Origin of the sequence: Streptococcus sp. FDAARGOS_522 (assembly GCF_003812445.1) — a bacterium.
Taxonomy (GTDB): domain Bacteria; phylum Bacillota; class Bacilli; order Lactobacillales; family Streptococcaceae; genus Streptococcus; species Streptococcus agalactiae.
On record NZ_CP033808.1, the window covers coordinates 115,343 to 173,013 of the forward strand.

A 57,671-nucleotide genomic window follows, 5' to 3' on the forward strand; every position below is an offset into this window, starting at 1 on the left:
TTGCTGAGCGCGGAGTGACAGAGGACTTAATTAAACATTTTCAAATAGGATTATCGCCGGGAGGGCAGGATTTTCTATATCGTCGTCTGGCAAAAGAGTTTGATGAAAAAACTTTGATGTCTTCTGGTTTGTTCAATTATTCAGAAAATAGCAATCAGTTTTACGATTCATTTAATAATAGAATCATGTTTCCGTTGACTAATGATATCGGTGAAGTCATTGCGTTTTCAGGACGAGTTTGGACCCAAGAGGACATTGATAGAAAACAAGCTAAATATAAAAATTCTCGTGCTACCCCTATTTTTAATAAGTCTTACGAGCTTTACCATTTAGATAAAGCGCGTGCTGTAATTAATAAAGCACATGAAGTTTACCTAATGGAAGGCTTTATGGATGTTATTGCAGCTTATCGTGCAGGAATTGAGAATGTTGTTGCTTCTATGGGGACCGCTTTAACCAATGAACACGTTAGACACCTTAAAAGATTTACTAAGAAAGTTGTTCTGACTTATGATGGTGATAGAGCTGGTCAAAACGCAATTGACAAGTCTTTAGAACTGCTATCAGATATGACTGTTGATATCGTTAGGATACCTAATAAAATGGACCCTGATGAATTTCTACAAGCAAATTCAGCAGAAGATTTTAAACAACTCTTAGAAAAAGGGCGCATCAGTAATACAGAGTTTTATATCCACTACTTAAAGCCTGAAAACACCGATAATTTACAATCTGAAATTGCTTATGTTGAAAAAATAGCGAAATTAATTGCTAAATCTCCATCAATAACAGCACAAAATTCATATATTACAAAAGTGGCTGAACTCTTGCCAGATTTTGATTATTTTCAAGTAGAACAATCGGTTAATAATGAACGATTGCATCATAGAAGTCAACAGCAAGCTTCACCTTCAGTACAAACAAGTGCTACAGTGCAATTACCACAGACAGGTAAGTTATCAGCTATCACTAAAACAGAAATGCAATTGTTTCATAGATTATTGAATCATCCCTACCTGTTAAATGAATTCCGTAATAGGGATAATTTTTATTTTGATACAACAGAAATACAAGTTTTATATGAGTTGCTAAAAGAAAGTGGTGAGATCACGTCTTATGATTTATCACAAGAAAGTGACAAAGTTAATCGTACTTATTATATGATTTTAGAGGAACAATTACCTGTAGAAGTATCTATTGGAGAGATTGAAGCCGTCGAAAAGGCACGTGACCGTTTATTGAAAGAACGTGATTTAAGAAAACAAAGCCAGTTAATTAGACAATCTAGTAATCAAGGTGATCAAGAAGGAGCCTTGGCTGCATTAGAAAATTTAATTGCTCAAAAAAGAAATATGGAATGAGGAACCTATGGCAGAGAAAAAAGGAAATACAACTTTTAATGTTCAAGTTGCGGATTTTATTCGTAATCATAAAAAACAAGGTACTGCAATTGATGATGAGGTAACAGAAAAACTTGTTATTCCTTTTGTTTTAGATGCAGATCAAATTGATGATTTGTTAGAACGATTGACAGACGGTGGAATTTCAATTACAGACAAAGAAGGCAATCCTTCAACAAAGTATGTGGTAGAAGGGCCAAAACCTGAAGAATTGACTGATGAAGAGCTCATAGGAAGTAATTCTGCTAAAGTTAATGACCCAGTACGTATGTACTTAAAGGAAATTGGTGTTGTTCCTCTTTTAACGAATGAAGAAGAAAAAGAATTGGCTGTTGCGGTTGCCGAGGGAGATTTAATGGCTAAACAACGTTTAGCTGAAGCAAACCTTCGTCTTGTTGTCTCAATTGCAAAACGTTATGTTGGACGTGGAATGCAATTTCTTGATTTAATTCAAGAGGGTAACATGGGGCTCATGAAAGCTGTTGATAAATTTGATTATTCAAAGGGATTCAAATTTTCAACTTATGCAACATGGTGGATTCGTCAAGCTATAACACGTGCAATTGCAGATCAAGCGCGTACGATTCGTATTCCTGTTCATATGGTTGAAACGATTAATAAATTGGTCCGTGAACAACGTAATCTTCTTCAAGAACTTGGTCAAGATCCAACTCCTGAGCAAATCGCAGAACGCATGGATATGACACCAGATAAAGTACGTGAAATCCTAAAAATTGCTCAAGAGCCGGTATCGCTAGAAACGCCAATAGGTGAGGAAGATGATAGCCATTTGGGTGATTTCATTGAAGACGAAGTTATTGAAAATCCAGTAGATTATACTACACGTGTTGTTCTTCGTGAGCAATTAGATGAGGTTTTAGATACTCTTACTGACCGTGAAGAGAATGTTCTTCGTTTACGCTTTGGTCTTGACGATGGTAAAATGCGTACGTTAGAGGACGTAGGTAAAGTATTTAATGTTACCCGTGAGCGCATTCGTCAGATTGAAGCTAAAGCCCTTAGAAAACTTCGCCATCCTAGTCGTAGCAAGCAACTTAAAGATTTCATGGAAGATTGATTGCTTCTCGATAATCGTTTTTAGAATAGGAAGTTTAGTTTCTAATAAAAATGATTTGCAAAGGAGTTATCTTAAAGACGGTATTAATATTTTCAGAGAGGTATTATAATGTCAGAAGTAAAACGATATAGCGAAGAAGAAGTTGGAAAAATAAAAGATCGTATCCTAGAAGCTTTGGAGATGGTTATCGATCCTGAATTGGGAATAGATATTGTTAACCTTGGGTTAATTTATGAGATTCGCTTTGAAGATAACGGTCGAACTGAAATTGATATGACTTTAACGACCATGGGATGCCCGTTAGCAGATTTATTGACAGATCAAATCCATGATGTTATGAAAACAGTCCCAGAGGTAACTGAAACTGAGGTGAAATTGGTATGGTACCCAGCCTGGTCTGTTGATAAGATGAGTCGTTATGCTCGTATCGCTTTGGGAATTCGTTCATAAGATAAAGAGTAAAGGGGTGAAATATTCCCTTTTTTAGTGTACAATAAACGAAGAATTAAAAGTTAAACTTATTTTTAAAGGAGCAAGGAATGATTTTAATTACAGGGGCAAACGGGCAATTAGGTAGTGAATTACGTCACCTTTTAGACGAACGAACTCAAGAGTATGTTGCTGTTGATGTAGCTGAAATGGATATTACAAATGCCGAGATGGTGGACAAAGTCTTTGAAGAGGTGAAGCCATCTTTAGTTTACCATTGTGCAGCTTACACAGCTGTTGATGCGGCAGAAGATGAAGGAAAAGAGCTAGACTTTGCAATCAATGTCACTGGTACAGAGAATGTCGCTAAGGCTGCTGCTAAACATGATGCAACACTTGTTTACATTTCGACGGACTATGTGTTTGATGGTGAAAAACCAGTGGGGCAAGAATGGGAAGTAGATGATCTACCTGATCCCAAAACAGAGTACGGTCGTACAAAACGTATGGGTGAAGAGTTAGTTGAAAAATATGCTTCAAAATTCTATACCATTCGCACAGCGTGGGTATTTGGTAACTATGGTAAAAACTTTGTCTTTACGATGCAAAACCTTGCAAAAACACACAAAACTCTAACTGTTGTTAACGACCAACATGGACGACCAACATGGACACGTACTTTGGCTGAGTTTATGACTTATTTAGCTGAAAATCAAAAAGATTTTGGTTACTATCATTTATCAAATGATGCTAAAGAAGATACAACATGGTATGATTTTGCGGTTGAAATCTTAAAAGACACAGATGTGGAGGTAAAGCCTGTTGATTCTAGTCAATTCCCAGCAAAAGCAAAACGTCCTTTAAATTCAACTATGAGTTTGGAAAAAGCGAAAGCAACAGGATTTGTGATTCCTACTTGGCAAGATGCTTTAAAAGAGTTCTACAAGCAGGAAGTTAAAAAATAAGATCAAAACAAAGAGTAGTAAGGCTAGAGAATCCTTTTAGCTTACTGCTCTTTTTAGCTAACTTTTCTAATTTATGGTATAATTGTATGGATTGTTTAGCTAGAATGGAGAAGATGATGCAAGATGTTTTCATTATAGGAAGTAGAGGGTTGCCAGCTCGTTACGGTGGTTTTGAAACTTTCGTTTCAGAATTGATTAATCATCAAAAAAGTTCCGACATAAAATACCATGTTGCATGCCTTAGTGATAAAGAACATCATACTCATTTTAACTTTGCTGACGCTGATTGTTTTACTATAAATCCTCCCCAATTAGGGCCAGCACGCGTGATTGCTTATGATATTATGGCCATTAATTATGCCCTTGACTTGGTTAAGACACATGATTTAAAAGAGCCTATTTTTTATATTTTAGGAAATACAATTGGTGCATTTATTTGGCATTTTGCCAATAAAATACATAAAGTCGGTGGCTTATTGTATGTTAATCCGGATGGTTTAGAGTGGAAGCGATCAAAGTGGTCTCGTCCCATACAGCGTTATTTAAAATACGCCGAAAAATGTATGACTAAAAATGCAGACCTAATTATTTCTGATAATATTGGTATTGAAAATTACATTCAAACTACCTACTCTAATGTGAAGACAAGGTTCATTGCTTACGGTACAGAGATTAATTCTAGGAAATTATCGTCAGATGATCCACGTGTCAAACAGTTGTTTAAAAAATGGAATATTAAGTCTAAGGGTTACTATCTAATCGTTGGTCGATTTGTCCCTGAAAACAATTATGAAACGGCTATTAGGGAGTTCATGGCTTCAGATACTAAGCGTGATTTAGTTATTATCTGTAACCATCAAAATAACCCCTACTTTGAAAAGTTGTCCTTAAAGACAAACCTTCAACAAGATAAAAGGGTTAAGTTTGTAGGTACGCTCTATGAAAAAGATTTGCTGGATTATGTTCGTCAAAAAGCCTTTGCTTATATTCATGGGCATGAAGTTGGGGGTACTAATCCAGGACTGCTTGAGGCTTTAGCTAATACTGATTTGAATCTTGTTCTAGATGTTGATTTCAACAAATCAGTAGCAGGTCTTTCAAGTTTTTACTGGACTAAAAAAGAGGGGAATTTAGCTAAGCTTATTAACGATAGTGATCAACAACAGGATTTATCTACTTACGGTGATCGAGCAAAAGCCATTATTCAAGAAAACTACACTTGGAAAAAAATTGTTGAAGAATATGAGGATTTGTTTTTAAATGAAAGTTAATATTTTAATGGCCACCTACAATGGAGAGAAGTTTCTGGCGCAGCAAATCGAAAGTATCCAAAAGCAAACCTTTAAAGAGTGGAACCTCCTAATCAGAGATGATGGTTCAAGTGACAAGACATGTGATATTATTAGAAACTTTACTGCTAAAGATTCTCGAATTCGTTTCATTAATGAAAATGAGCACCATAATTTAGGAGTTATTAAATCATTTTTTACGCTAGTTAATTACGAAGTTGCAGATTTCTATTTTTTTAGTGATCAAGATGATGTATGGTTGCCAGAAAAGTTATCTGTAAGTTTAGAGGCAGCAAAGCATAAAGCATCTGATGTACCATTACTTGTTTATACTGATTTGAAAGTTGTTAATCAAGAATTAAATATTTTACAAGACAGCATGATTCGGGCTCAATCGCACCATGCCAATACGACATTATTACCAGAACTAACTGAGAATACTGTTACTGGTGGGACTATGATGATAAATCATGCATTAGCTGAGAAGTGGTTTACTCCTAATGATATCTTAATGCATGATTGGTTTTTAGCACTCTTAGCAGCAAGTTTAGGAGAAATCATTTATTTGGATTTACCAACTCAACTATACCGTCAACATGACAATAATGTTTTGGGAGCGAGGACAATGGATAAGAGGTTTAAGATACTTCGTGAAGGTCCTAAATCTATATTTACAAGGTATTGGAAACTTATCCATGACTCACAAAAGCAAGCTTCCTTAATTGTTGATAAGTATGGTGATATTATGACAGTTACTGATCTTGAGCTCATTAAATGTTTTATAAAAATTGACAAACAGCCTTTTATGACAAGATTAAGGTGGTTATGGAAATATGGTTATAGCAAAAATCAATTTAAGCATCAAGTTGTGTTTAAATGGTTGATTGCAACAAATTATTACAATAAGAGATAAGATGATGAAAAAAATTTTACTAGTGATACCTGCTTATAATGAAGAAGGTAGTATTGCAAAGACAGTCCAGACGATTGTAGATTTTAAGGCGTCTCGCTCGCTACCTTTTGAGCTGGATTATATTGTTATTAACGATGGGTCAACCGATGGTACTCCAGAGTTATTAGATAGATTGGGTTTAAATCATATTGATCTTGTTCAAAATCTAGGTATTGGTGGCTGTGTGCAGACAGGATACTTATACGCTAATCGTAATCATTACGATGTTGCCGTTCAATTTGATGGTGATGGTCAACATGATATTAGAAGCATTGAAGATGTTGTTATGCCAATCTTAAATGACGAGGCAGATTTTGTTATTGGTTCTCGCTTTGTTGATAAAAAACATCAAAATTTTCAATCGACAGCAATGAGGCGTCTTGGCATAAATTTAATATCTGCTGCTATAAAATTAACGACGGGACACAAAGTCTATGATACAACAAGTGGTTATAGGGCAGCTAACGCGGCGCTAATAGCTTATTTATCGTGTCATTATCCAGTACAATACCCAGAGCCTGAATCAACTGCTCGGATTTTGGAAAAAGGCTATCGTTTGAAGGAAGTCACAGCTAATATGTTTGAACGTGAGGCAGGTACTTCAAGTATAAGTTCCCTAAAATCGATTTTTTATATGACGGATGTTTTAACGTCAATTATTATTGCAGGGTTTATTAAGGAGGATGATAAATGAGTTTAGCATTACAAATCGAAATGTTTATTTTAGCCATTGTCCTACTTTATATGATTATAAGAATGGTTAATAAAAACACATTTTCTGTTAAACGTTCTTTACCTTGGCTATTAGTTGGTTTAATTCTAGTCTTTATTAGTGTATTTCCTGGGGTGGTCTCATTTATCGCTCATCACCTTGGATTCGCTTTAACGATGAATTTCTTGTTATTTGGCGCTATTTTATTTCTGTTTTGTTTAGAATTATTTGATACTAGCAGCAATACCAAAAGAGATGAGCAAATTAAACGCCTGATTCAAGAGGTTTCTTTGTTGAAAAAAGAGATAGAGGATAGCACTTTAGATGAGTAAAAAACATATTTTTATTTGTCTGTTTTTCATGCTTTTTTTAGTAGGTTGCCAAAATAATAAAAAAGTAAAAACAGATAAAAAAGTAGATATTACAGCTTATTATTATCATAATAATACCCCGCAATACAGTGTTCAGATTAATGCTATTCATTTACAAACAGCATTGGATAAAGTGAGGACAGGGGAGTTTGAGAGCAAAGACTTTACACACTATACTTTTGATAGTATCAAGCGGAAGTACCAAGTTAGTGGTAAAAAAGTCCTTATGGATAATAACTATAGATTTGGTTCTGGTATAAAAAATACTAGACAGGATGCTATTGCTATTGTAAGGTTACTGCTTGAAAAGAATAAAGATTATTTAATTTACATGAATGGCTTAGAAGAGCCAAGTGTTTTATATAATCCAGAAAATAAACGTTATAAGTTCACAAATAACAAAGGAAAAGCAATTGGTAATATTCCAGTTGGTTTAACTGCTTTTGAAAACAGTGCAGAAACTCAAGAATATGTGTTGAAAAATATTCAGAAAAACGAAACGATTTATCTTGGTAATACCAGAGTAGATAATCCTCGAGTAACTGTTAATAACAAAAAAAGAGATACTATAGGAGTTGAATACGGTAAACGTGTTACTTATAGGATTCCAATTTATTCAAAGCAGCTGACTGTCAGAGTTAGCCCTAATTTTGTAGTAGATAGTACTAATTACAATTACCGACTTTCTCAAGCGCCTATTATTGCGGAAGAAGGTAAAGAGGGACGTTTGTATCCAATAGATAGCAGTATTAGTGTCGATGGTGATAAAATTGTTTTAAATAGTAGTGGTGATGAAACAGAGCAAAAAGAATTATTACAAAATAGCCTGTATAAGCTTCACTCTATTGATAAGTTAGATTTTGATTTGACAAATGCTAATATTAAAGAGTTAGAGATTACAGGACATGTTGCTTCAAAAAGAGATTATAATTTGTCTGTTGCTCAGGAAAAGAAAGGCGTCATAGAGACTAAACGGAGTCTAATTTCTGTTGATAATCAAAAGCAAGATCAAGGGATTTTTGTCGAGGATTCTAAAGGCTATATAAAGACACCTAGTTTGAGCAGTTATGGTATAAATTTTGCCATGTATGACGACAATCAAAATAGATTATTGCAAGGTTCAGAGTATATTTTAGGAAGATTGAGTGCAGATAAAAAAGTATTTCTATACCAACCTAATGGCTCTTGGATAAATACTCAAAAAACGATTAAGAGTTTAAATAAAGAATATCTTAACCAAAATGCTTACCATATTAGAGGAAATAACATTATAGGTATTGATGGTTATTCAAATGACATAGACTTGAATCCTAGGTTATGGGCTTATAACTATAAAAAACAAGTGAAAAGTAACCAATCATTATTTAAATTACGAGGTTTGTCTAATAAGTATAAGTATTTCTTAATACAGACAAAATCTCCAAAAGGCTACTTACAAAGCAATAAACCATTTTATTTTACAGTAAATAAAGATAGTGTTTCTAAAGCACAGTTTGGTAACTATAATATAAATGGTTATATAATGGACATGCAGTACAACAAACAAGAATACAATGCACTTGCAAACACTCCAAAAGGTCAAAAAACAAAGAAAACTTTTAAACCCATGACCCTAGTGATTCTTTTTGCGGTAGCTTTATTTATTTTCTATATTACAGCTATAAGATTTGTATTTAAAAGAATGTGAGTTAACTGTTAGACAGAGGTAATTATGAAAGAAATGACGGTCTCAGAAATAAGAGAAGTTCAACTTGAAATGTTAGCTTATATTGATAAAGTTGCGCGTGATAATAAAATTGAATATTCTTTAGGCGGAGGCAGCCTACTGGGAGCAATGAGACATAAAGGATTCATTCCATGGGATGACGATATCGATTTGATGCTAGAAAGAAGCCAGTATGAGCGTTTGATGAAAGCATTAGCTGATGCTAATAATAGCGATTTTAAATTGCTACATCATTCTGTTGAAAAAAATCTATGGCCATTTGCCAAGCTGTATCACACAAAGTCAATGTACTTAAGTAAAACAGATAGAATTCATCCTTGGACAGGGATTTTTATTGATATCTTCCCACTTGACCGATTACCAGAGAGTGCAGAAGAACGTCAAAGATTCTTTAAAAAAGTTCACTCTGCTGCTGCAAATTTGATGTGTACGACTTACCCCAATTTTGCTAGCGGTTCCCGAAAGCTTTATGCAAATGCAAGGCTAATTTTGGGGCTACCCCGATTCATCGCTTATCACGGCCAAGCTAAAAAACGTGCTGAAATTGTTGATCAAGTGATGGAAACATATAATAATCAAGAGGTTCCTTACATGGGTTATACCGATTCAAGATATCGCTTGAAAGAATATTTTCCAAGAGAAATTTTTTCTGAGTATGAAGATGTTATGTTTGAAAACATTAAAACTCGAAAAATTAAAAATGAGCATGCTTATCTGAATCAATTATATGGGGGTAGTTATATGGAATTACCTCCAGAAAGTAAGAGAGAAAGTCATAGTTATTACACTTGGTACTGGAAAGAAGGTTAATGATGAATATTGGAGTTATTTTTGCAGGTGGTGTTGGTCGTCGCATGAATACCAAAGGTAAACCAAAGCAATTCCTAGAAGTGCATGGTAAACCCATTATTGTGCATACAATTGATATTTTCCAAAATACAGAAGCTATTGATGCTGTAGTAGTTGTCTGTGTATCAGACTGGCTAGATTATATGAATAATCTGGTAGAGCGTTTCAACCTTACGAAAGTAAAAGCAGTTGTTGCAGGTGGAGAAACTGGCCAAATGTCAATTTTTAAGGGGCTTGAAGCCGCTGAACAGCTGGCTACAGATGATGCCGTTGTTTTAATTCATGACGGAGTACGTCCATTGATTAATGAAGAAGTCATTAATGCTAATATACAGTCAGTAAAAGAAACAGGAAGTGCGGTAACTTCAGTTCGTGCTAAAGAGACAGTTGTTCTAGTCAATGATTCTTCTAAAATATCTGAAGTTGTTGATCGTACTCGTTCCTTCATTGCTAAAGCGCCACAAAGTTTTTATCTATCAGATATCCTTTCTATTGAACGTGATGCCATTAGCAAAGGGATTACTGATGCAATTGATTCTAGTACTTTGATGGGTATGTACAATCGTGAACTCACTATTGTTGAGGGACCATATGAAAATATCAAGATAACAACACCAGATGATTTTTATATGTTTAAAGCTTTGTATGATGCTAGAGAAAATGAACAAATTTATGGGATGTAATGATGATTAAATTTAGTAATAAAATTGTACAAGAAGATTTAGCACTTATTAGTGACCAAAATTATATTAATTGGGAAAGACTTGCTAATAAAGCCGTTTTAATAAGTGGTTCTAATAGTATGTTAGCGAGTTATATGGTATTTTTACTAGCCTATCTCAATGAGACAAGAAATTACCAAACGCAAATTATTGCGACAGCTAGAAACATTGAAAAAGCCCGTGATAAATTTTCAGATTTAGTTGGGAAAGATTATTTCACCTTAATTCCTTATGATGTAGAAGAACGCCTAGAGTATGATGGAAAAGTGGATTACATTATCCATGCAGCAAGCAATGCTAGTCCAACTGCTATTTTGAGTAATCCTGTTAGCATCATAAAAGCTAATACAATTGGTACATTGAATTTATTAGACTTTGCAAAGGAAAAAACAATTGAAAACTTCTTGTTCTTATCAACGCGTGAAGTATATGGAACATCTATTAAAGAAGTGATTGATGAAGAAGCTTATGGTGGATTTGATATTTTAGCTACTAGAGCTTGTTACCCAGAAAGCAAACGCATGGCTGAAACTCTACTGCAAAGTTACTATGATCAATATAAGGTACCCTTTACTATTGCTCGTATTGCACATTCATTTGGTCCTGGTATGGAGCTCGGTAACGATGGTCGTATTATGAATGATCTTTTATCGAATGTCATTGATGGCAAAGATATCGTTTTAAAAAGTAGTGGTACAGCAGAGCGTGCTTTCTGTTATTTAGCAGATGCTGTATCAGGGTTATTTACTATTTTATTAAATGGTGAAGTTGGTCAAGCTTACAATGTAGCAAATGAAGATCAACCCATTATGATTAAGGATTTGGCACAAAAGTTAGTTGATCTCTTTTCTGATAAAAATATTTCAGTAGTATTTGATATTCCTAAAACTATGAGTGCAGGTTATAGCAAAATGGGGAGAACACGTCTCACTATGGCCAAATTAGAAGCGTTGGGATGGAAGCGAGAAGTTTCTCTTGAATCTGGAATATTAAAAACAGTACAAGCATTTGAGGAGTAATATGGTAAAGACAGCAGTTTTAATGGCGACATACAATGGCGAAAAATTTATATCTGAACAACTTGATTCAATTCGCCAACAGACATTAAAACCAGATTATGTATTATTGAGGGATGATTGTTCAACGGATGAAACAGTCAATGTCGTCAATAACTATATCGCAAAATATGGGTTAGAAGGCTGGAAAATTGTTAAAAACGACAAAAACTTAGGCTGGCGTTTAAATTTTCGTCAATTACTTATTGATGTGTTAGCCTATGAGGTTGACTATGTCTTTTTTAGTGATCAAGATGATATTTGGTATCTTGATAAAAACGAACGACAGTTTGCCATTATGTCAGATAATCCTCAAATTGAGGTTTTGAGTGCAGACGTCGATATCAAAACGATGTCTACAGAAGCCAGTGTTCCACATTTTCTAACTTTTTCTTCTAGTGATAGAATCAGTCAGTATCCTAAAGTATATGATTATCAAACTTTCCGTCCTGGATGGACCATTGCTATGAAGAGAGATTTTGCGCAAGCTATCGCTGATAATTGGACTTTTGGAGCTAATATTTCGCACGATAACCTTATCGAGACAACTGCCAGTATTATTGGAAATGGTTATAACCTTAACGAAAGCGTAGGAGTTCATATTCGATATGGAGGAAACGCAAGTGGTAATAGCAAATTTGTTTTGAATTGGAAGTCGCCTAAAACACAACATATCACAGGATTAAAAACATTTGTTGATTTTTACGAAACCATGCAGAAGGTTGTCAACAAATATCAAAATGATGTCGCTTTAAATCAACGCTTAGCCTTTGAAAAAGAAAGATTGGAAGCTTCTAAATTGTCATTAATTCATAATAGTGCTTTTGTGATTAAAAATTGGCGACTCTATAACTCTAATAGTGGACGCATGAGAGATTTATTATTTGCGTTTAAAAAGTAAGGAATAATATGGTAAAAACAGCAGTTTTGATGGCAACATATAATGGTCAAGGTTTCATCCATGATCAGCTAGATTCAATTAGAAATCAAACGTTGAGACCAGACTATGTCTTAATGAGGGACGATGGCTCTACTGATGATACTGTAAAGGTGGTTGAAGACTATATAAAAGAGCACCGTTTAGATGGTTGGTCAATAACTAGTAATGATAAAAATTTAGGTTGGCGTTTGAATTTTCGTCAGTTGCTTTTAGACGCTAAGCGTCTTTCTGTAGATTATTTATTTTTTAGTGATCAAGATGACACATGGTATCATCATAAAAATAAGATGCAAGTTGATATTATGGAAGAACGCCAAGATATAAACCTTCTTAGTGCCGATATTGATATCAAAAAGTTATCAGAAGAGGCTACTATTCCCAATAATTTTAAGTTCAATGGTGAGGAAACAATTTCTAAGTATCCATTAGACTTTTCATATCATAACTATCGTCAAGGTTGGACTTTTTGTTTACGCAAGTCGTTTGTTGATCAAGTAATGACTTTTTACAGTGATAATTTAATTTTGTCACATGATAATCTTTTTGCAGGGATATCTGGTGTCATTGGTTCAGGTTACAATTTAAACAGAAGTGTTGGTGAACATAAGCGACATGCTGAGAATGCAAGTGGGAATATCTTGAATATGAGCTCAAGTTACGAAAGGCATTTACAAGAACTGTATTTTGTTTTGAGTTACTATATCATCCTTGTACCATTTTTAGAAAAAAGTAGCTCTAGTCAATTAAGGGAAGCTAAAGCTTATCTGGATTTTAATCAGCAACGTTATAAAAATGCTCAAAATAAAGATTTTGTAGCAATACTTAAACAAATGATGACTAAAAAACGGTTCTATGATAGCTTTTCAAATCGCATTCGTGACTTGGTGTTTTTATTAAAAGATATAAAAAGGAGTTAATATGAACCTCAAAAAAGTTCGTCTATTTGAAAAGGTTTTTCTAGACAAGAACTTGCATAAAACATATTTTATATTAGGCTTAACGATTACTATTGTATTGAGCCTATTAATGCCATTTTTCAATGAACCTGATGGACAATACCATTTAGCTGTGTCTGGTCGTATTTCAAATAACATTATTGATACTTCTTACTATGGAGAATATAATATTGATTCAGGTATGAGACGACAATCGACCTCCTATAGAGATGGTACTAGATTTGAAAAATACTATTTAAATAAAGCCAATTTTGTTGATGGTAATCATTTGCCTCGTGAGATAAACTATTCTAAACATAACTTTGTTTTTTGGGGTCATCTTGTGCCAGCAGTTGGCTTATTTTTAGGCAAATTTGTGTATCCTTCTATGGGGGTAATGATTACAGTAGCAAGGTTATTTAGTTCCTTTGTCTCAATCACCTTGGTTGCCCTCATTATCCGGTATGTGAAAAAAGGAAAGTTAATCTACTTTGCTATTTTCCTCAGTCCCGTAGTTCTAAATTCATTTGCTAGTCTATCTTATGACTCGACTGGATATATTGTATTTGGAGCATTTTTATCGCTTTTGATAAATCTTTTAGTTGATAAATCGTTGACTAAAAATCTTAGTATTGCTCTTATAGGATTGATTCTTTTAGTCATTGTTGCATGTAAGCAGAATTACTGGCTGTTTTTATTGCTAGTAATACCGGTATTATTGCAGGTTAACAATCCTAAATTAATGGGCTATAATCAGAAGCTATCACATTTATTTCAAGGTCTTAAATCTAAAAAGCTATTTTGGCTATGTCTAACCTTTTTGTCACTTGCTATAGTTTATGTTCTGACCGCAAGACATGGTGGTGTCCTTGCTGTTTTAAGACGTTATGTAATGACATTTGGCTATAATTATGCTGGTATCAATATTTTAAGTAATGACATTACTTCCTGGCTTGCCTCTCCATATCCAAGTCAGAATTTTATTCCCACTTGGGTATCATCAGTATGGTATCTCATGGTCTTTCTAGTATGGTTTTCTGAAGAAAAATTTGTTAAGTCAAAAAATATGGGATTTCTTTTCTTAGCTAGTTTCTTTGTGGGAATTCTTGGTGTCTTTTTTATCATGTTAGAATATCGTGGAGCGCCAACAAGCTACATTGAAGGAGTTCAAGGACGTTACTTTACTGTTACATTGCTTTTGGTACAAGTTTTTGCATCAAGTATTCCAGCGCGTCTAAATGAGGCAGGAAGGAAAGTGGTGCCGTATGCGTTAACTGGCTTGGTAATTGTATCAAATGCCTTATTGTTATTTGATACTGTTATTAGTTTAATTATGAGGAGAAACTAATGAAACTTTTGAAAAATATGTTTTATAATACCTCATACCAGTTATTGACTTTGTTGTTACCTTTAGTAACAGTTCCTTATGTTTCCCGTGTACTATCTCCTCAAGGCATCGGTATTAATGCCTATACGAGCTCCATTGTCATGTACTTTACTTTATTTGGTGCTTTAGGGATATCTTTGTACGGTAATCGTGAGATAGCTTTTGTGCAGTCAAATAAGTATAAGAGAAGTAAGATATTTTGGGAATTAGTTGTATTAAAACTTGCCTCTGTATCTATAGCAACGTTATTATTCTTTGGATTTGTCTTACTGACAAACGAATGGCAATTATTCTATTTAATTCAAGGTATTAATTTATTAGCGACTGCAACTGATATTTCGTGGTATTTTATTGGAGTTGAAGACTTTAAGATAATTGTCATTCGTAATACCATTGTTAAGCTTATTACAGTTGTTTTGACCTTCTTAGTTGTGAAGACGCCAGATGACCTAGCACTTTATATGTTTTTAATTGCATTTGCATCATTACTCGGAAATTTAACAGTCTGGCATCATTTAAAGCATGAAATCATCAAGATACCATTTAGTAGATTAGATGTCTTAGTACATCTAAGACCAACTTTAATGTTATTTTTACCCCAAATCACCATGCAGATTTATCTCTCTCTTAACAAGAGTATGCTGGGAGCAATGGATAGTGTGGTCAGTGCTGGATATTTTGATCAATCTGATAAAATTATTCGTATTTTATTTACCATTGTTTCAGCAATCGGAGGAGTTTTCTTGCCAAGGCTCTCCAGTCTATTTTCTTCAGGAAAAGAAAAGCAAGCCAAGGCTTTACTTTTGAAACTTGTTGATTTAAGCAATGCTATCTCAATGTTAATGATTGCGGGAGTGGTAGGAGTTTCGTCGACATTTGCTGTCTTCTTTTTTGGGAAAGGGTATGAAGTTGTCGGTCCGCTAATGGCTGTTGAGTCTTTGATGATCATTTGCATTTCTTATGGTAACGCTTTAGGGACACAGTATCTACTGGCTTCAAGACGTACAAAAGCTTACACAATGTCTGCAGTTATTGGACTTGTGGCAAATGTTGTGCTTAATATACTTTTAATACCAATTTTAGGTGCTATGGGAGCTATTATCTCTACAGTTATTACTGAATTTATTGTCTCTCTATATCAAGCTATCTCTTTAAGAGATGTATTTACTTTTAAAGAATTAACAAGAGGAATGCTGCGCTATTTAATTGCTGCTACTCTTAGTGGAGCTGTACTCTATTATATCAATACTCAAATGTCAGTATCATTGGTAAATTATGTCATTCAAAGTTTAGTAGCAGTAACTATCTATGTCGGTATCGTTTTTATAACCAAAGCACCAGTCATTCAGTTATTTAGAGATTTTAGAAAAGAGCATAGAACATGAAATATTTAGCGGGTATTGTCACCTTTAACCCCAATATTGAACGCTTAGATCAGAACATTCGAGCAATTTATCCTCAAGTAAGCCATATCTACATCGTAGATAATGGCTCGAAAAATAAGGAGGAAATTTCTCAATTAGTGGCCGATTATAATGAAGAGGGGCACCTAACTGTTGATTATTTAACAGAAAATAAAGGAATTGCATATGCTTTGAACTGTATTGGTCAATTTGCAGTAGCACAAGAATTTGATTGGTTCTTGACTTTAGATCAAGATTCGGTTGTCCTAGGTGATTTGATAGATAATTATGAAAATTACCTTCATTTACCTAAGGTCGGTATGTTATCTTGTTTGTATCAAGATATGAACCGTGAAAATTTAGTGATGCAAGAATTTGACTATAAAGAAATTGAAGAGTGTATTACTTCGGCTGCTTTAATGAAAACGAGCGTTTTCGAAGAAACATCTGGCTTTGCAGAAGAGATGTTTATTGATTTTGTTGACTCTGAAATGAATTATCGTCTGTCAGAGATGGGATATAAGACTTATCAGGTTAATTTTATTGGTCTGTTACACGAAATTGGACACTCTTCACGAGTTAAAAAATTTGGCCATGTTTTTCATGTATTGAATCATTCACCATTTCGAAAATATTACATGATACGCAATGCGATCTATATTATAAAAAAATATGGTAAGAAGAAGCGATACAAATATTTAGTATTTATGCGAAATGAATTTGTTCGAGTGTTGGTAGCAGAAGAGCAAAAGAGCAAAAAAATAGTTGCTATGATTAAAGGCTTAAAAGATGGCTTATTGATGAAAGTGGATAAATATGGAAAATAAGGTAAAAACAGTTGCTGTTTTCTCAGGATATTATCTACCCTTCCTCGGAGGTATTGAACGTTATACAGATAAAATGACAGCAGATTTGGTTAAGCGTGGCTACCGTGTTGTTATTGTAACAACTAATCATGGTGATTTACCGATTATAGATGAAGACAAGGGTAGAAAAATTTACCGTTTACCGACCAAAAATATTGTCAAGCAGCGCTATCCTATTATTAACAAAAATCGAGAATACAACACGCTGATGAAATATGTTTCAGATGAAAATATTGATTTTGTGATTTGTAATACACGTTTTCAGTTAACAACGCTAGAAGGGCTATCTTTTGCAAAGAATCACCATTTACCTAGTATTGTTTTAGACCATGGGTCAAGTCATTTTTCTGTCAATAATCGTTTTTTAGATTTCTTTGGAGCTATCTATGAACATCTTCTCACAGCGCGTGTTAAGCATTATCGTCCAGATTTTTATGCGGTATCCAAGAGAAGCGTTGAATGGTTAAAACATTTTAATATAGAAGCTAAAGGAGTTATTTATAATTCGGTATCTGAAAGTCTAGGCTCTGATTTTGCTGGTACGGCTTACCTTGAAAAATCTGCTGATGATATTTTCATCACTTATGCTGGTAGAATTATTAAAGAAAAAGGCATTGAATTGCTCTTAGAAGCATTTTCGATGTCACAGTACTCTGAAAATGTTTATTTACAGATTGCAGGAGACGGACCTGAATTAGCACATTTGAAAGAGAAATATCAGTCCAAACAGATTAACTTTTTGGGGAAATTAAACTTTGAACAGACTATGTCTTTAATGGCACAGACTGATATCTTTGTTTACCCTTCAATGTATCCAGAGGGATTACCAACCTCTATTTTAGAAGCTGGTCTACTTTCAAGTGCTATTATTGCAACAGATCGCGGTGGAACAGTTGAAGTTATTGATAGCCCTGAGTTAGGAATCATCATGGAAGAAAATACTCAGTCACTCCATGAATCTCTTGATTTATTAGTAAAAGATAAGGCATTAAGAGAGAAACTACAACAGAATATTGCTAAAAGAATTAAAGAACATTTCACATGGGAAAAAACAGTTGAAAAGTTGGATTATATTATTCAAAAAAATTAACATTAAAAAGCTAGAGCATTACACAATGCTCTAGCTTTTTAATGTTAATTTTTAAGAGTTATAGGAGCTACGATTAGTTATTTCATTAGTTTTTGCAAAAAGTTTGCAATATTTTTCTTCCTGTATTGATGAAATAATTTTTTGGATTTGATTGATTTGGTCTGAAGTATTAATCAGATCAATATATGTAATTAAACTCTCTGAAGAAATCTCATGTTTGATAAAGGGAGAAAGCTTTTTATTGGTAATAATAATGTCTGGATTAAGATTAGTAATATTGGAAAGATCATCAGTTAATAAATAGTAAGGGTGGAAATGAATCTTTTTAGAAGAAAATCTCTGTAATAAGCATTCTGTTAAAATTTGGTTATTAATAAAGTCTGTAGTTAGTACGGCTATCTGTATCGGAGGAATATGATTTTTGATGATTCTTTCTAGATGAGTACAAAGGAGAAGAAAATGTTGTTCTTTAAACGTGTATTCTCCAATTTTACTTAACCAATTTGTAATTATCGGTCGGAGAATAGTAGTTAATTTATCATGTCTATGATAGTTCCATGAAGGAAATGAAATTGTTTCAGGGATTAATTGATTTAATCCTAAAATAAATGTTCGGAAAAAAAAGATAGCAACTTTTACCAACTCATCATGATAGGAGCCAGATAAGGGAAGAGCATCTTTGAGTGGCTGTAATAATTTTTGGAATTTGGGATAATTTTCGAAAATAGCTATTACATTATCGATACGCTTCTCAGTCCAATTTGGATTAGAAAAAGAGTTATGGGAAGTAAGGTAAGCAAGAAAAATATAGTCTATATCGTCTTTTTTTAAATTAATTTTAAAGGAATCTATAATAACATTTTTGACACAATATTGTAATGTATCATAGATAAATATATTTTGTAGTTCAGTGAAAAGGGATGAGTAAGGGACAACTACATTATAATTAATACGTTTCCATGATAGAGACAACAATGTATCAAAGAAAATAAATGTATTTGGGAAGTAATGAGAAGCAGTAAAAGTAGTTGAGTGTTCTAATAACAATCGTTTGATGAGCAATTTATCCATCTTAGACATGGGATAAACTTCTATACCAAATTGAGCATTTAAAAATGCGATTAAATAGCGAATTCGATACTCGTCACCGGTAATAGTATTTTTGACAATCTGAAATCCAAGTTTTTCTAGTAATGGACTAATATGTTTTCGTATGCGATAAGCAGTTGCACAAGATAGTCCAAATTTTTCACTAAAGTAAGTTAAAGGTAACCTGCCTGAATCATTCGTGATCAAAAATTTTAAAAGTTGTAAAACGTGTGATTGATGATAAATATATTTGAAAGCTTGTTCTCTAGTTACACCATTAGATTGGTAGACTATTGTACTCTTTTCGATATTCAGAGAGAGTTGACTGTTAAATAAAGTTGTTAAATCATGACAATATTTCCTAATAAGTAGTTCAGATAAACCAAGTTGATGACATGATTTGTCTAGAGTAATGGAAGGGTAGTAATCATAGCATAAAGTTAGAAGTTTTATTTGATTAAGGATGTCTTTTTCTAAATAATTTTCAATCAATTCAGTAAACTCTCTCAAACATTATTTTTAAGCAATATTTTAAAACATAAAAAAAGGAAAATCAACTACTTAAGCTCATTGAAATATTTCTAAGATAATAAAAAATAAGATTATCAAATAAAAAGGAAAATTATTCAAAAATTGGGAAAAAACATTAAAATTCCATACCTTATAATAAGAAATTATTGATATCATAATAAGTGATAGTTTGTATATTCTAGGATATTCTGTATCTGATCTTAGATTTAGAAACGACATTTCGGCACAATAGGAGTTGTAAAATGAGAAAATACCAAAAATTTTCTAAAATATTGACGTTAAGTCTTTTTTGTTTGTCGCAAATACCGCTTAATACCAATGTTTTAGGGGAAAGTACCGTACCGGAAAATGGTGCTAAAGGAAAGTTAGTTGTTAAAAAGACAGATGACCAGAACAAACCACTTTCAAAAGCTACCTTTGTTTTAAAAACTACTGCTCATCCAGAAAGTAAAATAGAAAAAGTAACTGCTGAGCTAACAGGTGAAGCTACTTTTGATAATCTCATACCTGGAGATTATACTTTATCAGAAGAAACAGCGCCCGAAGGTTATAAAAAGACTAACCAGACTTGGCAAGTTAAGGTTGAGAGTAATGGAAAAACTACGATACAAAATAGTGGTGATAAAAATTCCACAATTGGACAAAATCAGGAAGAACTAGATAAGCAGTATCCCCCCACAGGAATTTATGAAGATACAAAGGAATCTTATAAACTTGAGCATGTTAAAGGTTCAGTTCCAAATGGAAAGTCAGAGGCAAAAGCAGTTAACCCATATTCAAGTGAAGGTGAGCATATAAGAGAAATTCCAGAGGGAACATTATCTAAACGTATTTCAGAAGTAGGTGATTTAGCTCATAATAAATATAAAATTGAGTTAACTGTCAGTGGAAAAACCATAGTAAAACCAGTGGACAAACAAAAGCCGTTAGATGTTGTCTTCGTACTCGATAATTCTAACTCAATGAATAACGATGGCCCAAATTTTCAAAGGCATAATAAAGCCAAGAAAGCTGCCGAAGCTCTTGGGACCGCAGTAAAAGATATTTTAGGAGCAAACAGTGATAATAGGGTTGCATTAGTTACCTATGGTTCAGATATTTTTGATGGTAGGAGTGTAGATGTCGTAAAAGGATTTAAAGAAGATGATAAATATTATGGCCTTCAAACTAAGTTCACAATTCAGACAGAGAATTATAGTCATAAACAATTAACAAATAATGCTGAAGAGATTATAAAAAGGATTCCGACAGAAGCTCCTAAAGCTAAGTGGGGATCTACTACCAATGGATTAACTCCAGAGCAACAAAAGGAGTACTATCTTAGTAAAGTAGGAGAAACATTTACTATGAAAGCCTTCATGGAGGCAGATGATATTTTGAGTCAAGTAAATCGAAATAGTCAAAAAATTATTGTTCATGTAACTGATGGTGTTCCTACGAGATCATATGCTATTAATAATTTTAAACTGGGTGCATCATATGAAAGCCAATTTGAACAAATGAAAAAAAATGGATATCTAAATAAAAGTAATTTTCTACTTACTGATAAGCCCGAGGATATAAAAGGAAATGGGGAGAGTTACTTTTTGTTTCCCTTAGATAGTTATCAAACACAGATAATCTCTGGAAACTTACAAAAACTTCATTATTTAGATTTAAATCTTAATTACCCTAAAGGTACATTTTATCGAAATGGACCAGTAAGAGAACATGGAACACCAACCAAACTTTATATAAATAGTTTAAAACAGAAAAATTATGACATCTTTAATTTTGGTATAGATATATCTGGTTTTAGACAAGTTTATAATGAGGATTATAAGAAAAATCAAGATGGTACTTTTCAAAAATTGAAAGAGGAAGCTTTTGAACTTTCAGATGGGGAAATAACAGAACTAATGAAGTCATTCTCTTCTAAACCTGAGTATTATACCCCGATAGTAACTTCATCCGATGCATCTAACAATGAAATTTTATCTAAAATTCAGCAACAATTTGAAAAGATTTTAACAAAAGAAAACTCAATTGTTAATGGAACTATAGAAGATCCTATGGGTGACAAAATCAATTTACAGCTTGGCAACGGACAAACATTGCAACCAAGTGATTATACTTTACAGGGAAATGATGGAAGTATAATGAAAGATAGCATTGCAACTGGTGGGCCTAATAATGATGGTGGAATACTTAAAGGGGTTAAATTAGAATACATCAAAAATAAACTCTACGTTAGAGGTTTGAACTTAGGGGAGGGACAAAAAGTAACACTCACATATGATGTGAAACTAGATGACAGTTTTATAAGTAACAAATTCTATGACACTAATGGTAGAACAACATTGAATCCTAAATCAGAGGATCCTAATACACTTAGAGATTTTCCAATCCCTAAAATTCGTGATGTGAGAGAATATCCTACAATAACGATTAAAAACGAGAAGAAGTTAGGTGAAATTGAATTTACAAAAGTTGATAAAGATAATAATAAGTTGCTTCTCAAAGGAGCTACGTTTGAACTTCAAGAATTTAATGAAGATTATAAACTTTATTTACCAATAAAAAATAATAATTCAAAAGTAGTGACGGGAGAAAACGGCAAAATTTCTTACAAAGATTTGAAAGATGGCAAATATCAGTTAATAGAAGCAGTTTCGCCGAAGGATTATCAAAAAATTACTAATAAACCAATTTTAACTTTTGAAGTTGTTAAAGGATCGATACAAAATATAATAGCTGTTAATAAACAGATTTCTGAATATCATGAGGAAGGTGACAAGCATTTAATTACCAACACGCATATTCCACCAAAAGGAATTATTCCGATGACAGGTGGGAAAGGAATTCTATCTTTCATTTTAATAGGTGGATCTATGATGTCTATTGCAGGTGGAATTTATATTTGGAAAAGATATAAGAAATCTAGTGATATATCTAGAGAAAAAGATTAAGAATCATGTGTTTTAGTATTCTTAATTAATTAAATATAATTCGAAAGGAGTGGTGCTGCGGTAATATTATAATCCGTATATTATTATCTATGTTGATTAACTAGAATAAGAAGGAGATAGAAATGAAAAAAATCAACAAATGTCTTACAATGTTCTCGACACTGCTATTGATCTTAACGTCACTATTCTCAGTTGCACCAGCGTTTGCGGACGACGCAACAACTGATACTGTGACCTTGCACAAGATTGTCATGCCACAAGCTGCATTTGATAACTTTACTGAAGGTACAAAAGGTAAGAATGATAGCGATTATGTTGGTAAACAAATTAATGACCTTAAATCTTATTTTGGCTCAACCGATGCTAAAGAAATCAAGGGTGCTTTCTTTGTTTTCAAAAATGAAACTGGTACAAAATTCATTACTGAAAATGGTAAGGAAGTCGATACTTTGGAAGCTAAAGATGCTGAAGGTGGTGCTGTTCTTTCAGGGTTAACAAAAGACAATGGTTTTGTTTTTAACACTGCTAAGTTAAAAGGAATTTACCAAATCGTTGAATTGAAAGAAAAATCAAACTACGATAACAACGGTTCTATCTTGGCTGATTCAAAAGCAGTTCCAGTTAAAATCACTCTGCCATTGGTAAACAACCAAGGTGTTGTTAAAGATGCTCACATTTATCCAAAGAATACTGAAACAAAACCACAAGTAGATAAGAACTTTGCAGATAAAGATCTTGATTATACTGACAACCGAAAAGACAAAGGTGTTGTCTCAGCGACAGTTGGTGACAAAAAAGAATACATAGTTGGAACAAAAATTCTTAAAGGCTCAGACTATAAGAAACTGGTTTGGACTGATAGCATGACTAAAGGTTTGACGTTCAACAACAACGTTAAAGTAACATTGGATGGTGAAGATTTTCCTGTTTTAAACTACAAACTCGTAACAGATGACCAAGGTTTCCGTCTTGCCTTGAATGCAACAGGTCTTGCAGCAGTAGCAGCAGCTGCAAAAGACAAAGATGTTGAAATCAAGATCACTTACTCAGCTACGGTGAACGGCTCCACTACTGTTGAAATTCCAGAAACCAATGATGTTAAATTGGACTATGGTAATAACCCAACGGAAGAAAGTGAACCACAAGAAGGTACTCCAGCTAACCAAGAAATTAAAGTCATTAAAGACTGGGCAGTAGATGGTACAATTACTGATGCTAATGTTGCAGTTAAAGCTATCTTTACCTTGCAAGAAAAACAAACGGATGGTACATGGGTGAACGTTGCTTCACACGAAGCAACAAAACCATCACGCTTTGAACATACTTTCACAGGTTTGGATAATGCTAAAACTTACCGCGTTGTCGAACGTGTTAGCGGCTACACTCCAGAATACGTATCATTTAAAAATGGTGTTGTGACTATCAAGAACAACAAAAACTCAAATGATCCAACTCCAATCAACCCATCAGAACCAAAAGTGGTGACTTATGGACGTAAATTTGTGAAAACAAATCAAGCTAACACTGAACGCTTGGCAGGAGCTACCTTCCTCGTTAAGAAAGAAGGCAAATACTTGGCACGTAAAGCAGGTGCAGCAACTGCTGAAGCAAAGGCAGCTGTAAAAACTGCTAAACTAGCATTGGATGAAGCTGTTAAAGCTTATAACGACTTGACTAAAGAAAAACAAGAAGGCCAAGAAGGTAAAACAGCATTGGCTACTGTTGATCAAAAACCAAAAGCTTACAATGACGCTTTTGTTAAAGCTAACTACTCATATGAATGGGTTGCAGATAAAAAGGCTGATAATGTTGTTAAATTGATCTCTAACGCCGGTGGTCAATTTGAAATTACTGGTTTGGATAAAGGCACTTATGGCTTGGAAGAAACTCAAGCACCAGCAGGTTATGCGACATTGTCAGGTGATGTAAACTTTGAAGTAACTGCCACATCATATAGCAAAGGGGCTACAACTGACATCGCATATGATAAAGGCTCTGTAAAAAAAGATGCCCAACAAGTTCAAAACAAAAAAGTAACCATCCCACAAACAGGTGGTATTGGTACAATTCTTTTCACAATTATTGGTTTAAGCATTATGCTTGGAGCAGTAGTTATCATGAAAAAACGTCAATCAGAGGAAGCTTAAGGCTAGTCTTTGATGATGTATAAGCACAGTTAAAGCTGTGCTTATGATCTAAGGGTATTTCAGTAGAAGTACTCTTAGATCATAAGCAAGAGCCATTATTTAGGAGATGACGTGAAGACTAAAAATATCAACAAAAAAACTAAAAAGAAGAAGTCAAATCTTCCTTTTATCATTCTTTTTCTAATAGGTCTATCTATTTTATTGTATCCAGTGGTATCACGTTTTTACTATACGATAGAATCTAATAATCAAACACAGGATTTTGAGAGAGCTGCTAAAAAACTTAGTCAGAAAGAAATCAATCGTCGTATGACTCTAGCACAAGCTTATAATGATTCTTTAAATAATGTCCATCTTGAAGATCCTTATGAGAAGAAACGAATTCAAAAGGGGGTAGCAGAGTACGCCCGTATGTTAGAGGTAAGTGAAAAAATCGGCACAATTTCAGTTCCTAAGATAGGTCAAAAACTCCCTATATTTGCAGGTTCAAGTCAAAAAGTTCTATCTAAAGGAGCAGGGCATTTAGAAGGTACTTCTCTTCCAATTGGAGGAAATAGCACACATACCGTTATAACAGCGCACTCAGGAATTCCAGATAAAGAACTCTTTTCTAACCTTAAAAAGTTAAAAAAAGGAGATAAGTTTTATATTCAAAACATAAAAGAAACGATAGCATATCAAGTAGATCAGATAAAAGTCGTTACACCCGATAACTTTTCAGATTTGTTGGTTGTTCCTGGACATGATTATGCAACCTTATTAACTTGCACCCCGATTATGGTCAATACACACAGACTTTTAGTAAGGGGACATCGTATTCCTTATAAAGGTCTTATTGATGAAAAATTAATGAAAGAAGGTCATTTAAACACGATTTATAGATATCTTTTCTATATATCTTTAGTTATTATTGCTTGGTTACTTTGGTTAATAAAACGTCAACGTCAAAAAAATCGTTTAGCAAGTGTTAGAAAAGGAATTGAATCATAATGGGAGGAAAATTTCAGAAAAACCTTAAGAAATCGGTCGTTTTAAATCGATGGATGAATGTAGGCCTGATACTATTGTTCTTAGTTGGTCTTTTGATAACCTCATATCCTTTTATTTCAAATTGGTACTATAATATTAAAGCTAATAATCAAGTAACTAACTTTGATAATCAAACCCAAAAATTAAATACTAAAGAGATTAATAGACGATTTGAGTTAGCAAAAGCTTATAATAGAACACTGGACCCAAGCCGCCTATCAGATCCCTATACTGAAAAAGGAAAAAAAGGTATTGCTGAATACGCCCACATGCTTGAGATTGCTGAAATGATTGGATATATTGATATACCGTCTATCAAGCAAAAATTACCTATCTATGCGGGGACTACCAGTAGTGTTCTTGAAAAAGGAGCAGGACACCTTGAAGGAACCTCCTTGCCAATTGGTGGAAAAAGTTCACATACTGTTATCACAGCTCATCGCGGCTTACCTAAAGCTAAGTTATTTACAGATTTAGATAAACTTAAAAAAGGAAAAATTTTTTATATTCATAATATCAAAGAAGTTTTAGCCTATAAGGTTGATCAAATAAGTGTTGTAAAGCCAGATAATTTTTCTAAATTATTGGTTGTTAAAGGTAAGGATTATGCGACTTTGCTAACATGTACACCTTATTCGATTAATTCACATCGTTTACTAGTTAGAGGGCATCGAATCAAGTATGTACCTCCTGTTAAAGAAAAGAACTATTTAATGAAAGAATTGCAAACACACTATAAACTTTATTTCCTCTTATCAATCCTAGTTATTCTTATATTAGTCGCTTTACTATTATATTTAAAACGAAAATTTAAAGAGAGAAAGAGAAAGGGAAATCAAAAATGAAAAAGATTAGAAAAAGTTTAGGACTTCTACTATGTTGCTTTTTAGGATTGGTACAATTAGCGTTTTTTTCGGTAGCCAGTGTAAATGCTGATACCCCTAATCAACTAACAATCACACAGATAGGACTTCAGCCAAATACTACAGAGGAGGGGATTTCTTATCGTTTATGGACTGTGACTGACAACTTAAAAGTTGATTTATTGAGCCAAATGACAGATAGCGAATTGAACCAGAAGTATAAGAGTATCTTGACTTCTCCTACTGATACTAATGGTCAGACAAAGATAGCACTCCCAAATGGTTCGTACTTTGGTCGTGCTTATAAAGCTGATCAAAGCGTTTCAACAATAGTACCTTTTTATATTGAATTACCAGATGATAAGTTATCAAATCAATTACAGATAAATCCTAAGCGAAAAGTTGAAACAGGCCGATTAAAACTTATTAAATATACAAAAGAAGGAAAGATAAAGAAAAGGCTATCCGGAGTAATATTTGTATTATACGATAACCAGAATCAGCCAGTTCGCTTTAAAAATGGACGATTTACGACCGATCAAGATGGGATTACTTCATTAGTAACTGATGATAAGGGAGAAATTGAGGTTGAAGGTTTATTACCTGGTAAGTATATTTTTCGAGAAGCAAAAGCACTAACTGGTTACCGTATATCTATGAAGGATGCTGTAGTTGCTGTAGTTGCTAATAAAACACAGGAAGTAGAGGTAGAAAACGAAAAAGAAACTCCTCCACCAACAAATCCTAAACCATCACAACCGCTTTTTCCACAATCATTTCTTCCTAAAACAGGAATGATTATTGGTGGAGGACTGACAATTCTTGGTTGTATTATTTTGGGAATTTTGTTTATCTTTTTAAGAAAAACTAAAAATAGCAAATCTGAAAGAAACGATACAGTATAGTAATTTGGTATTAATATGATTTTTAATCACTACTACTAATTAGTAATTAAAAAACTTGCAATTGCAAGTTTTTTTTGTTATGCTATAGGTGTCTTCAGGGCAGGGTGTAATTCCCGACCGGCGGTAATCGCTTCCAACTTATTTGTCAGTTGTGAAGCATCAGTCCGCGAGCGAAAGCTGATGTGGTGAGATTCCACAACCGACAGTAAAGTCTGGATGGGAGAAGACAAAGGTTTTTTCGCGTACATACGCTTACCTTTGGAGCTTCTTTCAATTTATTTAAATTGGAGGAATTTTTTTATGACAAATACACGTAAAATGGTGACAATCGCCATTCTTTCTGCCTTATCTTTTGTATTGATGATGGTTTCATTTCCATTAATACCAGGAGCAGAATTTTTAAAGGTTGATTTTTCAATCCTTCCGATGTTAGTTGCTTTTATTTTATTTGATTTGAAATCAAGTTATGGTGTACTCTTATTAAGATCACTTTTAAAAGTTATACTTGCTAATCGTGGTCCAGAAACGTTTATTGGTTTACCGATGAATATGGTTGCTCTAGCTTTATTTTTAGCAAGTTTCGCTATTTTCTGGAAAAATAGAGAGAGTGCAAAAGATTTTATTAAAGCTAGTCTATTTGGTACAGTTAGCTTGACCGTATCTATGGTAGCTCTCAACTATGTCTTTGCGATTCCTTTGTATGCTATATTTGCTAACTTTGATATCAGAACATTTATTGGTGTAGGCAATTACCTTTTAACAATGGTTATTCCATTTAATATCGTTGAGGGAATTTTAATTTCGATTGTTTTCTATCTAACTTACGTGGCTTGTTTGCCAATATTAGAAAGATATAAAAAGACTAATGTTATCTCGTCAAAATAGTAAACTTATTCAAGCATTTATTGCTATTATCTTATTTTTCAGTTTAGGATTGGTCATCAAATATTGGCCCGACACTGTAATTTCATTTGACCAAACTATTCAAGAAAGTGTTAGAGGACAGTTGCCAAATCTTTCTACAAGATTTTTCAAGTTAATCACTGTGATTGGTAATACTGTAAGCCAGATAGCTATTGCGATTATGAGCGTCACTTTCTGTTACCTTAAGAAGTGGTATCCTCAAGCTAGATTTATCGCAGTAAATGCTATTATCTCTGGTATATGTATACTTTCTTTAAAACTTATTTTTCAAAGAGTAAGACCAACTTTAACCCATTTAGTATTTGCAGGTGGCTATTCGTTTCCCAGTGGGCACTCGATGGGAACATTTATGATATTTGGGAGTATTATTATCTTATTGCAGTACTATATGCCTAAGAGTATATGGAAACTGTTGTACCAAGGTATTTTGGGTTTGCTCATTTTTTTAATTGGGTTATCTCGTATTTACCTAGGGGTTCATTTTCCGACAGATGTTTTAGCTGGTTTTATACTTGCTTATGGTATTTTGAATCTAACTGCGTATATCTTTTTAGCCAAGGATTGGTTAAAGAAAGTGAAGTAAATAAAAGATTGGAACGTCAGTTAGTTCCAATCTTTTTTAGTTTTATTGTAGTAGTGAGGTTATTTTAGTTAAAATTGTGATACAATTATCCTATGAAAAAACGTTATCGTGCGATTAATGATTATTATCGAGAACTCTTTGGAGAAAAAATATTTAAATTACCTATAGATGCTGGTTTTGACTGTCCTAACAGAGATGGAACAGTTGCTAGAGGAGGGTGCACTTTTTGCACAGTTTCTGGTTCAGGGGATGCTATAGTTGCTCCAGAAGCTCCTATTCGTGAACAATTCTATAAAGAAATTGATTTCATGCATAGAAAGTGGCCTGAGGTTAATAAATACTTAGTCTATTTTCAAAATTTTACCAATACCCATGCTAAGTTAGAGATAATTAAAGAGCGTTACGAACAGGCTATTAATGAGCCAGGAGTTATCGGGATCAACATCGGAACAAGGCCGGATTGCTTACCTGATGAAACTATATACTATCTCGCTGAACTTTCTGAAAGAATGCATGTGACTTTAGAATTAGGTCTTCAGACAACTTATGAAGTAACTTCTGCATTAATAAATAGAGCACATTCATATGACCTTTACAAAAAAACTGTTAAGAGAATACGAGAATTAGCTCCTAAAGTAGAAATCGTTTCTCACCTAATAAATGGTCTCCCAGGGGAGACACATGATATGATGGTGGAAAATGTTCGTCGATGTGTTACGGATAATGATATTCAGGGTATAAAATTACACCTTCTGCATCTTATGACTAATACAAGAATGCAGAGAGATTACCATGAAGGTCGTTTACGTTTGTTAAGTCAAGAAGACTATATTTCGATTATTTGTGACCAACTGGAGATTATTCCAAAACATATTGTTATTCACCGAATTACTGGTGATGCGCCACGTCATATGTTAATTGGACCGATGTGGAGCCTTAATAAATGGGAAGTGCTTAATGCCATTGACAAAGAAATGGAGAAAAGACAGTCATATCAAGGATGTAAAGTTGAGGTAAAACATGATTAAAAGACCAATTCATCTTTCTCATGATTTTTTAGCAGAAGTTATTGATAAAGAAGCAATAACGCTTGATGCAACTATGGGAAATGGGAATGATACTGTTTTTTTAGCGAAAAGTTCTAAAAAAGTTTATGCATTTGATATTCAAGAAGAAGCAATAGCAAAAACGAAAGCAAAGCTCACGGAGCAAGGGATCTCTAACGCTGAACTTATCTTGGATGGGCATGAAAATTTGGAACAGTATGTTCATACACCTTTAAGAGCAGCTATATTTAATCTGGGATACTTACCCTCAGCGGATAAAACAGTTATTACAAAACCTCACACAACTATCAAGGCAATCAAAAACGTTTTAGATATTTTAGAAGTAGGTGGACGTCTATCGCTTATGGTTTATTATGGTCATGATGGTGGAAAAAGTGAGAAAGATGCGGTGATAGCATTCGTGGAACAATTACCACAGAATAATTTCGCTACAATGCTTTATCAACCACTCAATCAAGTTAACACGCCCCCCTTTTTAATTATGGTAGAAAAGTTACAATCATATGAAAATGAGGTGTAACTATCTTTAGGCAATTAGCTAAAATGATAATTGCTATAAAATGCCGTAAACAATATTATCGACTATGCGCTCAGTGCTATTATATGATATAATGATAGCATTATCTAATAGAAGAACAGTTGGTAGAGTTAATCGCTATCAGCTAAATTCAAATAATTTTTATTTAGGAGTAATTTTCCATGGAAGACCCTGGCAGTCAGAGTTTGTTACTACAATTTGTTATTTTATTAATATTAACCCTATTTAACGCCTTCTTTTCAGCATCTGAAATGGCTTTAGTATCGCTAAACCGCTCTAAAGTAGAACAGAAAGCTGAAGAAGGGGACAAAAGGTATCGACGTCTTTTGGACGTTCTTGAAAATCCCAATAATTTTTTATCAACAATTCAAGTTGGTATTACTTTTATTAGCCTTTTGCAAGGGGCTAGTTTATCTGCCTCACTAGGACATGTGATTTCAGGGTGGCTAGGAAATTCAGCAACAGCCCGTACAGCAGGGAGTATTATTGCGCTAATCTTTTTAACATATGTCTCTATTGTTCTAGGAGAATTATATCCTAAGCGTATTGCTATGAATTTGAAAGATCGTCTAGCAATTGTTTCAGCTCCCATTATTATCTTTCTAGGAAAAATAGTAAGCCCCTTTGTATGGTTGCTCTCAGCTTCAACTAACTTATTGAGTAGAATCACTCCGATGACTTTTGATGATGCTGACGAGAAGATGACACGTGATGAAATTGAATATATGTTGACGAATAGTGAAGAAACTTTGGATGCTGAAGAAATTGAGATGCTGCAAGGGATTTTCTCGCTAGATGAAATGATGGCGCGTGAAGTTATGGTTCCGCGTACTGATGCTTTCATGATTGACATCAACAATGATGCACAATCAAATATTGAAGGAATTTTATCACAAAACTTTTCTCGTGTCCCTGTTTATGATGACGATAAAGATAGAGTTGTAGGTGTTTTACATACCAAGCGCTTATTGGAAGCGGGATTTAAAACTGGTTTTGATACTATCGACTTGCGAAAAATACTTCAGGAACCTCTTTTTGTTCCAGAAACGATTTTTGTAGATGATCTTTTAAAAGCATTGCGCAACACTCAAAATCAAATGGCCATTTTACTAGATGAATATGGTGGCGTTGCTGGTTTAGTAACTCTAGAAGATTTATTGGAAGAAATTGTCGGCGAAATTGATGATGAAACAGATACAGCTGAACAATTTGTCAGGGAAATCGATGAGAATATCTATATTGTTCTAGGAACTATGACGCTTAATGAATTTAATGATTATTTTGAGACAGAGTTAGAAAGTGATGATGTTGATACAATTGCGGGTTATTATTTAACTGGTGTGGGTAGTATTCCAAACCAAGAGGAAAAAGTAGCTTACGAAGTAGACAGTAAAGATAAACACATCACTTTGATTAATGATAAAGTTAAAGATGGTCGTATAACAAAATTGAAGGTGCTATTGTCTGATATAGAACAGAATATTGAAAAAGACTAAGATTACTTAGTCTTTTTTTCATGAAAATGATATAATAAAGTCATAAAAACGGTTACAAGGTGATGAAATGGCAGAAATAGACTATAAAAAAGTAACAGGAATGATCCATTCTACAGAAAGTTTCGGCTCTGTGGATGGGCCAGGTATTCGTTTTATCATTTTTATGCAAGGATGTAAAATGCGTTGTCAATACTGTCATAATCCTGATACTTGGGAAATGGAAACTAACAATTCAAAGGAACGTACCGTTGAGGATGTTCTAAAGGAAGCTCTCCGTTATAAACATTTTTGGGGAAAAGATGGAGGTATCACAGTTTCAGGTGGTGAAGCAATGCTGCAAATTGACTTTATTACAGCACTCTTTATTGAGGCTAAGAAACTAGGTATTCATACGACGCTAGATACTTGTGGTTTTGCTTATCGAGCAACACCAGAATACCATGTTATCCTTGAAAAATTGTTAGATGTTACTGATTTGGTACTCCTTGACTTAAAAGAAATTGATCCAGAACAACATAAAATTGTAACTCGTCAGTCTAACAAAAATATTTTACAGTTTGCTAGATATTTATCTGATAGAGGTACTCCGGTATGGATTCGTCATGTTTTAGTTCCCGGATTGACTGATATCGATGACCATTTAAAACGTTTGGGTGAATTTGTCCAAACACTTGATAATGTCGATAAATTTGAAGTATTGCCTTATCATACCATGGGAGAGTTCAAATGGCGTGAATTAGGAATTCCGTATCCATTAGCTGGTGTGAAACCACCAACTCCAGAACGTGTTAAAAACGCTAAAGATATCATGAAAACAGAATCCTATACAGAATATCTAAAAAGAATTCAAAATTAGTTTTAAGTTGAATTTTATTCAACTTTTTTAGTTGCAAAGGGCTTCCTAGTAAGATTTTTTGCTAAGTTATTCAATTTTTGCTACAATAAGGTGAATATAAAAGAAGAGGTAAAAACATGTCTAAAATTTTAGTCTTTGGTCACCAAAATCCAGATTCAGATGCTATTGGATCATCAGTTGCTTTTGCATATCTAGCTAAAGAAGCTTGGGGGCTTGACACAGAGGCCGTTGCTTTAGGAACTCCAAATGAAGAAACAGCATATGTTTTAGATTATTTTGGTGTTCAAGCACCTCGAGTAGTAGAATCTGCAAAAGCAGAGGGTGTAGAGACAGTCATTTTAACTGACCATAACGAATTCCAACAATCTATTTCTGATATTAAAGATGTGACAGTTTATGGTGTTGTTGATCATCATCGTGTTGCTAACTTTGAGACTGCCAATCCGTTATATATGCGTTTGGAACCAGTTGGCTCAGCATCATCGATTGTTTACCGTATGTTTAAGGAAAATGGAGTATCAGTACCCAAAGAGTTGGCTGGTTTATTATTATCAGGTTTGATTTCAGATACTCTTCTTTTGAAATCACCAACAACTCATGCTTCAGATATTCCAGTTGCAAAAGAACTAGCAGAGCTTGCAGGTGTAAACTTAGAAGAATATGGTTTAGAAATGCTTAAAGCAGGTACTAACCTCTCAAGTAAGACTGCAGCGGAGTTGATTGATATTGATGCTAAAACATTTGAATTAAATGGAGAAGCTGTTCGTGTTGCACAAGTTAATACTGTGGACATTAACGATATTTTAGCACGTCAAGAAGAGATTGAAGTTGCTATTCAAGAAGCAATTGTCACAGAAGGTTATTCTGATTTTGTATTGATGATTACTGACATTGTTAATTCAAATTCAGAGATTTTAGCTCTCGGTTCAAATATGGCTAAAGTTGAAGCAGCTTTTGAATTTACACTTGAAAATAACCACGCTTTTCTTGCTGGGGCAGTATCACGCAAAAAACAAGTTGTTCCTCAATTGACAGAAAGCTACAATGCTTAATTAATCATGTAAAACGGGCTGCGTCCCGTTTTTTTAGTCATACATTTAGGAGCGCTTTTATGATATTAACGTTTAATCCAGGAAAGTTAGAAAGACAAGAGTTTTTTAAGGAGCTTATTAACTATCTTTGGATACATGATGATGTAACACTAAGACAAATAAAGTCCCACTTTACAGACTATTCTAAAATTGACCGTTTGTTAGAAGAATATATTAATCATGGATATATCCTTCGCCAAAATAAACGCTACAGTCTTAACCTTCCTTTTCTGAGTTCGCTGGATGGATTAGCATTAGATGATTTGGTTTTCATAGATTCTGATAGTCAAATCTATCAGTTATTACAGAAGCGAAAATTTGTGACAAATTTAGATAACCAAACCAATCACTTGGTATTTGTAGAAGAGACAGATTTTGAAAGAAACACTTTGACTCTTTCTAATTATTTCTATAAACTAACTAACGGTTATCCACTTTCAAGAGAACAAAAAAAGCTTTATCAACTTTTAGGAGATGTTAATTCGGAATATGCTTTAAAATATATGTCAAGCTTTATATTGAAATTTCTTCGCAAGGATAGTGTTAAGCAAAAACGTACAGATATTTTTATCCAAGCTTTAGAATTACTTGGATATATTAGCTTAAACCAAGATACTACCTATCGTTTAAATGCTAAACTTGATGTTGAAGCTTTAAAGATTTACTTAACATAAAAAAGACTGGAAGTTTGTCCAGTCTTTTTTAGTCAACTTTTGTCATCAACCAGAGAAAATAGGGGGCACCAATTATTGATACAACCAATCCAGTGGGAATACCTGTACCAACTAAGAGGAGACGACCTATAGTATCTGATACCAATAGGATAATAGCACCAATAAGAAGACAGCTAGGTAGTATAATTTTATGGTTATTTCCTAATAGTCGTCTACTTAAGTGCCCAGCGAGTAAGCCTATAAAAGTAATATTACCAATTAAGACGACGCTAATAGCAGCAAGGCTACTTGCCAGCACCAAAGTATATATTCTTTCCTTTTTTAAATGAAGTCCTAGAGCGAGAGCAGTCTGCTCGTTTAAGTTCATAATATTAAGGTGGCGACTGTGACTATATGCTAATCCCCATAACAAAATGAGAATCGGGATAAAAGTGATAATGGTAGTCCAGGAACTAATTGTAATTTTTCCACTAAGCCATTCAACGATCATATCCATTTTTTGATTATTAGACTGACTAATAATAGAAATCATAATGCCTGAAATCATTGTAGATATACCGATACCAGTGACGATTAATCGTGTAGGGCTAATATTGTGATTTCTTCTGTATGACATAAGATAGACAAGAAAAATAGTTACCAACCCTCCAAACATAGCAAGTAGGGGTAAAAAGTATAAGATAGTCGGATTACTAACATTAAATGTTCCTATGGTTAGAGCGATTACTAATCCAGCTCCAGCATTGATACCAAGAATACCGGAATCAGCTAGTGGATTTTTGGTTAATGTCTGTAATAGCAACCCAGCAATTCCTAAAGAAGCTCCCCCAAAGATACAGACAATAATACGAGGTAAACGAATGTTAGTAATGATAAAAAGGAAGGCATCATCAGATTTTCCACTTATTAGTTTTAAAACGTCAATAACGGAAGTATTAGCATAGCCAAGTGAAATTGATACTAGTATTAATAATAGTAGGATAATGACAGATGATATTAAAACAAAAGGAGCTTTATTTTTTTGAATCATAGATTTTTCCCTTTTCTAATTAACCATAGGAAACATGGAAGCCCTACGATACTGATTATAGAACTAATTGGTGTCTCTGAAGGGGGATTTATAATACGAGATGATAAGTCTACCCAGATCATGAAAGTAGCCCCTGAAAATCCTATTAAAGGCAATAACAGACGATAATCTTTGGGAATAAAAAGCTTAATAAAATGTGGAATAATCAATCCAATGAAAGAAACGGTTCCTATCAAAGCGACTGATGAAGCCGATAAAAACAAAACAATAAGTAATAGAAACGCAGTCATTAATTGAGTTTTTTGTCCTAATGCTTTAGCCACAGATTCATTAAGGCTCAAGATAGTTAATTGATGTGCTAGGAGTTGTGAAATAAGTAAATCTAAAATAATGATAGGTGCTATTATGATTAGCATTTTCCAGTTAATTTGGGATAAACCACCTGCTTGCCAACCGATAACAGTTCGATTGAGTTTAAAGTATAATGTAACCACTTGTCCGACAGACGTAAAAAGTGTGGAGAACATCGCTCCGGCTAAAATGAGTCGTAGTTGGTGGTAACCCTTTTGCTTTGTATAAGAGAGTGTGAAGACTAAAAGACAAGAAATGACAGACCCTAGTAAGCAGACTATGAGAATCGTACTATAGTGCATGCTCCCTAAAAAAGCATATGCAACAACAAGGGCTAACCCAGCTCCGGCGTTAATACCTAGTAGTCCAGGATCAGCAATGGCGTTTCGAGTGACTCCCTGCATAATAGCACCTGCTTGTGACATAGCTGCACCTACTAAGATAGCTGCAATTATGCGTGGTAGTCTAATGTCAAAAATAACATCCTGAGCATTAGAGTTTTTTAAGGGATTTTTTAAAACGGTTATTAAATCACTAGTCTTGAAATTGATAGCACCAAATCGTAAGCTAGCGTAACAACCAATAAGAAATAGTATAAGTGTTATGAAAAAAACAAGCCAAAAATGATTTGACTTATTTTTTTGAACGAGTTTTTTTGAAGCTTTAAACATAAGAGGAGCTTTCTTTTAATTTGTATTTTCTTTGATAGCCTTTGTAAATGATTTTAATTGAGCTTCTAAAGATAGAGGGTCAGAGAAATAAAACACGTCGTAGTTACTTTCTATGATGTGCCCTTTTTTGACAGCTGGTAAATTCTTCCAGACATCACTTTCTTTAAGTGATGAAGCTGCTTTTTTAGTCGTTTTGTTTATATTAACAAGGGCATAATCTCCAACGTAATCACCGATTGCTTCTTGCGAAACGGTAAACCACCCTTTTTTAAAGACATCTTTTTTGACTTTTTCTGGGGCAGCATAACCTAGTGAATCATAGATTAGTTCTCCACCGCGTCCAAAATTATTACCATATAAATAGATATTTTTATCATAAAAATCCATAATGGTAAAAGTAGTGTTAGGTTTTAAGATATGGTGTAAATCTTTTTTGGCAGCGAGAGTTTTAGTTTTCCATTGGCTAACCCACTGATTAGCTTCTTTTTCTTTACCGAATACTTTCCCCAAAGCTGGCATCATATCTAAATAATTTTGTGCACCATATTTAATAACTAAAGTTGGTGCAATTTTTTTCAGAGTATTGATGTTTGGATCTTGATCAAAAACCATGATTAAATCAGGTTTTTGTGCGGCAATAGCTTCTGTATCATCAGCAGTTAATTTTTTAGCTCCTTTCAGTTGCTTACCAAAAACGGGGCTATCTTTTTCTAAGTCTAAACTGTAACTTGAAACATTAACTCCTAGTTTTAATAAATATCCAGTGTAAGAATATGTAAAATTAATTACTTTTTTCGGATTTTCAGGAATTTTTCCATAATAGGTGAAGCCTTCAATTTTAGGCATTTTAGAAATAGTTGTTTTAGTGCTTTCTTCTTTAGTTTGTTGTCCGCAAGATACCAAAAAGAAGGTCAGTAGTGTGAGGACAATAATTCCAATTTTTTTCATAAGATAACATCTCCTAAATAATATTAATTTTGATCAGTTGATAATTGATAAGATAACAAAACAGGTTGTTTACTAATAGGGTCCTGAATGATATGAGCATCAATCTTAAAAATATCTTTGATAATATCTTTAGTCATGATCTGACTAGGACTACCTTCATAGATAATTTTACCGGTTTTCATTGCAACTAGATAATCAGAATAGCGCGCAGACAGGTTTAGGTCGTGTAGGACCATAATAATTGTTTTTTGCGTTTCGTTATTAAGTTTTTTGAGCAATTCTAAGACTTCTAATTGATGATTCATGTCAAGATAAGTTGTAGGTTCGTCTAAAAAGATAGTATCTGTATCTTGTGCTAAAGCCATAGCAATCCATACTTTTTGCCTCTGACCTCCTGAAAGGTCATCAACATCTCTATTAGCAAATTGCGCTACGTTAGTCATTTCCATCGCCCAATGGATTTTACTACGATCGTCATTTGTCAAATTGCCAAGGTATTTTTGGTGTGGGAACCGTCCATAAGATATTAGTTCATAAACTGTTATCCCTTCAGTTGCTTCTAACACCTGTGGGAGAAGTGCAATCTTCTTAGCAATTTCCTTTGTGGGTAAATGTGCAATATCATGACCATCAATAGTGATAGTACCATCTTTTATTTTATGGATGCGTGTGAGAGCCTTCAAAAGAGTAGACTTTCCACATCCATTGGCACCAATAATCGTTGTTATTTTTTGGTTAAGTATACTGAGGGAAAGATTATTGATGATTTCTTTCTGATCGTAAGATACAATAATGTTTTCTGCTTTTATGTGAGACATAGAGAACCTTTCTAGCAAAAAATTAAGTTCATTATAACATAGAAAAAAGGCTTACAAAAGCCTTTTTTAGCATTAATTAAGAAAAATGTGAACAAAATGATAATTATTTAGAATGATTCAAAATAGTATCAATAATCATTATTGTTTAGCTTTTTTTATCGTTTAAGGTATTTTTTCGCAACTTCTAAATCTCCAGAGTAATTGTCATGATTTCCTTTGATAATTTGATAAGCATCTGCCCCTTTACCAGCGATAATAATTGCATCTAGTTTGCAATTAGTAAGAGTACTGGCATTAGCAATTGCTTCTTCTCGATCAATGATGATAGTAACCGGACGATTAATATGGCTTGCTATTTCTTGTGAGATAACTAAGGGATCTTCAAAATTAGGATCATCTGCAGTGAGTATCACTTGTAGATTAGGATGTTGATTAATGACATCTCCGAAGTCTTTACGACGGCTTTGACCTTTATTACCAGGAGCTCCGAGCACTAATATAATATCCCCTTTTTGGTGTTCCTCAACAACAGCTAATAATTTCTTCAAACTGTCTCCGTTGTGGGCATAGTCAACGAAAATCTTTGCGCCGTTGGTTTGTGTTAGGACTTCCATGCGGCCAGGAACGGTAGTTTGTGCAATTCCGTTTTTTATATCTTCAATTGAAACACCAAGTCGGAGACAAGCAAGTCCAGCTGCGATAGCATTTTCTTGATTGAATTTTCCAATCAGCTTGATATCGTAGGTGTTCTCCAACTTTCCTTTGACATGGAAAGAAAAGGCCTGTGATTCTGTGATAACATTTTCAGAATAATCTCCATAGAAATCATGAGGAATATATTCTACCTGTTCTTTGACAATATTAAAATGATCCATCTGACTATTTACAACAACAGCATTGCTATTCTCCATCAAGAGCCGTTTGTGGAAAAAATAATCTTCGAATGTAGGGTGCTCGATAGGACCAATATGATCGGGACTAATATTTAAGAAAACGCCAACGTCAAAGGTTAAACCATAAACACGTTTGGTTAGGTATGCTTGGCTTGATACTTCCATAACTAAGTGTGTCATTTGATTCTCAACAGCTGTAGCCATCATCCGAAATAAATCAAGACTCTCGGGGGTTGTGAGATGTGATTTAAAGAAAGATTTACCATCTAATGTTGTGTTCATAGTTGAGAGCATAGCAGGACGATGGTTTACTTTTAACATATGATAAGCAAAGTAAGCCGCAGTTGTTTTTCCTTTTGTTCCAGTAAAAGCTAGAAGTTTAAGTTTGTTTTGTGGGTTATTATAGAAAGACATAGATATCAAACTCATGGCTTTTTTGATATCATTGACTAATATCACTGGAATATCGGCGCCGTAATCTATCTCAGAAACGTAAAAAGAAAGGCCTGCTGTGATTGCAGAATCTAGATATTCTTTTTTAAAAGTAGCACCCTTAGCGAAAAATAAAGTATCAGATGAAATTTGACGACTATCATATGATAAGGCATTAAAAGTTACATTTTGTGTCCAGTTATAATAATAATGCTCATGAAACAAAATCTCTCTGAAATTATGGTCATTTTTTAAAATTTCTAAAATTTTATCTATTGTAATCATACTCCTTATTTTAGACTTTATGTTCTCGTTTTACAAGTCTAAGGTAAAAGTTTATAATAAAGTGATATTTCTGAGATTTTTGTCTTTTAAATGCTAAATAATATTGAAAATAGAAAGTTTACCATGTCACAAAAAACAACAAAAGTTAGTCAGCAAGAACAAATGGTCAAAGGGACGGCTTGGTTAACAGCAGGGAATTTCATTAGTCGCTTGCTGGGAGCCATCTATATTATCCCTTGGTATGCTTGGATGGGAAAGCATGCTGCCGAAGCAAATGCTTTATTTGGGATGGGATATGAAATCTATGCTTTATTTCTTTTGATATCAACTGTTGGAATTCCAGTAGCAGTTGCAAAACAGGTATCTAAGTATAACACTTTAGGTAAAGAAGAGATGAGCATTTACCTGGTTCGGAAAATCTTGCAGTTTATGCTGATTTTAGGTGGAGTTTTTGCATTAATTATGTATATTGGTTCACCTCTATTTGCTTCACTTAGTAAAGGAGGACAAGAACTCGTTCCAATATTGCGTAGTCTAACTCTAGCTGTTTTAGTTTTTCCTTCAATGAGTGTTTTACGTGGTTTTTTTCAAGGTTTTAATAATTTAAAACCGTATGCCATTAGTCAAGTCGCTGAGCAGATTATACGTGTCATATGGATGTTATTAACTGCTTTCTATATTATGCGTCTAGGATCAGGAGATTATATTGCCGCTGTGACACAGTCAACATTCGCCGCCTTTGTCGGTATGTTTGCTAGTATAGCTGTGCTGCTTTATTTCTTATGGCGTTATAATATGCTATCTGCCTTGATCGGTAAAACTCCAGAGCACATTAAATTAGATACTAAAGAAATACTAATTGAGACTGTTAAGGAAGCAATCCCTTTTATTATTACTGGTGCAGCAATTCAAATTTTCAAATTGATTGATCAGTTTTCATTTGGGAATACGATGGCGCTCTTTACGAATTATTCAAGTGAAGAATTACGGGTTATGTTTGCTTACTTTTCAAGCAACCCTGGTAAAGTTACGATGATTCTAATTGCTGTTGCTACCGCAATTGCTGGAGTTGGTATTCCATTGTTAACAGAGAATTTTGTTAAGAATGATAAAAAAGCCGCCGCTCGTTTGGTTGTTAATAATTTACAAATGTTACTAATGTTTTTACTGCCAGCTGTTGCAGGATCCGTTATTTTAGCAAAACCTTTGTATACAGTCTTTTATGGGTTACCGCAGGGACAAGCTTTAGGGCTTTTTGTCATATCTCTTATTCAAACAATTATTTTATCTATTTATACTGTTTTAGCACCAATGCTACAAGCATTGTTTGAAAATCGTAAAGCTATTATTTACTTCCTATATGGTCTGGCGGCAAAAGTTATTTTACAAGTTCCCTCCATTTTCCTTTTCCATGCCTATGGACCACTTTTCTCAACGACAGTAGCTCTTTGTATCCCAGTAATTCTTATGTATTTGAAAATACATGAAATTACAGGATTTAAACGCCAAGCTATTCGTCGTACAAGTGCTTTAGTCCTTATTCTAACGCTATTAATGAGCTTTATTATTTCTATGATAATATGGTTAATGAACCTGGTTATTGTACCCGATAGTAGACTGGTAAGTCTAGTTTACATTATCGTTATCGGTGCAATAGGTTTAGGGGTATATGGCTTTATGGCACTGGCCACCCATCTACTTGATAAGATGATTGGCAGTCGTGCTCAAGACTTACGCCGAAAGTTGCACCTTAACTAATGAAAAACTAGGTTAGACAGAATTGTTTAACCTAGTTTTTTGACGACCAAAATTATTTGTGAAATTTTAAGGTAGTCACAATATAGTGAGCTTATTTTTATGTTATAATTAAATGGAGAAATATGAGGTGAAAGATGTCTTACGAAAAGCTTTTAGAACGATTTTTAACATACGTCAAAATAAATACAAGAAGTAATCCTAATAGTACACAAACGCCAACAACTCAAAGTCAAGTTGACTTTGCTTTAACAGTTTTAAAACCAGAAATGGAAGCAATTGGTTTAAAAGATGTTCATTATTTACCTTCTAATGGGTATTTGGTTGGAACCTTACCTGCTACAAGCGACCGCTTACGCCATAAAATAGGTTTTATATCCCATATGGATACAGCTGATTTTAATGCTGAAAATATTACTCCACAAATTGTTGACTATAAAGGTGGAGATATTGAACTTGGAGACTCAGGTTACATTTTAAGTCCAAAAGATTTTCCAAATTTAAATAATTACCATGGGCAAACATTGATTACAACAGATGGTAAAACCTTACTGGGAGCAGACGATAAGTCTGGTATAGCAGAAATCATGACAGCTATGGAATATTTGGCTTCGCATCCAGAAATTGAGCACTGTGAAATTAGAGTTGGCTTTGGACCAGATGAAGAAATTGGTATAGGTGCAGATAAATTTGATGTTAAAGATTTTGATGTTGATTTTGCCTATACAGTGGATGGTGGACCACTAGGAGAATTACAGTATGAAACCTTTAGTGCAGCTGGTTTAGAGCTTACATTTGAAGGACGAAACGTTCACCCTGGAACTGCAAAAAATCAAATGATTAATGCTTTACAGCTTGCTATGGATTTTCATAGTCAATTACCAGAAAATGAACGTCCTGAACAAACAGATGACTATCAAGGATTTTATCACTTATATGATTTAAGTGGAACAGTTGATCAAGCTAAAAGTTCATATATCATTCGAGATTTTGAGGAAGTTGATTTCTTAAAACGTAAGCAATTGGCTCAAGATATCGCTGATAATATGAATGAAGCATTACAATCTGAACGTGTAAAGGTTAAACTATACGATCAATATTACAACATGAAGAAAGTTATTGAAAAAGACATGACACCTATCAACATTGCTAAAGAAGTAATGGAAGAGTTAGACATCAAGCCAATCATAGAACCGATTCGTGGTGGTACAGATGGCTCTAAAATTTCCTTTATGGGAATCCCTACTCCTAATCTTTTTGCAGGTAGTGAAAACATGCATGGACGCTTTGAATTTGTTAGTCTACAAACAATGGAAAAAGCAGTTGATGTTATTTTAGGCATCGTTGCTAAGGATTAGTAAAGAAATATCAGATTGGAGTGGTTAAATGATAAAATTATTTGGGAAGATACGTTATCACTGGCAACCTGAACTTTCTTGGGCTATTATTTATTGGTCAATAGCCATTGCACCAATTTTTATTGGTTTATCTCTGCTATATGAAAGAACTGAGATTCCGAGTCAGGTATTTGTTCTATTTGCCATCTTTATTGTTTTAGTGGGCATTGGATTTCATCGCTATTTTGTTATTGAAGAAGATGGATATCTTAGGATTGTATCTTTTAACTTTTTAAGACGATCTAAGTTTCCAATTGAAGATATTGCTAAAATTGAGGTCACTAAATCAAGTGTCACTATCAAATTTAATAATAACCATGAGCGTATTTTTTACATGCGAAAATGGCCTAAAAAATATTTTTTAGATGCACTAGCTATTGAACCTAAATTTAAGGGAGAAGTGGAGCTTCTCGATAATTTGATTAAAATGGATTATTTTGAATGTTATCGCTACGATAAAAAAGCTCTTACAAAATCGTAAGAGCTTTGGTGGGACATGATTTAACTGCTAAAACAGTATCTTGATCAGAATTTGGAATTTCTTTTTCTAGGTTATCTGTATCGGAAAATTTAACGATACCATCATCTTGATAATCAAAAATATTTGAATATGTTTGGCAAAGCCCGCAGGCAATACATTTTTCTGGAATTAGTGCAACTTTCATAGTATTATTGTAATACTTATTGATACGATTAACAAGGGGGAAGTCATGGCGAAAAAACCATGGGAAAAAAAAGTTGTGGAAAACAATAGTCATAGAAAAGACAAAATTACAAGAACGAGTAGAGGTGTGGTGTCAAGTACTCCTTGGATTACCGCTTTCTTGAGTGCATTCTTTGTTATTGTCGTTGCTATTTTATTTATAGTATTTTATACTTCAAATAGAGGAGAAGACAGAGCAAAAGAAACTTCTGGTTTTTATGGTGCTTCAAGTCAAAAAGTTAATAGTTCTAAAACGAAAAAAGCATCTACAAGTAAGAAAACAACCTCATCATCAAAAACTAAAACTAGTGATAAATCAACAACATCTTCTAGTACAGTAGCAAGTTCGAGTGAGACATCGACATCATCTTCAGTAAACGGTGGAACAATCGTAGTTCAACCAGGTGAGGGAGCAGCCTCCATAGCTGCTCGTGCAGGTATCTCAGTTGCTCGTTTACAAGAACTTAATCCTGGTCATATGACCTCAGGGTATTGGTATGCTAATCCAGGCGATCCTGTGGTTGTAAATTAAGGGGAGGATTATGAACTCAATTAATATTGCTATTGATGGACCAGCATCAAGTGGAAAAAGTACTGTCGCTAAGATTATTGCTAAAAATTTGAATTACACTTACCTTGATACAGGTGCTATGTATCGTTGTGCTACTTATCTGGCTTTACAGCATGGATATGAAGCACAAGATGTTTCGAAAATTTTAGGACTCCTAGCTGAAAGACCGATTTCTTTTGGTAAAGCAGAAGATGGCAGCCAGACAGTCTTTCTTGGCACAGAAGAAGTTACTTTAGCTATCCGTCAAAACGATGTTACTAACAATGTCTCGTGGGTTTCTGCTATTCCAGAGATTCGTGAAGAGTTAGTAAACCAGCAGCGTCGTATAGCCAAAGATGGTGCTATTATAATGGATGGTCGTGACATAGGAACAGTTGTTTTGCCAGATGCAGAATTAAAGATTTTTTTAGTGGCTTCTGTTGATGAAAGAGCTGAGCGTCGCTTTAAAGAAAATCAAGAAAAAGGCATTGAGAGTGATTTTGAAACACTGAAATCAGAAATTGCTGCTCGTGATTATAAAGATAGCCATCGAGAAGTTTCACCATTAGAGGCAGCAGAAGATGCTATTGAATTTGATACTACAGGAGTATCAATTGAAGGTGTTGTAACTTTTATCCAAGAAAAAGCAGAAAAAATAATTGACATGAAGAATTAGTCATGATATACTAGTTGCAATGAGAAAAGCAGAAGTGAGAACTTCTCGCCTTGCGACTTAGGTTGTCTGGCCCAACATGTCAAGATTCCATCTAGGAAGATTATATGTGCGGGCTTGATTTATCAAGTCCGCTTTCGTTTTTCTCTAAAAAAATAAAGAGGTGAAGATCATAGCTAAAAAAGATCTATTCATTAACGATGAAATTCGCGTTCGTGAAGTTCGTCTGGTTGGTCTCGAGGGTGAACAATTAGGTATTAAACCATTGTCTGAAGCTCAAGCAATTGCAGATGATGCTAATGTTGATTTGGTTTTAATTCAGCCACAAGCTACACCACCTGTTGCGAAAATTATGGACTATGGTAAGTTCAAATTTGAGTATCAAAAGAAACAAAAAGAACAACGTAAAAAACAAAGCGTTGTTACTGTTAAGGAAGTTCGTCTTAGCCCAGTTATTGATAAAGGGGATTTTGAAACAAAACTTCGTAACGGTCGTAAGTTCCTTGAAAAAGGTAACAAAGTTAAAGTTTCTATCCGATTCAAAGGACGTATGATTACTCATAAAGAAATTGGAGCAAAGGTATTGGCGGAATTTGCTGAAGCGACACAAGATATCGCTATTATTGAGCAAAGAGCTAAGATGGATGGTCGCCAAATGTTTATGCAACTTGCACCAATTCCAGACAAGAAATAATTGTCGACTTTATAGTATTATTTAAGAGGAGAATTTAAAATGCCAAAACAAAAAACACACCGCGCATCAGCTAAACGCTTTAAACGCACAGGTTCAGGTGGATTGAAACGCTTCCGCGCGTTTACTTCACACCGTTTCCACGGTAAAACTAAAAAACAACGTCGTCATCTTCGTAAAGCTACTATGGTTTCATCAGGAGATTTCAAACGTATTAAAGCAATGCTTACTCGCCTTAAATAATAAGGTCTCTGTAAACATTTACTACATATTATAAAGGATTATTTGGAGGAAATATAAATGGCTCGTGTTAAAGGTGGAGTTGTTTCACGTAAACGTCGTAAACGCGTACTTAAATTAGCTAAAGGTTACTATGGTGCAAAACATATCTTGTTCCGTACTGCAAAAGAACAAGTAATGAATTCTTACTACTATGCATACCGTGACCGTCGTCAGAAAAAACGTGACTTCCGTAAATTATGGATCACTCGTATCAATGCGGCTGCTCGTATGAATGGTTTATCATATTCACAATTGATGCACGGTTTGAAATTAGCTGAAATCGAAGTTAACCGTAAAATGCTTGCTGATTTAGCAGTTAACGATGCAGCAGCTTTCACAGCTCTTGCAGATGCAGCTAAAGCTAAACTTGGTAAATAAGAATTAAAAAAGTTGGGTTTGCCTAACTTTTTTTAATTACTAGAAAGAAAGTACCTATATTATAATTTTAGTGAAAAGTTTCGTTCTATATATGTAGAATGAAACTTTTTTGTTTTATTTCGATATCTTTATTATTGTTATAATTTTCCTTTTTGATTTTTATTGTTTTATAGTATTATTCCGTATAAAAAGCACCTCAATCGTTGGATTGAGGTGTGGATTAAACTTTAAATGGCAAGGATTATTTTTTAGATGTTTTATGTGTCTTATTAGGATCTTGCAATTCCAAGTAACTTGGAGCATGGAAGAGATCAACTGTTGATTTGTTGTTATGTTTGCTGTATATGCTTGTTGAACGATCTTTCAATTTACGTTCTTTAGCTTTGAGTGCTTTAAGAGAATGTGTGTAATTGAATTTTTCAACTTCTACAGTTTTCAAACCATTGTTTTCATCAAATCGTAGTAAATCTCCAGTTTGAATCGAATCACTTGTAGATAATTGTTTATTAGTAGCATCTCGAATAGCTTTTATTTCAGCTTTAGTTGTTTCATCAGGATTTGTGATTTCTTGTCCTGAATCAGTGTAATAGAGATGTCCACTATAGTTAGTGTATTTAGGAGTAATATACTGACCAGTTGTTCTCATAGCGACCATTTGTTTATTATCTTTAGATAATAAGTCTTGTCCTAACTGAGTATATTTAGACGTATCTATTCCTAGAATATGAAGTAAAGTTGGTAAATTATCTACCTCACCACCGTATGTATTACTGATAAAACCTTTTGAATAGCCAGGAATGTGGATCATATATGGAACACGTTGTAACATAGCGTTGTCGTATTCAGACCATGTTTCAGGGTCTTTACCTAATAATTCAGCTAAGCTAGGATTGCGTGTATTAGAAATACCGTAGTGATCCCCATACATTACAATAATAGAATTATCATACACACCAGCAGCTTTTAGATATTCAAAAAATGATTTAAGAGCTGTATCAAGGTAGTTTGCTGTGGCGAAATAACCGTTAATCGTTTCATCGTTAGTCTTTGCAAGTGGGAATCCCTCTTCGTCAGACTCTCCCTTCAAACTTGTGTAAGGGTAATGGTTACTTACTGTAATAAATTTAGTATAAAACGGTTGTTGCATGTGCTCTAGATATTTGATAGAGTCAGCAAACATATATTTATCATTCAAACCGTATTGGAATGAATTATCTTTGGTTTGTTTTGAGAAGTAGCTAGAGTCAAAGAAGTAGTCATAACCCCACTGTTTGTAAGCATTATTTCTATTCCAAAATGTTCCGACGTTTCCGTGGAAGACCGCACTACTGTAACCACCATTTTGAGCTAAGATATGTGGAGCAGCAAATTGTGTATTTTCACCACCATAATTAACCATGAATGAACCACTACTTAGACCAAAAAGTGAGTTTTCCATGAGTGTTTCAGCATCGGATGTCTTACCAGCTTTGACTTGATGGAAGAAGTTAGAGAAGGAAATAGTCTCTTTCGAATGATAAAGGCTGTTAATAAATGGAGTAACCACATGTTCTTTACCATCAACATTTAATTTATAGTCAATCAAGAATTGTTGAAAACTCTCCAAGTGAATCATGATAACGTTTCGCCCTTTTCCGATACCATAATATTCTGGATTGGGTTTGGCATAATGCTCTGCTACATATTTTTTGGCAGTCGCTAATTCTTGTGCAGTGGCACCATTTCTTTCTTTCTGTGCTTGATAAGTTTGATTACCACTATAAATCGAAAATGATGGCAAGCCAAGAGCTTTAACAATATAGGTGTTTGAAAAACCACGACTTAGTAGTTCTGGACGATCAATTTCAGCTAAGAATAAGTTAATTGAAAAGAGTAAACCAGACAAAGCTGTGATAGAAAAACTAGCACGTTTATTAAATGGACGATCATCTAAGTGGATTTTCTTGGTTGCAAACAAGAAAATAAGGATAATGAAATCGAAAACGTAGACAAGATCCCAAATTCTCAATAGATTAAGAGCAGAGTCTCCAAGGCCAGCCGAAGTTTTACTACTAGCCAAGACGGCGCTAACTGTAATGAAATCGGAAAACTCTCTATAGTAGATTGCGTTTGCAATTAGAAGGATATTTACGATAGCATAGGTGATAAAAGCGGTAATATAAAAAGCTTTGGTTCGCTTAACATATAAGGCCAAACCTATGATTAAGAGTCCTAAGGGGATGGGGTTTATAATGGTCAAAAACAACTGATAGGAATTTTCTAAACCTAAATTAAAATCAGTATGGTAAGCCCAAATTGTCTTTAACCAATATATAACTACTAACAATAAAATAAAGCCGAGTCGTGTATTGATCGCACGGCTAGCAAAATCTTTAATTTTTTTCACAGTAGGAACTTCCTTTAATTTTTTTCCTAAAGATAAAATCTCAGATTAAATTATAACATAAAATTTTGTAACATACGGTAAAGAAAGGTCGAATTCAGTATGAAAAAAGATAAAAATTTGTTATAATACTGTTTATGAATAAACTTAAAGTGAATTCTGTCGTTGAAAGAAAAATCAAATCAGGTGCTCAGTTACTGGAAAAAAAAGATTTTGATACCAGTTTAGTTAACCAGTTGGTTCAACTTTTTTCACAGTCAAATCAATTCTTAGGGATGGCCTATCTTTCACCACAAAATAAAGGTATTGGTTGGTTACTATCAAGACAAGTTTTTGATTTTAACCATGATTACTTTGTATCGCTATTCGAAAAATCTAGAGAGAAGCGTCAAAAATTTGAAAAATCCAGTCAAACAACAGCCTACCGCTTGTTTAATCAGGATGGAGATAACTTTGGTGGCCTAACTATAGATTTTTATAGTGACTATGCTCTTTTTTCGTGGTACAATGAATTTGTTTATACTAATCGACAAATGATTGTTGCAGCCTTTAAGCAGGTCTATCCTAATATTAAAGGGGCATATGAAAAAATTCGTTTCAAAGGTTTAGACTTTGAAAGTGCTCATTTGTACGGTCAAGAGGCTCCTGAATCATTTTTGATTTTAGAAAATAATATCAAATATAGTGTCTTTTTGAATGATGGATTAATGACAGGTATTTTCCTTGACCAACATGATGTCAGAAAAGCCTTAGCAACTAATCTATCAGAAGGTAAAAAAGTTCTAAATATGTTTTCATACACTGCGGCTTTTTCTGTAGCTGCAGCTGTTGGAGGAGCATTAGAGACAACTTCTGTTGATTTAGCAAAACGCTCGCGTGAACTTTCAAAAGCACACTTTGATGCTAATCAGATTGTCACAGATAACCATCGATTTATCGTTATGGATGTTTTTGAATATTATAAGTATGCCAAAAGAAAACATCTATCATATGATGTGATTGTTATTGATCCACCAAGTTTTGCTCGAAATAAAAAACAAACTTTTTCGGTTACTAAAGATTACTATAAATTAATTGAACAAGCTTTAGATATTTTAACCCCTGGTGGAACTATCATTGCATCAACTAACGCAGCTAATCTAACCGTATCACAATTTAAGAAACAATTGGAAAAGGGGTTTGGTAAAGCTTCACATAATTACATTAGCTTACAGCAGTTGCCTGAAGATTTCACTGTAAATGATAAGGACCAACAAAGTAATTATTTAAAAGTATTTACAATAAAGGTAAAATAATGAAAATAGTAGTACCAGTAATGCCTCGCAGTCTTGAAGAGGCTCAAGAAATAGATTTATCAAAATTTGATAGTGTTGATATTATTGAATGGCGAGCTGATGCCTTACCAAAGGATGACATTATTAATGTAGCTCCAGCTATTTTTGAGAAATTCGCAGGTCATGAAATTATTTTTACTCTTCGTACAACGCGTGAAGGTGGTAATATTGTCTTATCTGATGCTGAGTATGTTGAGCTAATCCAGAAAATTAATTCTATCTACAATCCAGATTATATTGATTTTGAGTATTTTTCACATAAAGAAGTTTTTCAAGAAATGCTAGAATTTCCAAATTTAGTCCTGTCTTATCACAATTTTCAAGAGACACCGGAGAATATTATGGAGATATTTTCAGAATTAACAGCCCTAGCACCACGAGTTGTGAAAATCGCAGTAATGCCAAAGAATGAACAAGATGTCTTAGACGTTATGAATTACACTCGCGGTTTCAAGACTATTAATCCTGATCAAGTTTATGCGACGGTATCTATGAGTAAAATTGGACGTATTTCTCGTTTTGCTGGTGATGTAACTGGATCTAGTTGGACATTTGCATATTTAGATTCATCTATCGCACCCGGACAAATTACTATTTCAGAGATGAAGCGTGTCAAAGCATTGCTTGACGCTGACTGATACGAGATAACAAAATGTTAAATATACTGATGAGATCCCTAGCAATTGCTTAGGGTTTTTGTCTTATTAAAACAAACATGAGAGGACATTAGAATGCAGGTTGAAGTTGACTTACCGAATCACTCTTATCATATCAAAATTGAAGAAGGATGTTTTTCTGAGGCTGGTGACTGGGTATCACATTTATGGCAGAAACAAATGATAACTATTATCACAGATAGTAACGTAGAAATATTATACGGGGAGTCGCTTGTCAACCAGTTAAAAAAACAAGGTTTTACAGTACATGTTTTTAGTTTTGCTGCGGGTGAAGCTAGTAAAACTTTGGAAGTTGCTAATCGTATTTATGGTTTTTTAGCAAAGCATCATATGACCAGAAGCGATGGGATCATTGCACTTGGTGGAGGCGTTGTCGGAGATTTAGCAGCGTTTGTTGCTTCTACTTATATGCGGGGAATCCATTTTCTTCAAATTCCAACTAGTTTAACAGCACAGGTTGATTCTTCCATTGGCGGAAAAACAGGAGTCAACACTTCATTCGCTAAAAATATGGTAGGTACTTTTGCACAACCTGATGGTGTACTGATAGATCCTGTTACTCTAAAAACATTGGGCAATCGTGAATTAGTTGAAGGTATGGGAGAAGTCATCAAATATGGCTTGATTGATGATATAAAACTCTGGCATATCTTAGAAGAGATGGATGGGTCTATTGATAGTATCCTTGATAATGCATTAGCTATTATTTATCACTCTTGTCAAGTTAAACGAAAGCATGTTTTAGCTGATCAATACGATAAAGGGTTAAGGATGCATTTAAATTTTGGCCACACTATCGGTCATGCTATCGAAGTACATGCTGGCTATGGAGAAATAATGCATGGAGAAGCTGTTGCAATTGGAATGATCCAGCTTTCCCGTGTGGCTGAGCGTAAAAATCTTATGCCAAGAGGTATCAGTCAAGATATTTATAATATGTGTTTAAAATTTGGCCTTCCGGTCCACTATGCGGAATGGGATAAGGACGTCTTATTTGACATATTGAGTCATGATAAAAAAGCAAGTGGACAATTTATTAAAATTGTTATACTGCCTCAATTAGGTAGTGCAACAGTCCACCAAATACCTTTAGAAGAAATGAGAGATTATTTGGAGAAATAGATGAGATATTTAACTGCTGGTGAGTCACATGGACCGAGTTTAACAGCTATTATCGAAGGGATTCCTGCGGGACTGAAATTATCTGCTAAAGATATTAATGAAGATTTAAAACGCCGCCAAGGTGGTTATGGTCGTGGGAATCGAATGAAAATTGAAACTGATCAAGTGATCATTAGTTCTGGTGTGCGCCATGGAAAAACCTTGGGTTCACCTATTACACTGACAGTAACTAATAAGGATCATAGCAAATGGCTGGACATCATGTCAGTCGAAGACATTGAAGAACGTCTAAAGCAAAAACGTCGTATTAAGCATCCTAGACCTGGGCACGCAGATTTAGTAGGTGGAATCAAATACCGTTTTGATGATTTGAGAAATGCTTTAGAGCGTTCTTCGGCTCGTGAGACCACAATGCGAGTAGCTATTGGTGCGATTGCTAAACGTATCTTGAAAGAAATTGGTATCGAAATTGCTAACCATATTGTAGTTTTCGGTGGCAAAGAGATTACTGTCCCTGATAAGCTAACAGTTCAACAAATCAAAGTGTTATCTAGTCAATCGCAAGTAGCTATCGTCAATCCATCATTTGAACAAGAAATTAAGGATTATATTGACAGTGTGAAAAAGGCTGGAGATACTATCGGAGGAGTGATTGAAACTATCGTTGGAGGAGTTCCCGTTGGTTTAGGCTCTTATGTACACTGGGATAGAAAGTTAGATGCTAAGATAGCGCAAGCAGTTGTATCTATCAATGCTTTTAAAGGTGTTGAATTTGGTCTAGGTTTTAAGTCAGGTTTTTTAAAAGGAAGTCAAGTAATGGACTCCATATCATGGACAAAGGACCAAGGTTATATACGTCAGTCAAATAATTTAGGCGGTTTTGAAGGCGGTATGACTAATGGAGAGCCTATTGTCGTTAGGGGAGTAATGAAGCCAATTCCTACGCTTTACAAGCCACTAATGTCAGTTGATATTGATACTCACGAGCCTTATAGAGCTACAGTGGAACGTTCTGATCCCACGGCACTTCCGGCTGCAGGTGTCGTTATGGAAGCTGTAGTAGCCACCGTCCTGGTGACAGAAGTGCTAGAAAAATTTTCTTCAGACAACATGTATGAACTAAAAGAAGCTGTAAAACTATATCGCAATTATGTTAATCATTTTTAAGTGAAAACTAGTAGCATTCAATTGCAAAAAAAGGTATAAAAGTCTACAATAGTGGTAAGTTCAAGTAGAAAAAGGAGTAACTTATGGCTAATGTATATGATTTAGCAAATGAATTAGAACGTGCTGTTCGTGCTTTACCAGAATACCAAGCAGTTTTAACTGCAAAAGCAGCTATTGAAAGTGATGCGGATGCACAAGTGCTTTGGCAAGACTTTTTGGCTACCCAATCAAAAGTTCAAGAAATGATGCAATCTGGCCAAATGCCAAGTCAAGAAGAACAAGATGAAATGTCTAAACTTGGGGAAAAAATTGAATCCAATGACCTTTTAAAAGTTTATTTTGACCAACAACAACGGTTGTCTGTCTATATGTCTGATATCGAAAAAATTGTCTTTGCACCCATGCAGGACTTAATGTAATAGTATAAAAGAGAGAGCTCCTTGAGTTTTCTCTTTTGTAATATTTCAATTTATGATAGTCTACTGAACTAGCATTGCCTACATTATATTGGTTTTGCATTCTACGTAGCAGAAAATTGTGACTGTAAACACTTTGTGATAGAGTATAGGTATCAATGATTCAAGGAGAGAGTAATGTCAAAACAATATGATTATATCGTTATTGGTGGAGGTAGTGCAGGCAGTGGTACCGCTAATAGGGCAGCCATGTATGGAGCAAAAGTCCTGTTAATTGAAGGTGGACAAGTAGGTGGAACTTGTGTTAACTTAGGTTGTGTACCGAAGAAAATCATGTGGTATGGTGCACAAGTTTCTGAGACACTCCATAAGTATAGTTCAGGTTATGGTTTTGAAGCCAATAATCTTAGTTTTAATTTTACTACTCTAAAAGCTAATCGCGATGCTTACGTGCAGCGGTCTAGACAGTCGTATGCCGCTAATTTTGAGCGTAATGGGGTCGAAAAGATTGATGGATTTGCTCGTTTTATTGATAACCATACTATTGAAGTGAATGGTCAGCAATATAAAGCTCCTCACATTACTATTGCAACAGGTGGACACCCTCTTTACCCTGATATTATTGGAAGTGAACTTGGTGAGACTTCTGATGATTTTTTTGGATGGGAGACCTTACCAAATTCTATATTGATTGTTGGGGCGGGCTATATCGCGGCGGAACTTGCTGGAGTGGTTAATGAATTAGGCGTTGAAACCCATCTTGCATTTAGAAAAGACCATATTCTACGCGGATTTGATGACATGGTAACAAGTGAGGTTATGGCTGAAATGGAGAAATCAGGTATCTCTTTGCATGCTAAACATGTACCTAAATCTCTTAAACGCGATGAAGGTGGCAAGTTGATTTTTGAAGCTGAAAATGGGAAAACGCTTGTCGTTGATCGTGTAATATGGGCTATCGGCCGTGGACCAAATGTAGACATGGGACTTGAAAATACCGATATTGTTTTAAATGATAAAGGTTATATCAAAACAGATGAATTTGAGAATACTTCTGTAGATGGCGTGTATGCTATTGGAGATGTTAATGGGAAAATTGCCTTGACACCGGTAGCAATTGCAGCAGGTCGTCGCTTATCAGAAAGACTTTTTAATCATAAAGATAACGAAAAATTAGATTACCATAACGTACCTTCAGTTATTTTTACTCACCCTGTAATTGGGACGGTAGGACTTTCAGAAGCAGCAGCTATCGAGCAATTTGGAGAAGATAATATCAAAGTCTATACATCAACTTTTACCTCTATGTATACGGCTGTTACCACTAATCGCCAAGCAGTTAAGATGAAGCTCGTAACCCTAGGAAAAGAGGAAAAAGTTATTGGGCTTCATGGTGTTGGTTATGGTATTGATGAAATGATTCAAGGTTTTTCAGTTGCTATCAAAATGGGGGCTACTAAAGCAGACTTTGATGATACCGTTGCTATTCACCCAACTGGATCTGAGGAATTTGTTACAATGCGCTAATGCTATCAAAGAATACAAAAAAAGCTAGGGAACCTAGCTTTTTTTAAGGTGTTGTTGTATTTCCAATAGTTGAGGTATCGGTAGTAGTATTATTTGTTTGATCATTGTTAGTACTAGATGATGTTTGATCATTATTGGCAGCAGAATTTGAACTGCTACTCGGAGTACTACTAGCAGAGGAATTTTCTAGTGTTTGGCTGGATGATGCCCTTGTCTCATCTTTTTCAGTAGAAACTTGGTTACTAGAATTTTGTCCACTTTCTCTTATAATGACGGTTTTTGAAGTAGAAGAATCAGTCTTACTAGAGTCTTTGTGATTATTAATCGCATTAGTAATAGTAATAGAGGCAACAATAATACTTAAAACACTACCGACTAATGCAATTGTTTTTTGAAGTGCAGAAAAACCTGTTTTTATATGCTTAGCGGGTGATTGAGTTGAATCAGTATTAGTCTTAGTAGACTTTTTCTGTTGTCTTGAATATCCTTTTGACATGACGCCCTCCTTAAATGTACATCAACTATTATATGATTTTATCCTAAAAAAAGCTAAAGAAAAAATAATTTTAAACATTTAAATAAGCAACCTAGGTTATTAAGCTATGTTAGTGTAATGGGTAGTGAGTTTTGTGATAAATTATGAGAATTATCATAAATATTATTTTGGGATGTTCACAAACTAATATAAATAGTAGGGAAATTATGCTATAATAACACTGATTGACTTTAGAAGGACAGATTTATGATTTATTTTGATAATTCGGCAACTACTATTCCCTATCCAGAAGTTTTAAGGACTTATCAAGAAGTAGCTAGTAAAATCTATGGAAACCCCTCAAGTTTACATGAGCTAGGAACAACATCTTCTCGGATTTTAGAGGCTAGCCGTAAACAAATTGCTAGTTTACTTGAGCTTAAAGTAAATGAAATTTTCTTTACATCTGGCGGTACAGAGGCCGATAATTGGGTTATTAAGGGCCTTGCGTTTGAGAAACAACATTTTGGAAATCATATTATTGTTTCTGATATCGAACACCCAGCTGTTAAAGAGTCTGCTAAATGGCTTGGAGAGTATGGGTTTGAGATTGATTATGCGCCAGTAGATGATAAAGGATTTGTAGACGTAGAAGCACTGGTCAAATTAATTAAACCAGAAACGATTCTTATTTCAATTATGGCAATAAACAATGAAATTGGTTCTATTCAGCCAATAAAAGCTATTTCAGACTTGTTGTCAGATAAACCTACTATATCGTTTCATGTTGATGCTGTTCAAGCAATAGGTAAGATACCGACTAAAGATTATTTGACTGAGCGAGTTGATTTTGCATCTTTTTCTAGTCATAAATTTCACGGCGTTCGTGGGGTTGGCTTTCTATATATTAAAGAAGGAAAACGTATTTCACCATTACTAACAGGTGGTGGACAAGAATCTGATTTACGTTCAACTACTGAGAATGTCGCAGGGATTGCAGCTACTGCTAAAGCTTTACGAATGGTTATGGACAAGGAAGTAGTAGCTATTCCTAAAATAAGTAAAATGAAAACCATTATTCATGATGAATTAGCCAAATATGAGGATATTACGTTATTTTCGGGTAAGGAAGATTTTTCACCTAACATTATCACGTTTGGTATCAAGGGTGTCCGAGGAGAAGTTCTTGTCCATGCCTTTGAGGGACATGATATTTTTATCTCGACAACTAGCGCTTGCTCTTCTAAAGCAGGTAAACCAGCAGGAACTCTTATAGCAATGGGAATTTCAACTAAGTTAGCCCAAACTGCTGTACGTATCAGCTTAGATGATGACAATGATATGGGACAAGTAGAGCAATTTTTAACTATTTTTAAACAAGTTTATGAAAAAACCAAGAAAGTTAGAGGATAAGATGCAGTATTCAGAAATTATGATTCGTTATGGAGAGCTCTCTACTAAGAAGAAAAACCGTATGCGCTTCATCAATAAGTTAAAAAATAATATGGAGCATGTACTCTCCATTTATCCAGATGTTTCAGTAAAAACAGATCGTGATAGAGGACATGTATATCTCAATGGTACAGATTATCATGAAGTTGCAGAGTCCTTAAAAGAGATTTTTGGTATCCAAGCTTTTTCTCCATCTTTTAAAGTAGAAAAAAATGTTGATACATTGGTAAAAGCTGTCCAGGAAATTATGACTTCCGTTTATAAAGATGGGATGACTTTTAAAATTACCGCAAAACGTAGTGACCACTCATTTGAATTGGATAGCCGTGCTCTAAATCATACTTTAGGAGA

56 protein-coding genes, 1 riboswitch and 1 other annotated feature (2 of these 58 running past the window's edge) are annotated in these 57,671 nt (G+C 34.3%); of the genes, 47 read left to right on the forward strand and 9 right to left on the reverse strand.

The annotated features are described in order from the left end of the window. From dnaG to EGX70_RS00685, 18 genes are all read left to right on the forward strand, one after another. On the forward strand, positions 1–1,361 hold the 3' portion of the coding sequence (gene dnaG / locus EGX70_RS00600; RefSeq protein ID WP_000540257.1) for a DNA primase. The gene continues 448 nt to the left of window position 1, outside the view; the window shows 1,361 of its 1,809 coding nt (coding positions 449–1,809); its start codon lies beyond the left edge, outside the window; it ends in the stop codon at positions 1,359–1,361. 7 nt (positions 1,362–1,368) lie between these two features. Then, entirely contained in the window at positions 1,369–2,478 is a 1,110-nt protein-coding gene (gene rpoD, locus EGX70_RS00605) for an RNA polymerase sigma factor RpoD (RefSeq protein WP_000818341.1), read from the forward strand. A gap of 108 nt (positions 2,479–2,586) precedes the next feature. After that, positions 2,587–2,928 (forward strand): metal-sulfur cluster assembly factor, encoded by a 342-nt coding sequence (locus EGX70_RS00610; protein WP_000005645.1) that lies wholly within the window; start codon positions 2,587–2,589, stop codon positions 2,926–2,928. Positions 2,929–3,017: 89 nt separating this feature from the next. Beyond that, a complete protein-coding gene (gene rfbD, locus EGX70_RS00615; RefSeq protein WP_000600895.1) occupies positions 3,018–3,872 on the forward strand; it encodes a dTDP-4-dehydrorhamnose reductase in 855 nt (284 codons plus the stop codon). A 116-nt stretch (positions 3,873–3,988) separates the two neighbouring features. Then, positions 3,989–5,143: a beta 1-4 rhamnosyltransferase Cps2T gene (cps2T, locus tag EGX70_RS00620; protein ID WP_001154390.1), complete on the forward strand. Its 1,155-nt coding sequence runs from the start codon at positions 3,989–3,991 to the stop codon at positions 5,141–5,143. After that, entirely contained in the window at positions 5,133–6,074 is a 942-nt protein-coding gene (locus EGX70_RS00625) for a glycosyltransferase family 2 protein (RefSeq protein WP_000867341.1), read from the forward strand. The genes cps2T and EGX70_RS00625 overlap by 11 nt, the downstream gene beginning before the upstream one ends. Before the next feature lies 1 nt (position 6,075). Next, complete coding sequence (locus EGX70_RS00630) at positions 6,076–6,807, forward strand: glycosyltransferase family 2 protein (RefSeq protein WP_123947827.1); 732 nt, start codon at positions 6,076–6,078, stop codon at positions 6,805–6,807. After that, positions 6,804–7,157, forward strand: a complete 354-nt coding sequence (locus EGX70_RS00635) for a DUF2304 domain-containing protein (RefSeq protein ID WP_000050394.1) — start codon at positions 6,804–6,806, stop codon at positions 7,155–7,157. The genes EGX70_RS00630 and EGX70_RS00635 overlap by 4 nt, the downstream gene beginning before the upstream one ends. Further along, positions 7,150–8,883 carry a SpaA isopeptide-forming pilin-related protein gene (locus tag EGX70_RS00640; protein WP_000037467.1) on the forward strand — a complete coding sequence of 578 codons (1,734 nt, stop codon included), beginning with the start codon at positions 7,150–7,152 and terminating at the stop codon, positions 8,881–8,883. The genes EGX70_RS00635 and EGX70_RS00640 overlap by 8 nt, the downstream gene beginning before the upstream one ends. Before the next feature lie 24 nt (positions 8,884–8,907). Beyond that, positions 8,908–9,732 carry a phosphorylcholine transferase LicD gene (locus tag EGX70_RS00645; protein ID WP_000661823.1) on the forward strand — a complete coding sequence of 275 codons (825 nt, stop codon included), beginning with the start codon at positions 8,908–8,910 and terminating at the stop codon, positions 9,730–9,732. Further along, a complete protein-coding gene (locus tag EGX70_RS00650; RefSeq protein WP_000981010.1) occupies positions 9,732–10,454 on the forward strand; it encodes a 2-C-methyl-D-erythritol 4-phosphate cytidylyltransferase in 723 nt (240 codons plus the stop codon). Before EGX70_RS00645 ends, EGX70_RS00650 begins: the two co-directional genes overlap by 1 nt. After that, positions 10,454–11,512: an NAD-dependent epimerase/dehydratase family protein gene (locus tag EGX70_RS00655; protein ID WP_000972787.1), complete on the forward strand. Its 1,059-nt coding sequence runs from the start codon at positions 10,454–10,456 to the stop codon at positions 11,510–11,512. Before EGX70_RS00650 ends, EGX70_RS00655 begins: the two co-directional genes overlap by 1 nt. A 1-nt stretch (position 11,513) precedes the next feature. Next, on the forward strand, positions 11,514–12,449 hold the full coding sequence (locus EGX70_RS00660) for a glycosyltransferase family 2 protein (protein ID WP_000241103.1): 936 nt from the start codon (positions 11,514–11,516) through the stop codon (positions 12,447–12,449). An 8-nt stretch (positions 12,450–12,457) separates the two neighbouring features. After that, a complete protein-coding gene (locus EGX70_RS00665) occupies positions 12,458–13,405 on the forward strand; it encodes a glycosyltransferase (protein WP_000241109.1) in 948 nt (315 codons plus the stop codon). Position 13,406: 1 nt separating this feature from the next. Beyond that, positions 13,407–14,771 carry a DUF2142 domain-containing protein gene (locus tag EGX70_RS00670; protein ID WP_123947829.1) on the forward strand — a complete coding sequence of 455 codons (1,365 nt, stop codon included), beginning with the start codon at positions 13,407–13,409 and terminating at the stop codon, positions 14,769–14,771. Beyond that, positions 14,771–16,195: an oligosaccharide flippase family protein gene (locus EGX70_RS00675; RefSeq protein ID WP_000771258.1), complete on the forward strand. Its 1,425-nt coding sequence runs from the start codon at positions 14,771–14,773 to the stop codon at positions 16,193–16,195. Before EGX70_RS00670 ends, EGX70_RS00675 begins: the two co-directional genes overlap by 1 nt. Further along, positions 16,192–17,040 (forward strand): glycosyltransferase, encoded by an 849-nt coding sequence (locus EGX70_RS00680; protein WP_000875981.1) that lies wholly within the window; start codon positions 16,192–16,194, stop codon positions 17,038–17,040. Before EGX70_RS00675 ends, EGX70_RS00680 begins: the two co-directional genes overlap by 4 nt. Further along, positions 17,030–18,169, forward strand: coding sequence for a glycosyltransferase family 4 protein (locus EGX70_RS00685; protein WP_000428969.1), 1,140 nt, complete (start codon positions 17,030–17,032; stop codon positions 18,167–18,169). The genes EGX70_RS00680 and EGX70_RS00685 overlap by 11 nt, the downstream gene beginning before the upstream one ends. Before the next feature lie 51 nt (positions 18,170–18,220). On the opposite strand, the gene EGX70_RS00690 is transcribed toward EGX70_RS00685, so the two are convergent. Further along, a complete protein-coding gene (locus EGX70_RS00690) occupies positions 18,221–19,750 on the reverse strand; it encodes a helix-turn-helix domain-containing protein (protein ID WP_000572343.1) in 1,530 nt (509 codons plus the stop codon). Between the two features lie 281 nt (positions 19,751–20,031). Here EGX70_RS00690 and pilA point away from each other — a divergent pair, with 281 nt between their 5' ends. The 13 genes from pilA to EGX70_RS00755 all read left to right on the forward strand — a co-directional run bounded on the left by pilA (position 20,032) and on the right by EGX70_RS00755 (position 34,910). Next, on the forward strand, positions 20,032–22,737 hold the full coding sequence (gene pilA, locus EGX70_RS00695) for a PI-2a pilus adhesin PilA (protein ID WP_001233995.1): 2,706 nt from the start codon (positions 20,032–20,034) through the stop codon (positions 22,735–22,737). Positions 22,738–22,859: 122 nt separating this feature from the next. Beyond that, positions 22,860–24,884, forward strand: coding sequence for a PI-2a pilus major subunit PilB (gene pilB / locus EGX70_RS00700; protein WP_123947831.1), 2,025 nt, complete (start codon positions 22,860–22,862; stop codon positions 24,882–24,884). Positions 24,885–24,995: 111 nt separating this feature from the next. After that, the gene (locus EGX70_RS00705) at positions 24,996–25,874 is read left to right on the forward strand and encodes a class C sortase (protein WP_000850674.1); all 879 of its coding nucleotides are present in this window, start codon (positions 24,996–24,998) and stop codon (positions 25,872–25,874) included. Continuing rightward, positions 25,874–26,758 carry a PI-2a pilus assembly sortase SrtC4 gene (gene srtC4, locus EGX70_RS00710; protein WP_123947833.1) on the forward strand — a complete coding sequence of 295 codons (885 nt, stop codon included), beginning with the start codon at positions 25,874–25,876 and terminating at the stop codon, positions 26,756–26,758. The genes EGX70_RS00705 and srtC4 overlap by 1 nt, the downstream gene beginning before the upstream one ends. Further along, a complete protein-coding gene (pilC, locus tag EGX70_RS00715; protein WP_000723817.1) occupies positions 26,755–27,681 on the forward strand; it encodes a PI-2a pilus subunit PilC in 927 nt (308 codons plus the stop codon). The genes srtC4 and pilC overlap by 4 nt, the downstream gene beginning before the upstream one ends. An 86-nt stretch (positions 27,682–27,767) precedes the next feature. Beyond that, positions 27,768–27,913: riboswitch (FMN riboswitch) on the forward strand. A gap of 68 nt (positions 27,914–27,981) precedes the next feature. Then, positions 27,982–28,566, forward strand: coding sequence for an ECF transporter S component (locus EGX70_RS00720; RefSeq protein WP_000185809.1), 585 nt, complete (start codon positions 27,982–27,984; stop codon positions 28,564–28,566). Further along, the gene (locus tag EGX70_RS00725) at positions 28,547–29,188 is read left to right on the forward strand and encodes a phosphatase PAP2 family protein (RefSeq protein WP_000952716.1); all 642 of its coding nucleotides are present in this window, start codon (positions 28,547–28,549) and stop codon (positions 29,186–29,188) included. Before EGX70_RS00720 ends, EGX70_RS00725 begins: the two co-directional genes overlap by 20 nt. A gap of 92 nt (positions 29,189–29,280) precedes the next feature. After that, positions 29,281–30,216 (forward strand): TIGR01212 family radical SAM protein, encoded by a 936-nt coding sequence (locus EGX70_RS00730; protein WP_000747791.1) that lies wholly within the window; start codon positions 29,281–29,283, stop codon positions 30,214–30,216. Next, the gene (locus EGX70_RS00735) at positions 30,209–30,775 is read left to right on the forward strand and encodes a class I SAM-dependent methyltransferase (protein WP_000596036.1); all 567 of its coding nucleotides are present in this window, start codon (positions 30,209–30,211) and stop codon (positions 30,773–30,775) included. The genes EGX70_RS00730 and EGX70_RS00735 overlap by 8 nt, the downstream gene beginning before the upstream one ends. Positions 30,776–30,954: 179 nt before the next feature. Next, positions 30,955–32,289, forward strand: a complete 1,335-nt coding sequence (locus EGX70_RS00740; protein ID WP_000389986.1) for a hemolysin family protein — start codon at positions 30,955–30,957, stop codon at positions 32,287–32,289. Between the two features lie 67 nt (positions 32,290–32,356). Next, positions 32,357–33,145 (forward strand): pyruvate formate-lyase-activating protein, encoded by a 789-nt coding sequence (gene pflA, locus EGX70_RS00745; protein ID WP_000807700.1) that lies wholly within the window; start codon positions 32,357–32,359, stop codon positions 33,143–33,145. 116 nt (positions 33,146–33,261) lie between these two features. Continuing rightward, positions 33,262–34,197, forward strand: coding sequence for a manganese-dependent inorganic pyrophosphatase (locus tag EGX70_RS00750; RefSeq protein ID WP_000036019.1), 936 nt, complete (start codon positions 33,262–33,264; stop codon positions 34,195–34,197). A 59-nt stretch (positions 34,198–34,256) separates the two neighbouring features. Then, on the forward strand, positions 34,257–34,910 hold the full coding sequence (locus EGX70_RS00755) for a DUF1803 domain-containing protein (RefSeq protein WP_000604060.1): 654 nt from the start codon (positions 34,257–34,259) through the stop codon (positions 34,908–34,910). Positions 34,911–34,938: 28 nt separating this feature from the next. On the opposite strand, the gene EGX70_RS00760 is transcribed toward EGX70_RS00755, so the two are convergent. The 5 genes from EGX70_RS00760 to EGX70_RS00780 form a co-directional block, all read right to left on the reverse strand. Further along, entirely contained in the window at positions 34,939–35,940 is a 1,002-nt protein-coding gene (locus tag EGX70_RS00760) for an iron ABC transporter permease (protein WP_000615149.1), read from the reverse strand. Next, the gene (locus tag EGX70_RS00765) at positions 35,937–36,962 is read right to left on the reverse strand and encodes an iron ABC transporter permease (RefSeq protein ID WP_123947835.1); all 1,026 of its coding nucleotides are present in this window, start codon (positions 36,960–36,962) and stop codon (positions 35,937–35,939) included. Before EGX70_RS00765 ends, EGX70_RS00760 begins: the two co-directional genes overlap by 4 nt. Before the next feature lie 15 nt (positions 36,963–36,977). Next, entirely contained in the window at positions 36,978–37,910 is a 933-nt protein-coding gene (locus EGX70_RS00770; RefSeq protein WP_000719452.1) for an ABC transporter substrate-binding protein, read from the reverse strand. Positions 37,911–37,933: 23 nt separating this feature from the next. Beyond that, the gene (locus tag EGX70_RS00775) at positions 37,934–38,728 is read right to left on the reverse strand and encodes an ABC transporter ATP-binding protein (RefSeq protein ID WP_000018233.1); all 795 of its coding nucleotides are present in this window, start codon (positions 38,726–38,728) and stop codon (positions 37,934–37,936) included. Positions 38,729–38,883: 155 nt separating this feature from the next. Beyond that, positions 38,884–40,338 carry a UDP-N-acetylmuramoyl-L-alanyl-D-glutamate--L-lysine ligase gene (locus EGX70_RS00780; RefSeq protein ID WP_000628272.1) on the reverse strand — a complete coding sequence of 485 codons (1,455 nt, stop codon included), beginning with the start codon at positions 40,336–40,338 and terminating at the stop codon, positions 38,884–38,886. A gap of 123 nt (positions 40,339–40,461) precedes the next feature. On the opposite strand from EGX70_RS00780, the gene EGX70_RS00785 reads away from it, so the two are divergent. The 3 genes from EGX70_RS00785 (at position 40,462) to EGX70_RS00795 (ending at position 43,971) form a co-directional block, all read left to right on the forward strand. Continuing rightward, positions 40,462–42,096, forward strand: coding sequence for a polysaccharide biosynthesis protein (locus EGX70_RS00785; protein ID WP_000080009.1), 1,635 nt, complete (start codon positions 40,462–40,464; stop codon positions 42,094–42,096). Between the two features lie 134 nt (positions 42,097–42,230). Further along, positions 42,231–43,451, forward strand: coding sequence for a peptidase T (gene pepT / locus EGX70_RS00790; RefSeq protein WP_000119585.1), 1,221 nt, complete (start codon positions 42,231–42,233; stop codon positions 43,449–43,451). Between the two features lie 28 nt (positions 43,452–43,479). After that, positions 43,480–43,971: an EbsA family protein gene (locus EGX70_RS00795; protein WP_000593175.1), complete on the forward strand. Its 492-nt coding sequence runs from the start codon at positions 43,480–43,482 to the stop codon at positions 43,969–43,971. Here EGX70_RS00795 and EGX70_RS00800 read toward each other — a convergent pair. Beyond that, positions 43,958–44,155 carry a ferredoxin gene (locus tag EGX70_RS00800; RefSeq protein ID WP_000861357.1) on the reverse strand — a complete coding sequence of 66 codons (198 nt, stop codon included), beginning with the start codon at positions 44,153–44,155 and terminating at the stop codon, positions 43,958–43,960. The two genes, EGX70_RS00795 and EGX70_RS00800, sit on opposite strands and share 14 nt — an antisense overlap. Before the next feature lie 45 nt (positions 44,156–44,200). Here EGX70_RS00800 and EGX70_RS00805 point away from each other — a divergent pair, with 45 nt between their 5' ends. From EGX70_RS00805 to rplT, 5 genes are all read left to right on the forward strand, one after another. After that, the gene (locus tag EGX70_RS00805; protein WP_001085534.1) at positions 44,201–44,725 is read left to right on the forward strand and encodes an SAG1386/EF1546 family surface-associated protein; all 525 of its coding nucleotides are present in this window, start codon (positions 44,201–44,203) and stop codon (positions 44,723–44,725) included. A gap of 10 nt (positions 44,726–44,735) precedes the next feature. Next, complete coding sequence (gene cmk / locus EGX70_RS00810) at positions 44,736–45,419, forward strand: (d)CMP kinase (RefSeq protein ID WP_001084717.1); 684 nt, start codon at positions 44,736–44,738, stop codon at positions 45,417–45,419. Between the two features lie 20 nt (positions 45,420–45,439). Further along, positions 45,440–45,565 (forward strand) — a sequence feature (ribosomal protein L20 leader region). Positions 45,566–45,579: 14 nt separating this feature from the next. Next, positions 45,580–46,110, forward strand: a complete 531-nt coding sequence (gene infC, locus EGX70_RS00815) for a translation initiation factor IF-3 (RefSeq protein WP_000691023.1) — start codon at positions 45,580–45,582, stop codon at positions 46,108–46,110. 39 nt (positions 46,111–46,149) lie between these two features. Then, the gene (rpmI, locus tag EGX70_RS00820) at positions 46,150–46,350 is read left to right on the forward strand and encodes a 50S ribosomal protein L35 (RefSeq protein ID WP_001125940.1); all 201 of its coding nucleotides are present in this window, start codon (positions 46,150–46,152) and stop codon (positions 46,348–46,350) included. Between the two features lie 57 nt (positions 46,351–46,407). Then, entirely contained in the window at positions 46,408–46,767 is a 360-nt protein-coding gene (gene rplT / locus EGX70_RS00825; RefSeq protein ID WP_000124839.1) for a 50S ribosomal protein L20, read from the forward strand. A 241-nt stretch (positions 46,768–47,008) separates the two neighbouring features. On the opposite strand, the gene EGX70_RS00830 is transcribed toward rplT, so the two are convergent. Further along, entirely contained in the window at positions 47,009–49,153 is a 2,145-nt protein-coding gene (locus tag EGX70_RS00830; protein WP_000721261.1) for an LTA synthase family protein, read from the reverse strand. A gap of 134 nt (positions 49,154–49,287) precedes the next feature. On the opposite strand from EGX70_RS00830, the gene EGX70_RS00835 reads away from it, so the two are divergent. The 6 genes from EGX70_RS00835 to gorA all read left to right on the forward strand — a co-directional run bounded on the left by EGX70_RS00835 (position 49,288) and on the right by gorA (position 55,393). Next, a complete protein-coding gene (locus EGX70_RS00835; RefSeq protein ID WP_001037600.1) occupies positions 49,288–50,445 on the forward strand; it encodes a class I SAM-dependent rRNA methyltransferase in 1,158 nt (385 codons plus the stop codon). Beyond that, positions 50,445–51,122, forward strand: coding sequence for a type I 3-dehydroquinate dehydratase (aroD, locus tag EGX70_RS00840; RefSeq protein WP_000707048.1), 678 nt, complete (start codon positions 50,445–50,447; stop codon positions 51,120–51,122). The genes EGX70_RS00835 and aroD overlap by 1 nt, the downstream gene beginning before the upstream one ends. A gap of 93 nt (positions 51,123–51,215) precedes the next feature. Then, positions 51,216–52,283, forward strand: coding sequence for a 3-dehydroquinate synthase (gene aroB, locus EGX70_RS00845; RefSeq protein WP_001195735.1), 1,068 nt, complete (start codon positions 51,216–51,218; stop codon positions 52,281–52,283). Continuing rightward, positions 52,284–53,450 carry a chorismate synthase gene (aroC, locus tag EGX70_RS00850; RefSeq protein WP_001269902.1) on the forward strand — a complete coding sequence of 389 codons (1,167 nt, stop codon included), beginning with the start codon at positions 52,284–52,286 and terminating at the stop codon, positions 53,448–53,450. It abuts the gene before it with no gap. Between the two features lie 83 nt (positions 53,451–53,533). After that, positions 53,534–53,869, forward strand: a complete 336-nt coding sequence (locus tag EGX70_RS00855; RefSeq protein ID WP_000024627.1) for a YlbF/YmcA family competence regulator — start codon at positions 53,534–53,536, stop codon at positions 53,867–53,869. A gap of 174 nt (positions 53,870–54,043) precedes the next feature. Next, complete coding sequence (gene gorA, locus EGX70_RS00860; protein ID WP_000043877.1) at positions 54,044–55,393, forward strand: glutathione-disulfide reductase; 1,350 nt, start codon at positions 54,044–54,046, stop codon at positions 55,391–55,393. 43 nt (positions 55,394–55,436) lie between these two features. On the opposite strand, the gene EGX70_RS00865 is transcribed toward gorA, so the two are convergent. Further along, on the reverse strand, positions 55,437–55,889 hold the full coding sequence (locus EGX70_RS00865; protein ID WP_000033716.1) for a DUF6556 family protein: 453 nt from the start codon (positions 55,887–55,889) through the stop codon (positions 55,437–55,439). A gap of 246 nt (positions 55,890–56,135) precedes the next feature. Between EGX70_RS00865 and EGX70_RS00870 the strand changes: the two genes are divergently transcribed. Then, complete coding sequence (locus tag EGX70_RS00870; protein ID WP_000638897.1) at positions 56,136–57,281, forward strand: cysteine desulfurase family protein; 1,146 nt, start codon at positions 56,136–56,138, stop codon at positions 57,279–57,281. A 1-nt stretch (position 57,282) separates the two neighbouring features. Further along, positions 57,283–57,671 carry the 5' portion of a tRNA uracil 4-sulfurtransferase ThiI gene (gene thiI / locus EGX70_RS00875; protein WP_001200110.1) on the forward strand. The gene runs 826 nt beyond the window's last position, so only the first 389 of its 1,215 coding nucleotides appear in the window; its start codon is at positions 57,283–57,285; its stop codon lies off the right edge, out of view.

Bases quoted from the DNA above. Each gene is read 5' to 3' on its own strand.
- rpoD (WP_000818341.1), top strand. From the start codon at position 1,369: ATGGCAGAGAAAAAAGGAAATACAACTTTTAATGTTCAAGTTGCGGAT.
- EGX70_RS00610 (WP_000005645.1), top strand. From the start codon at position 2,587: ATGTCAGAAGTAAAACGATATAGCGAAGAAGAAGTTGGAAAAATAAAA.
- rfbD (WP_000600895.1), top strand. From the start codon at position 3,018: ATGATTTTAATTACAGGGGCAAACGGGCAATTAGGTAGTGAATTACGT.
- cps2T (WP_001154390.1), top strand. From the start codon at position 3,989: ATGCAAGATGTTTTCATTATAGGAAGTAGAGGGTTGCCAGCTCGTTAC.
- EGX70_RS00625 (WP_000867341.1), top strand. From the start codon at position 5,133: ATGAAAGTTAATATTTTAATGGCCACCTACAATGGAGAGAAGTTTCTG.
- EGX70_RS00630 (WP_123947827.1), top strand. From the start codon at position 6,076: ATGATGAAAAAAATTTTACTAGTGATACCTGCTTATAATGAAGAAGGT.
- EGX70_RS00635 (WP_000050394.1), top strand. From the start codon at position 6,804: ATGAGTTTAGCATTACAAATCGAAATGTTTATTTTAGCCATTGTCCTA.
- EGX70_RS00640 (WP_000037467.1), top strand. From the start codon at position 7,150: ATGAGTAAAAAACATATTTTTATTTGTCTGTTTTTCATGCTTTTTTTA.
- EGX70_RS00645 (WP_000661823.1), top strand. From the start codon at position 8,908: ATGAAAGAAATGACGGTCTCAGAAATAAGAGAAGTTCAACTTGAAATG.
- EGX70_RS00650 (WP_000981010.1), top strand. From the start codon at position 9,732: ATGATGAATATTGGAGTTATTTTTGCAGGTGGTGTTGGTCGTCGCATG.
- EGX70_RS00655 (WP_000972787.1), top strand. From the start codon at position 10,454: ATGATGATTAAATTTAGTAATAAAATTGTACAAGAAGATTTAGCACTT.
- EGX70_RS00660 (WP_000241103.1), top strand. From the start codon at position 11,514: ATGGTAAAGACAGCAGTTTTAATGGCGACATACAATGGCGAAAAATTT.
- EGX70_RS00665 (WP_000241109.1), top strand. From the start codon at position 12,458: ATGGTAAAAACAGCAGTTTTGATGGCAACATATAATGGTCAAGGTTTC.
- EGX70_RS00670 (WP_123947829.1), top strand. From the start codon at position 13,407: ATGAACCTCAAAAAAGTTCGTCTATTTGAAAAGGTTTTTCTAGACAAG.
- EGX70_RS00675 (WP_000771258.1), top strand. From the start codon at position 14,771: ATGAAACTTTTGAAAAATATGTTTTATAATACCTCATACCAGTTATTG.
- EGX70_RS00680 (WP_000875981.1), top strand. From the start codon at position 16,192: ATGAAATATTTAGCGGGTATTGTCACCTTTAACCCCAATATTGAACGC.
- EGX70_RS00685 (WP_000428969.1), top strand. From the start codon at position 17,030: ATGGAAAATAAGGTAAAAACAGTTGCTGTTTTCTCAGGATATTATCTA.
- pilA (WP_001233995.1), top strand. From the start codon at position 20,032: ATGAGAAAATACCAAAAATTTTCTAAAATATTGACGTTAAGTCTTTTT.
- pilB (WP_123947831.1), top strand. From the start codon at position 22,860: ATGAAAAAAATCAACAAATGTCTTACAATGTTCTCGACACTGCTATTG.
- srtC4 (WP_123947833.1), top strand. From the start codon at position 25,874: ATGGGAGGAAAATTTCAGAAAAACCTTAAGAAATCGGTCGTTTTAAAT.
- pilC (WP_000723817.1), top strand. From the start codon at position 26,755: ATGAAAAAGATTAGAAAAAGTTTAGGACTTCTACTATGTTGCTTTTTA.
- EGX70_RS00720 (WP_000185809.1), top strand. From the start codon at position 27,982: ATGACAAATACACGTAAAATGGTGACAATCGCCATTCTTTCTGCCTTA.
- EGX70_RS00725 (WP_000952716.1), top strand. From the start codon at position 28,547: ATGTTATCTCGTCAAAATAGTAAACTTATTCAAGCATTTATTGCTATT.
- EGX70_RS00730 (WP_000747791.1), top strand. From the start codon at position 29,281: ATGAAAAAACGTTATCGTGCGATTAATGATTATTATCGAGAACTCTTT.
- EGX70_RS00735 (WP_000596036.1), top strand. From the start codon at position 30,209: ATGATTAAAAGACCAATTCATCTTTCTCATGATTTTTTAGCAGAAGTT.
- EGX70_RS00740 (WP_000389986.1), top strand. From the start codon at position 30,955: ATGGAAGACCCTGGCAGTCAGAGTTTGTTACTACAATTTGTTATTTTA.
- pflA (WP_000807700.1), top strand. From the start codon at position 32,357: ATGGCAGAAATAGACTATAAAAAAGTAACAGGAATGATCCATTCTACA.
- EGX70_RS00750 (WP_000036019.1), top strand. From the start codon at position 33,262: ATGTCTAAAATTTTAGTCTTTGGTCACCAAAATCCAGATTCAGATGCT.
- EGX70_RS00755 (WP_000604060.1), top strand. From the start codon at position 34,257: ATGATATTAACGTTTAATCCAGGAAAGTTAGAAAGACAAGAGTTTTTT.
- EGX70_RS00760 (WP_000615149.1), bottom strand. From the start codon at position 35,940: ATGATTCAAAAAAATAAAGCTCCTTTTGTTTTAATATCATCTGTCATT.
- EGX70_RS00765 (WP_123947835.1), bottom strand. From the start codon at position 36,962: ATGTTTAAAGCTTCAAAAAAACTCGTTCAAAAAAATAAGTCAAATCAT.
- EGX70_RS00770 (WP_000719452.1), bottom strand. From the start codon at position 37,910: ATGAAAAAAATTGGAATTATTGTCCTCACACTACTGACCTTCTTTTTG.
- EGX70_RS00775 (WP_000018233.1), bottom strand. From the start codon at position 38,728: ATGTCTCACATAAAAGCAGAAAACATTATTGTATCTTACGATCAGAAA.
- EGX70_RS00780 (WP_000628272.1), bottom strand. From the start codon at position 40,338: ATGATTACAATAGATAAAATTTTAGAAATTTTAAAAAATGACCATAAT.
- EGX70_RS00785 (WP_000080009.1), top strand. From the start codon at position 40,462: ATGTCACAAAAAACAACAAAAGTTAGTCAGCAAGAACAAATGGTCAAA.
- pepT (WP_000119585.1), top strand. From the start codon at position 42,231: ATGTCTTACGAAAAGCTTTTAGAACGATTTTTAACATACGTCAAAATA.
- EGX70_RS00795 (WP_000593175.1), top strand. From the start codon at position 43,480: ATGATAAAATTATTTGGGAAGATACGTTATCACTGGCAACCTGAACTT.
- EGX70_RS00800 (WP_000861357.1), bottom strand. From the start codon at position 44,155: ATGAAAGTTGCACTAATTCCAGAAAAATGTATTGCCTGCGGGCTTTGC.
- EGX70_RS00805 (WP_001085534.1), top strand. From the start codon at position 44,201: ATGGCGAAAAAACCATGGGAAAAAAAAGTTGTGGAAAACAATAGTCAT.
- cmk (WP_001084717.1), top strand. From the start codon at position 44,736: ATGAACTCAATTAATATTGCTATTGATGGACCAGCATCAAGTGGAAAA.
- rpmI (WP_001125940.1), top strand. From the start codon at position 46,150: ATGCCAAAACAAAAAACACACCGCGCATCAGCTAAACGCTTTAAACGC.
- rplT (WP_000124839.1), top strand. From the start codon at position 46,408: ATGGCTCGTGTTAAAGGTGGAGTTGTTTCACGTAAACGTCGTAAACGC.
- EGX70_RS00835 (WP_001037600.1), top strand. From the start codon at position 49,288: ATGAATAAACTTAAAGTGAATTCTGTCGTTGAAAGAAAAATCAAATCA.
- aroD (WP_000707048.1), top strand. From the start codon at position 50,445: ATGAAAATAGTAGTACCAGTAATGCCTCGCAGTCTTGAAGAGGCTCAA.
- aroB (WP_001195735.1), top strand. From the start codon at position 51,216: ATGCAGGTTGAAGTTGACTTACCGAATCACTCTTATCATATCAAAATT.
- aroC (WP_001269902.1), top strand. From the start codon at position 52,284: ATGAGATATTTAACTGCTGGTGAGTCACATGGACCGAGTTTAACAGCT.
- EGX70_RS00855 (WP_000024627.1), top strand. From the start codon at position 53,534: ATGGCTAATGTATATGATTTAGCAAATGAATTAGAACGTGCTGTTCGT.
- gorA (WP_000043877.1), top strand. From the start codon at position 54,044: ATGTCAAAACAATATGATTATATCGTTATTGGTGGAGGTAGTGCAGGC.
- EGX70_RS00865 (WP_000033716.1), bottom strand. From the start codon at position 55,889: ATGTCAAAAGGATATTCAAGACAACAGAAAAAGTCTACTAAGACTAAT.
- EGX70_RS00870 (WP_000638897.1), top strand. From the start codon at position 56,136: ATGATTTATTTTGATAATTCGGCAACTACTATTCCCTATCCAGAAGTT.